The organism is Streptomyces griseoruber (assembly GCF_001514205.1).
GTDB classification, from domain to species: domain Bacteria; phylum Actinomycetota; class Actinomycetes; order Streptomycetales; family Streptomycetaceae; genus Streptomyces; species Streptomyces griseoruber.
The window spans coordinates 1-57,671 of record NZ_KQ948768.1; the positions used below are offsets into that span (position 1 = coordinate 1).

32 protein-coding genes and 4 pseudogenes (1 of these 36 running past the window's edge) are annotated in these 57,671 nt (G+C 72.1%); 9 read left to right on the top strand and 27 right to left on the bottom strand.

Annotated elements, in window-relative coordinates; translation table 11 throughout:
* The first annotated feature begins 142 nt into the window (after nucleotides 1-142).
* Together AQJ64_RS16995 and AQJ64_RS17000 are read left to right on the top strand one after the other, a co-directional pair.
* Nucleotides 143-325 carry a hypothetical protein gene (locus tag AQJ64_RS16995; protein ID WP_055634953.1) on the top strand — a complete coding sequence of 61 codons (183 nt, stop codon included), beginning with the start codon at nucleotides 143-145 and terminating at the stop codon, nucleotides 323-325.
* Between the two features lie 258 nt (nucleotides 326-583).
* Complete coding sequence (locus AQJ64_RS17000) at nucleotides 584-3,394, top strand: CHAT domain-containing protein (RefSeq protein ID WP_063788756.1); 2,811 nt, start codon at nucleotides 584-586, stop codon at nucleotides 3,392-3,394.
* A 56-nt stretch (nucleotides 3,395-3,450) separates the two neighbouring features.
* On the opposite strand, the gene AQJ64_RS17005 is transcribed toward AQJ64_RS17000, so the two are convergent.
* Nucleotides 3,451-4,278, bottom strand: a complete 828-nt coding sequence (locus AQJ64_RS17005; protein ID WP_159060296.1) for a hypothetical protein — start codon at nucleotides 4,276-4,278, stop codon at nucleotides 3,451-3,453.
* A gap of 267 nt (nucleotides 4,279-4,545) precedes the next feature.
* Here AQJ64_RS17005 and AQJ64_RS17010 point away from each other — a divergent pair, with 267 nt between their 5' ends.
* The 3 genes and pseudogenes from AQJ64_RS17010 to AQJ64_RS50115 all read left to right on the top strand — a co-directional run bounded on the left by AQJ64_RS17010 (nucleotide 4,546) and on the right by AQJ64_RS50115 (nucleotide 7,276).
* Nucleotides 4,546-4,746, top strand: coding sequence for a response regulator transcription factor (locus tag AQJ64_RS17010; protein ID WP_055634950.1), 201 nt, complete (start codon nucleotides 4,546-4,548; stop codon nucleotides 4,744-4,746).
* Nucleotides 4,747-5,806: 1,060 nt separating this feature from the next.
* A pseudogene (locus tag AQJ64_RS52050) lies at nucleotides 5,807-6,523 on the top strand (sensor histidine kinase); the annotation flags it as partial.
* 96 nt (nucleotides 6,524-6,619) lie between these two features.
* Nucleotides 6,620-7,276: a response regulator gene (locus AQJ64_RS50115; RefSeq protein WP_055634956.1), complete on the top strand. Its 657-nt coding sequence runs from the start codon at nucleotides 6,620-6,622 to the stop codon at nucleotides 7,274-7,276.
* Here the strand turns inward: AQJ64_RS50115 and AQJ64_RS17025 are convergent.
* Together AQJ64_RS17025 and AQJ64_RS17030 are read right to left on the bottom strand one after the other, a co-directional pair.
* Nucleotides 7,246-7,926: a DedA family protein gene (locus tag AQJ64_RS17025; protein WP_055634949.1), complete on the bottom strand. Its 681-nt coding sequence runs from the start codon at nucleotides 7,924-7,926 to the stop codon at nucleotides 7,246-7,248. The two genes, AQJ64_RS50115 and AQJ64_RS17025, sit on opposite strands and share 31 nt — an antisense overlap.
* Nucleotides 7,923-8,648, bottom strand: coding sequence for a class I SAM-dependent methyltransferase (locus AQJ64_RS17030; protein WP_055634948.1), 726 nt, complete (start codon nucleotides 8,646-8,648; stop codon nucleotides 7,923-7,925). The genes AQJ64_RS17025 and AQJ64_RS17030 overlap by 4 nt, the downstream gene beginning before the upstream one ends.
* Before the next feature lie 123 nt (nucleotides 8,649-8,771).
* Here AQJ64_RS17030 and AQJ64_RS17035 point away from each other — a divergent pair, with 123 nt between their 5' ends.
* Nucleotides 8,772-9,926: a sensor histidine kinase gene (locus tag AQJ64_RS17035; protein ID WP_206189742.1), complete on the top strand. Its 1,155-nt coding sequence runs from the start codon at nucleotides 8,772-8,774 to the stop codon at nucleotides 9,924-9,926.
* Nucleotides 9,923-10,573: a response regulator gene (locus AQJ64_RS17040; RefSeq protein WP_055634947.1), complete on the top strand. Its 651-nt coding sequence runs from the start codon at nucleotides 9,923-9,925 to the stop codon at nucleotides 10,571-10,573. The genes AQJ64_RS17035 and AQJ64_RS17040 overlap by 4 nt, the downstream gene beginning before the upstream one ends.
* Before the next feature lie 523 nt (nucleotides 10,574-11,096).
* Here the strand turns inward: AQJ64_RS17040 and AQJ64_RS17045 are convergent.
* From AQJ64_RS17045 to AQJ64_RS17075, 7 genes are all read right to left on the bottom strand, one after another.
* Nucleotides 11,097-11,915 (bottom strand): ABC transporter permease, encoded by an 819-nt coding sequence (locus AQJ64_RS17045; RefSeq protein WP_055634946.1) that lies wholly within the window; start codon nucleotides 11,913-11,915, stop codon nucleotides 11,097-11,099.
* On the bottom strand, nucleotides 11,912-12,658 hold the full coding sequence (locus tag AQJ64_RS17050) for an ABC transporter ATP-binding protein (protein WP_206189741.1): 747 nt from the start codon (nucleotides 12,656-12,658) through the stop codon (nucleotides 11,912-11,914). Before AQJ64_RS17050 ends, AQJ64_RS17045 begins: the two co-directional genes overlap by 4 nt.
* Nucleotides 12,651-13,961, bottom strand: a complete 1,311-nt coding sequence (locus AQJ64_RS17055; RefSeq protein ID WP_055634954.1) for an LLM class flavin-dependent oxidoreductase — start codon at nucleotides 13,959-13,961, stop codon at nucleotides 12,651-12,653. Before AQJ64_RS17055 ends, AQJ64_RS17050 begins: the two co-directional genes overlap by 8 nt.
* Before the next feature lie 78 nt (nucleotides 13,962-14,039).
* A complete protein-coding gene (locus AQJ64_RS17060; RefSeq protein ID WP_055634944.1) occupies nucleotides 14,040-15,092 on the bottom strand; it encodes an aliphatic sulfonate ABC transporter substrate-binding protein in 1,053 nt (350 codons plus the stop codon).
* Between the two features lie 59 nt (nucleotides 15,093-15,151).
* A complete protein-coding gene (locus AQJ64_RS17065; RefSeq protein WP_055634943.1) occupies nucleotides 15,152-15,892 on the bottom strand; it encodes an ABC transporter ATP-binding protein in 741 nt (246 codons plus the stop codon).
* Nucleotides 15,889-16,779, bottom strand: coding sequence for an ABC transporter permease (locus tag AQJ64_RS17070; RefSeq protein ID WP_055634942.1), 891 nt, complete (start codon nucleotides 16,777-16,779; stop codon nucleotides 15,889-15,891). Before AQJ64_RS17070 ends, AQJ64_RS17065 begins: the two co-directional genes overlap by 4 nt.
* Entirely contained in the window at nucleotides 16,779-17,675 is an 897-nt protein-coding gene (locus tag AQJ64_RS17075; protein WP_055634941.1) for a TauD/TfdA dioxygenase family protein, read from the bottom strand. Before AQJ64_RS17075 ends, AQJ64_RS17070 begins: the two co-directional genes overlap by 1 nt.
* A gap of 742 nt (nucleotides 17,676-18,417) precedes the next feature.
* On the opposite strand from AQJ64_RS17075, the gene AQJ64_RS17080 reads away from it, so the two are divergent.
* Nucleotides 18,418-18,921 (top strand): P-loop nucleotide/nucleoside kinase family protein, encoded by a 504-nt coding sequence (locus AQJ64_RS17080; RefSeq protein WP_055634940.1) that lies wholly within the window; start codon nucleotides 18,418-18,420, stop codon nucleotides 18,919-18,921.
* Between the two features lie 11 nt (nucleotides 18,922-18,932).
* On the opposite strand, the pseudogene AQJ64_RS52315 reads toward AQJ64_RS17080, so the two are convergent.
* The 6 genes and pseudogenes from AQJ64_RS52315 to AQJ64_RS17105 form a co-directional block, all read right to left on the bottom strand.
* Nucleotides 18,933-19,380 (bottom strand): annotated as a pseudogene (locus AQJ64_RS52315) (helix-turn-helix domain-containing protein); the annotation flags it as partial.
* 209 nt (nucleotides 19,381-19,589) lie between these two features.
* Complete coding sequence (locus AQJ64_RS17085) at nucleotides 19,590-20,624, bottom strand: isopenicillin N synthase family dioxygenase (protein WP_059202754.1); 1,035 nt, start codon at nucleotides 20,622-20,624, stop codon at nucleotides 19,590-19,592.
* Between the two features lie 167 nt (nucleotides 20,625-20,791).
* Nucleotides 20,792-21,679, bottom strand: coding sequence for a homocysteine S-methyltransferase (gene mmuM, locus AQJ64_RS17090; RefSeq protein ID WP_055636500.1), 888 nt, complete (start codon nucleotides 21,677-21,679; stop codon nucleotides 20,792-20,794).
* Nucleotides 21,676-22,425, bottom strand: a complete 750-nt coding sequence (locus tag AQJ64_RS17095) for an amino acid ABC transporter ATP-binding protein (protein ID WP_055636513.1) — start codon at nucleotides 22,423-22,425, stop codon at nucleotides 21,676-21,678. Before AQJ64_RS17095 ends, mmuM begins: the two co-directional genes overlap by 4 nt.
* Nucleotides 22,425-23,252, bottom strand: coding sequence for an amino acid ABC transporter permease (locus AQJ64_RS17100; RefSeq protein WP_055636501.1), 828 nt, complete (start codon nucleotides 23,250-23,252; stop codon nucleotides 22,425-22,427). Before AQJ64_RS17100 ends, AQJ64_RS17095 begins: the two co-directional genes overlap by 1 nt.
* Complete coding sequence (locus AQJ64_RS17105; protein ID WP_055636502.1) at nucleotides 23,252-24,157, bottom strand: ABC transporter substrate-binding protein; 906 nt, start codon at nucleotides 24,155-24,157, stop codon at nucleotides 23,252-23,254. Before AQJ64_RS17105 ends, AQJ64_RS17100 begins: the two co-directional genes overlap by 1 nt.
* Before the next feature lie 170 nt (nucleotides 24,158-24,327).
* Here AQJ64_RS17105 and AQJ64_RS17110 point away from each other — a divergent pair, with 170 nt between their 5' ends.
* Nucleotides 24,328-25,098 carry an IclR family transcriptional regulator gene (locus tag AQJ64_RS17110; protein ID WP_055636514.1) on the top strand — a complete coding sequence of 257 codons (771 nt, stop codon included), beginning with the start codon at nucleotides 24,328-24,330 and terminating at the stop codon, nucleotides 25,096-25,098.
* Nucleotides 25,099-25,101: 3 nt separating this feature from the next.
* Here AQJ64_RS17110 and AQJ64_RS17115 read toward each other — a convergent pair whose 3' ends face one another.
* The 11 genes and pseudogenes from AQJ64_RS17115 to AQJ64_RS17170 all read right to left on the bottom strand — a co-directional run.
* Entirely contained in the window at nucleotides 25,102-25,851 is a 750-nt protein-coding gene (locus tag AQJ64_RS17115) for an IclR family transcriptional regulator (RefSeq protein ID WP_157881061.1), read from the bottom strand.
* Nucleotides 25,852-26,842: 991 nt separating this feature from the next.
* On the bottom strand, nucleotides 26,843-28,603 hold the full coding sequence (locus AQJ64_RS17125; RefSeq protein WP_055636505.1) for a dipeptide ABC transporter ATP-binding protein: 1,761 nt from the start codon (nucleotides 28,601-28,603) through the stop codon (nucleotides 26,843-26,845).
* The gene (locus AQJ64_RS17130) at nucleotides 28,600-29,460 is read right to left on the bottom strand and encodes an ABC transporter permease (protein WP_055636506.1); all 861 of its coding nucleotides are present in this window, start codon (nucleotides 29,458-29,460) and stop codon (nucleotides 28,600-28,602) included. The genes AQJ64_RS17125 and AQJ64_RS17130 overlap by 4 nt, the downstream gene beginning before the upstream one ends.
* Nucleotides 29,461-29,517: 57 nt before the next feature.
* The gene (locus AQJ64_RS17135) at nucleotides 29,518-30,456 is read right to left on the bottom strand and encodes an ABC transporter permease (RefSeq protein ID WP_240512798.1); all 939 of its coding nucleotides are present in this window, start codon (nucleotides 30,454-30,456) and stop codon (nucleotides 29,518-29,520) included.
* Nucleotides 30,453-32,105: an ABC transporter substrate-binding protein gene (locus tag AQJ64_RS50120; RefSeq protein ID WP_055636507.1), complete on the bottom strand. Its 1,653-nt coding sequence runs from the start codon at nucleotides 32,103-32,105 to the stop codon at nucleotides 30,453-30,455. Before AQJ64_RS50120 ends, AQJ64_RS17135 begins: the two co-directional genes overlap by 4 nt.
* A gap of 117 nt (nucleotides 32,106-32,222) precedes the next feature.
* Complete coding sequence (locus AQJ64_RS17145; protein ID WP_063788809.1) at nucleotides 32,223-32,639, bottom strand: nuclear transport factor 2 family protein; 417 nt, start codon at nucleotides 32,637-32,639, stop codon at nucleotides 32,223-32,225.
* An 89-nt stretch (nucleotides 32,640-32,728) separates the two neighbouring features.
* Entirely contained in the window at nucleotides 32,729-33,181 is a 453-nt protein-coding gene (locus AQJ64_RS17150) for an ester cyclase (protein WP_055636508.1), read from the bottom strand.
* Between the two features lie 25 nt (nucleotides 33,182-33,206).
* Nucleotides 33,207-33,995 carry an SDR family NAD(P)-dependent oxidoreductase gene (locus tag AQJ64_RS17155; protein ID WP_055636509.1) on the bottom strand — a complete coding sequence of 263 codons (789 nt, stop codon included), beginning with the start codon at nucleotides 33,993-33,995 and terminating at the stop codon, nucleotides 33,207-33,209.
* Between the two features lie 38 nt (nucleotides 33,996-34,033).
* Nucleotides 34,034-40,066, bottom strand: a pseudogene (locus AQJ64_RS17160) (type I polyketide synthase); the annotation flags it as partial.
* A 322-nt stretch (nucleotides 40,067-40,388) separates the two neighbouring features.
* Nucleotides 40,389-53,129, bottom strand: a pseudogene (locus AQJ64_RS17165) (type I polyketide synthase); the annotation flags it as partial.
* Between the two features lie 58 nt (nucleotides 53,130-53,187).
* Nucleotides 53,188-57,671, bottom strand: partial view of a type I polyketide synthase gene (locus AQJ64_RS17170; RefSeq protein WP_211286490.1) — the final stretch only. Its footprint extends 5,065 nt past the window's final position; 4,484 of the gene's 9,549 nt are visible here — the last part of the coding sequence; its start codon lies off the right edge, out of view — the gene reads right to left on this strand; it ends in the stop codon at nucleotides 53,188-53,190.

Genomic DNA, 57,671 nt, shown 5'->3' on the forward strand with positions numbered 1-57,671 from the left:
GGGGAACCAACGAGGCTCCTGCACTGATGAGTTGAGACGTCGAACACCTCTCTCAACGGCACGGGAGCCTCGTGCGTTGCGGGACGCCGGCCCGTCACCCGATCAGTGGCCACTCTGAAAGAGCTCACTGTCCGGACAACTCATGAGACACGGTCTGCCCATCATCGCCGCCAGCAACACGGCCCTGTTCGGCATGGCCGGGGAACTACCGCCGATCGTCATCAGCGATCTTTTCGGTGTCCACAGGAACACCGCGAACCAGTGGGCGGCGCTCGCCCGGGACAGCTGGGCCGACTACCTCGCGACCCTCCGGAAAATCAAATAGGAACTTCAGATCAACAACCTCCGTTCTCCGTGACAGCACGGGCCGCGAGGCGCAATCCAATGCGCTGCACTTGGATGACGGTGCGTCAATCGAAAGAGCTATCGAACGTGGGCCTTGGGCGCATGCTGGTTCGATTGATGCGAGAGGGAGTGAAAATTCTGTTCGGCCCCCGGAGCGCCTCGAAGAGGCGCACAATGCTCCAAAGCGGGAATCGCGAGGCCTGCGGTCTGGGCGTTTTTCATCGGGGGTGCTGTGTTGATGCGCAGGAGATACACGCAAGACCAGTCCTACGACCTGTATGTGCTTCATCGGGACGTTGGGCTGGCTGCCCAGCAGGGGGTGAGCAGTCCAGAGGACTTGGTGCGTATCGCTTCGGTGATTCTGGATGGCCTGGGGTGTGCCACCGCGGACGAGGCATGGAACAGACTGTGCGCGGATTTCAGGGCAGGCGCCAGAGGTACACCCTCGTCCGGCCGGCAGGCCGCGATCATTCTGAAGATGATGCACTACCTGGGGTTCGCGGGGAGGCTGTCCGATGAAGACGCGCGCATCGAACTCTGCGAAGAGGTTCTCCGTCATGGTCAGCCAGAATGGCAGGCAGACGCTGTGCTCTTCTCGGCGTCACGTGGCATGCACTTAGGGATGGGCAACCCGGCCGCCCTTCAGACGGAGCTGGATATCGTTGAGCGGGCACGTGGAACTGCGTCTGGCGACACGCCGGAACTCGACCTGGTGCGGGCATTCTTGCGTCTCCACCTGGGTCTGTTCGGCGGCGAGGATGACTTCGATGCCGCGATCGAGGAGTTGAACGCGCTCCGAGGAACCCGTGCGGCCCGCGCCGAGACAGATCATCTGTTGGATGCGGTGATTGCCTTCCTTCGGATGCAGCAGGCATCGAGGAGAGAAGACGAAGGTGCCCTTGGGGCCAGGATGGTCGAACTGGACACCGCGCTGGACGCGTCGCCTCTCAATGGGCCGGTGCGGCTGCGGATGGAATCTTGGCGCGAGTTGGCCTGGGAGACATTGCAGGGGCTTCGTGCCGCACGGGGCGAGGGGCGTGACACCGAAGGCGAGCGCTGCCTGCGTTCCGCCGACTCGGTGAGGGACCAGGCACGGGCGCTCCCCGCGTATGTGCGTCTGTCCGTGTTGTGTGAGACGGGTGTAGCCCGTCTGCTTCGCGCGGTGGCGACTGACGATCCAGCAGGGGCACGGGAGGCCCTCTCTTTACTCGGTGAAGGTATCGAACTCCTGGAACCGGACGATTGGCGCTGGACCCCTTACGTCTACCAGCTTGGGTGGGGTCACTTCTGGATTGCTGAGCGAGACGGTCTCGGCGAAGGTCATCAGCCGGGTTGGTTCGACCTTGGGATCGACTGGCTCACTCGTGCTGTGAGGGCGTCCGAGCAGTGCGAGCATCCGATGTGGGCCGACATGTCCTTCACCTTGGCCCTGGCCCTGTGGGCCAGGGGTGAGATGTTCCCGCGCGGACCCTCCGGCCGCGCGGACCTCGACGCCGCCCGACGTACTGGAATGGACGCTGTGACCGGCGCTGTGCGGAGCGTCCTGCTCCAGTCGGGTACGCCCCATGCAGCGGAGAGCGCCCGGTGGGTCGGGCAGCGGGCCCTCACTGTTGCCGGCTGGTGCCTGGGCGCCGATGCGCCTACTGACGCCGTCCGCGCGCTGGAGGCGGGTCGGGGACTCACCCTGCACGCCGCCACGGTGTGGACGTCCGTGCCGGAGATGCTGGACGCACTCGGCGAACAGGGACAGGCCCTTGCCGGTGAGTGGCGTACGGCGGGTGATGTCCTGCCTGGAACGCCATGGAGCGCCACCCTTGCCGCAGCGAGCGCAGGCCCGGCAGGCCCGGCAGTTCCGTCAAGCCGTCTGCGCAGACGAGCGCTGGAGGCGCTGAAGGTCTCCCCGTACTGGAAGCGGATGCTGGATGTGCCGACACCCGACCAGATCGGCAGTGCGCTGCGCACCATGGGCCGGACGGCGCTCGTCTACCTGCTGCCAAAGACGGAGAAGCACCCCGGCGCAGCGCTGGTGATCACACCAGACGGCGGCGTGCGGGCCGTGCGGCTGCCCGTGCTGGACCTGGCCGCCCCCGAACTCGTCGCCTATCGCCGCACCGGGAGCCCAGAGCGGGACGCGGAGTCCTCAGTCCCGCCACCCTACGATCCTGGGGCGCTGGGACGGTTGTGCGACTGGGCAGGGCAGGCCGTGATCGAGCCGCTGCTCAGGGCGCTTCCGGGGCCTCAGGGGCAGGAGCCATCGCTGGTCTTGGTACCGATGGCGGAACTGGGCGCGGTGCCCTGGCACGCGGCGCGGCTGCCGGGCTCTGGGCGGTACGCGTGCCAGGAGGCAAACATCTCGTACATCCCATCGGCCCGCCTGCTGTGCGAAGTGGCCGAACGCCCGGCAACGGGGATGCGCCAGGCGCTCATGGTCGGCGATCCGGAGCGGAACCTTCCGCATGCGGGCGAGGAGGCGGACGCCATCCTCGAGAAGTTCTATCCGGGCGGCGAGTTGCTCGGGCCCGGAGCCGCCACGCCGGCGGCCGTGCAGGGCTGGCTCGGACGGCAGCGGGGCGGAATGCTGCATCTGGCCTGCCACGGGGCGGTGGAGGAGGGCGGGCGCTACAGCTCGTATCTCAGGCTTGCCGACGAGCGCCGGTTGTCGGCCGAAGCACTTACGGAAGGGTCGGCCCGGTACCCGGGGCTGGAGTTGGTGGTGCTGGCCGCATGCCGGTCCAACGTGTCCGGGCACGGGTGGGATGAGGCGTACAGCATGGCGACCGCGTTCCTGGTCGCCGGCGCTCGGTCGGTCGTCGGGTCGCTCTGGCCGGTCCCCGACGACGCGACGTCACTGCTGATGTACATGACGCACCACTACCTGAACCAGGAGGGGCAGACACCGGGCGCGGCCCTGCGCAGCGCCCAGTCGTGGGTGCTGGATCCCACGCCCGTGCTGCCCCCCGACATGCCGGACGCCATGAAGGGCCGGGTGCCCCAGCTCAGGGAATCGGGTCTCGTGGGATGGGCCGGTTTCACACATCTCGGGTGGTGAACCGTCATGGCACTTCGGTGCGGATCTCCACCGAGGCTGTACCCCACAGCGCGATCCTACTGCCGGATGGCCCGCCCATGTCCCGCTGCCCCCTTGTCAAACGCAGCACACGGTGGAGGCCGGAAAGGTTCCGTGTTCAGCGGGTTCTCCGCGACGACCACCTTGAGCACGTCGCGGGTGGCGGCGCCGCTCACCATCTCCCGTCCCGGGGGCAGGCGCAGCCATACCGGTTCACCGCGCCGGGCGGTGCCCGCGCGCCCGGGGCCGACGAAGTCGCCGTCGAAGAGGTGGACGGAGGACGCGTAGCTGTCGGTCAGGTTCAGCAGCACGCACCACAGCCGGTTTCCCGACTGATTGTGAATCTGCACTTGCACCTGCGGCTCGCCGCCGTCCGGTGTGTACGAGCAGACGATGTCGCCCGTCGATCTGGGCTTAAACCCGCCGACGAGCGGCTCGACACTCACGCGAACCATCGAGGACAGAGAGCTGTCCGGATGGGTGAGGTCGTGCAACTGGTGCCAGTGGGCGATGTGGGCGCAGCAGTCCGCAACGTGGCGGGCGTCGGCCGCTGTCCGTAATGGCAGCCGGGTGATGGGGTGGCCCGCGCCGCCGGAGACCCGCGCCCAGCCGCCGTCCGTGTCCACGAACAGGGCCAGCCCCCGAACGGCAGACGCCGGGTCCTGCCCGCTGGTGGTCAGCAGGGACGAGGCCGCGACAGCTTCCTTGACGAGGCGGACATCGTCCGCCGACCCCGTGACGGTCACTCTTGCGGCCGGGAAGGCAAGCGCCGACGGAGTGACCGGGTGGGCGGTCTTCGTGTCCTTGTCTGTCGGCTGCCAGGCCACGGGGTCGACGATCGAGGTCTCCGCCCGCACCTCGCGCACGGTCACCACTCGCGGCCGCGGAACACCCGGTGCGAGAAGGGTGAACTCGGCGCCCGCCTCCAGCCGAGCAGCCCGGCCGCCGCCGTCCATCCGAACGCGCACGGCGAGCAGGGTATGGCCGACGCCGTGCTGCGCGCGATGGGCGACTGAACGCCGACCGGGGACAGGGGACTTCCCACCGCCGGCGACCGGCCCGTCGGATCCACCCGCGCCCCGCCGGACGCACTCGTCGCCGGCATGCCCCCACATAGGAAGAGCCCCGGCAGCATGCCCACCGTGCTCATCGTCAACGACCAGAAGCTGCAACGCCCCGGCTACCGCCTCCTGTTGGATTCCGAGCCGGACCTGAGCCCGATCGGTGAGGCGGCCGACGGAGCCGAGGCGGTCCGCTTGGCCACCGCGCTGCGGCCGGACGTCGTCCTCATGCACCCCACGCCACCCCCTCGCCACGAGGAGGAGGAACCCTAGTACTCCGGTACTAGTCGGCATCGCCGCATTCCCGCCCGCGGTGCCGTACCAGCAGGCGATACCTCTTCTAGGTTGAACCCGGGCCTGGTCAGGCCCGTCCGCGCAAAGACCTCCTTCCTGGCGGGAGCAGACTCCGTGGCCACCGTCCCGCACCGACCCGAGCCGTTCGCCGTGTCCCTCACGACCGCCGGCGGACACCTCGTGCCTCATCGTTTCGACATCCGCGATCCTCAGCGGCCCGGCACCGACGCCCTGGCGGACCGTGAAGGCAGCCCTGAAAACCAGGCCGCCCACCCCGCGGCCGCGTTCCCCCCGGGTCCGGCCCCCGGCTCCGGGGCGCGGGTGCCACCCGGGCCAGGACGACCGCAGACCCCGGGCCGCTGTCAGCCGTACGATCACGGAAGAGCGGTCGGCCCCGGCCGACCGCTCTTCCCCAGTCGCCGCTCGTCCGTCCAACCCCCCGGGACCGTCGAGCGGCTCGCCTGCACCGCGAAGGGCACAGACCTTGACCCCCACGCCCCCACAGGGTTCCCGGCCCGGTCGATACGTCCCCGGCCGGTCCGAACTGCCCGAGGCACTGACGAACGATGCTGAGCAGCGTGTGATGGTGTCGATCATCGCGCGGCTGTCGTCCTGGCGGTGGGCGGACCGGGCCCACCCCCGGGTCAGGCGGTGGGGCGTACCGCTGTTGTGCGCCGCCCTGAGCCTGCCGTCCGTACTCAGCCCCGCCGGCGAATCCAGGCTCGCCGAAGAGCTGGCTCTCACCGTCGCACTGGCCGTCCCCCTGGTGTGGCGGGAGCGCAGGCCGATGCTGGTCTTCGTCCTCACCGCTGCCACCGCTGCGCTGACGGCCTACGCGGGCTCCCTTCACGGCGCCGACGCCAGCGCCGACGTCGCCCGCGTCGTGGCCCTGTTCAACGTCGGCCGCTTCGGCTCACCGCGCCAACTGCTCGTCGCCGTCGCCATCGCCCTGACTCAACTGGTCGCCTGGGCCACCATGCTCTGGAACGACGGTCAGCTGCGGTTCGCCACGAACCCGGAACCCGTCGTGCTGCTCGGGATGGTGACGGTGACGGCCATCGCCGGCCTCGGCCTGGCCGCCCGCCTGGTCAATGTCGTCATCGCCGCCCTGCAGAAGGACAGGGATCAGCAGGCCCGGCTCGCCGTTGCCCAGGAACGCGCCCGTGTCTCCAAGGAGATGCACGACATCCTCGGACACACCCTCGCCGTCATGGTCGGCCTCGCCGACGGTGCCGCCGGCCTGACCGAGAGCAAGCCGCAGCGCGGCGCCGAGACGCTGCGGATCATCGCCGACAGCGGCCGCGGCGCGCTCGCCGAACTGCGCCGACTCCTCGCCGTCATCAGCGACGACAACGGCCGGCCGCACGATGCTCCGCTCGCACCCCAGCCCGGGCTCGCGGACCTCGACCCGCTGATCGAACGCGTCCGCGCCGCAGGGCCGAGCGTCACCCTCGGCGCCGACGGCGACCTCATCGCGCTGGCCCCCGGCCTCCAGCTCGCCGTCTACCGCATCGTCCAGGAAGCCCTCACCAACACCCTCAAGTACGCCGCCGCCGACACGTCCGTCAGCGTCCGGGTGGCCGTCGACTCCGAGACGGTCCATGTGGACGTCGAGGACAGCGGCCCCCTCCGCGCTCCCCGCTCCCGGAAACGGAGCGCCGGAAGCAACCACGGTCTGGTCGGCATGCGCGAACGCGCGGCCATCTACCAGGGCCAGGTCACCGCCGGGCCCAACCACGAGGGCGGCTGGAGCGTCCACGCCCGGCTCCTCACCACCCCGCCCTCCGCCGCTCTCGGCTTCGCCCGGCCGGCGGGACCCCCATCCACGACCAGAACGGACACCCCCCCGCGCATGACCACCGTGCTCATCGTCGACGACCAGGCCCTGCAACGCCTCGGCTTCAGCATGCTGCTGGAACAGCACCCCGACCTCACCCTCATCGGCGAAGCCACCCACGGCGCCGAAGCCGTCCGCAAGGCCGCCGAACTCAAGGCCGACGTGGTCCTCATGGACGTCCGCATGCCCGGCATGGACGGCATCGAGGCCACCAGACGGATCATCGAGTCCGGCGGCCGCTCCCGCATCCTCGTCCTGACCACCTTCGACCTCGACGAGTACGCCTACGACGCCCTGCGCGCCGGAGCGTCCGGGTTCCTGCTCAAGGACGCCATGCCCGACGAACTCGTCGCCGGCATCCGCGCGGTGGCCGCCGGAGACGCCGTCATCTCACCCGGTCTGACCCGCAAGCTCATCGACGCCTTCGGCAGCCGCCTGCCGGGTCACACGCCCGAGCAGCAACGGCAGCTGGCCCGCCTCACCAACCGGGAACGCGAAGTACTCACCGCCGTCGCGACCGGCTGGAGCAACCCCGAGATCGCCGAGCGCCTCTCCCTCGCCGAGTCCACCGTCAAGTCCCATGTGAGCAGCATCCTCACCAAGATCGGGGTCCGGGACCGGGTCCAGGCCGTGATCTTCGCCTACGACACCGGCCTCGTCAGGCCTGCCTGAACATGACCGGGAGGCTCCGCAGCGGGCTCGGGCGCCGGTCCCTGGACCTCAGGAACGTGGCGGCGCCCGCGTCGCCACAGCAGGGCGCCCCCGAGCACCGTCAGAGCCACGACGGCGAAGGCGGGGCCGCCCAGCGTGAGGACACGCTGGAGCGAGGTCGCGGCGGCATAGCCGACCCCTGCTTCGGCTGTGGCCCACATACAGGCGGCGGCGACGCTGTACGGGGCGATGCGCCGGTAGGGCAGGCGGGTGGCACCCGCGGAGTGCGGGGCGAGGGTGCGCACCACCGGCAGGAAGCGTGCCAGAAAGACCGCTCGGCCGCCGTGGCGCGTCATCAGCGTCTTGGCCCGTCCCCACGCCGCGTCCGGAACGCGGCGGCCCAGGTGGCCGGCGCGCAGCCGGTCACCGAGGTACCTGCCGGTGCGGTGGGCGAGGAAGTCACCCGCCACCACGGCGCAGGCCGCGGCGGCGATGACGGGGAGAAGGCTGATGTGGCCGGTGCGGGCCAGCGCGCCGGCGGTCAGGAGCAGGGTCAGCGTCGGGACGAACGCGCCGACGAGAAGGACCGACTCGGCCAGGACCGCGGCGGCCACCACCGTGTACGCCGCGACCGGCGAGAGATGGCCGATGAGGTCGGAGAGCACGTTCACCGCCGCGCCTCGACGGACTGCGGCTCGGGGCTGTCCGCGAAGACGAGGGGGCGTCGCAGATGCCAGACGTAGGCGGGCGGAAGGTTGGCCCATACCGTCCAGCGGCCCGTGGCGTAGGTGCGCTGGTAGGTGGCCATGATCTCGTCCACGGCGGCGTGGCGGCGGGCTTCGGCCCGCGATGCCGTCAGGGCGCGGGCCTTGCGGGTGCCGAGATAGGCGAAGTAGGTCAGGGTGCCGCCGGGGTGGAGGAGTTCCATGTAGCGGGCCATGATCCGCTCGACCTGCACGGGCGTGAAGTTGGTCAGGGGGAGCCCGGAGACGATGACGTCGTACCGCTGGTCGGTGTCGAGCTGCTCGACATAGGCCTGATACACGTTCACCTGCGCAGACGTCGCCGTCAGGTGCGGGTGCGCGGTGACGAGACCCTTCAGTCGCGCGGCGAAACGCGGGTTGGCCTCGACGATGTCCAGACGGCTGCCCCGGGACAGCTGCGGTATCAGGGCCCGCGTGACCGGGCCGGTGCCGGCGCCGGCTTCCAGGACTGCCAGCGGGTGGGGCGCCTGAGCCCGTACGGGGTCGGTGAGCAGGCGGGCCAAGGCCTTGCCACTGGGGGCTACGGCGCCGGTGGTACGCAGATCACGGGCCGCTTCGATCAGGAACATCCAGCTTTCGGCATGGCCATGTGTGAGGACGCTGTCGTGGGAGGTGGTCCGGTCGTTCATGGAATCGACGCTAGAAAGCCGCGCCCGACATGGGATCCGCCGTTCTACGACGGCGTACCCCTACGAAAGTAGGGGGTGGACATCATCGATCGTCAGACGGAACAGCGCACCGGCCCGCCTAGCATGGCCCAGGTGAGCAGCAGAGAAAGCCGCAGATGGGCGGCCTACGGGCGTGGGGCCCTGGTGGCCCTGTGCGCGCTGGCCGCCGTACTCAACGACGTGGCGACCCAAGGACGCTATCTGGCACCCGTCGTGGTCACGGTCCTGGTGTGCGGAGCGGCCCTGCTCGTGCCCCGGCTGCGATGGCCCGCTGCGCCGTTGCTGGTCACCGTGGCCACGGCATGGTGGGGAACGTTGCTGCTGCCCATGCTGGCAGTCGTCCTGTACGACCTGGCCGTGGACCGCCGGGTGCGCATCGCGGTGGGCTGTGCCGTCGCCGCGCTGGGCGCCAACCTGCTCGGCTACCGGCCCACCTCCCTGTGGACGGGCCAGTCCTACGCGTCCACGCTGCTCCTGCCGGTCCTGGCCGTGCTCGTCGGGCTGTGGCTGGGCAGCCGGCGCCGCCTGCTCCTGGCACTGGCAGCCGACGTCGAGCACCTGAGCGTCGAGGCGCGGCTGCGCGAGGAGGCGGCCCGCATCGCGGAACGGTCCCGTATCGCCGCCGAGATGCACGACGTCCTGGCCCACCGCCTGAGCCTGATCGCCCTGCACACCGGTGTCCTGGCCACCAAGAGCGGCGCACTGCCCGCACCGGTCGCCGAACGCCTCGGCCTGCTGCGCACGACGTCCGTCGAGGCACTCACCGATCTGCGCGACGTTCTCGGTGTGCTGCGCGACCCCGAGGCCACGCCGAACAGCGCCGCCCTCACGCCGATGATGAGGGAAGTGGGGGAACTGGCCGACGAGGCCCGCGCCGCCGGCCAGCACGTCGAGCTGATCACCGAGGGGCTTCCCGAGGACGCGCCGACCACCCACCGTCTGGCCGTGTACCGCATCGTCCAGGAAGCACTGACCAACGCCCGCAAGCACGCCGACGGCGCTCCGGTGACCGTACGCATCGACTACGGGCCGCCCACCACCCTCGTCGAGGTCACCAACCCCCCTGGCACTCCCCGCACGGACACCGTCGGCAGCGGGTACGGGCTCGTCGGCCTGCGCGAGCGCGTCGCCGCCCTCGGCGGGCATCTGAACTCCGGACCGGCCGGCGCGGGCGCCTGGCGGCTGGCCGCGCGCATCCCCCACCCCGCCGGCATCGAAGAGAACGGCACCCGCACATGATCCGCACCATGATCGTCGACGACGACGCCCTGGTCCGCCTCGGCCTGGCCGACCTCCTGGACGGCGACCCCGGCATCGAGGTCGTCGCCCAGGCCTCCGACGGCCTGAAGGCCGTCGAACAGGCCGCCGCCCACCGCATCGACGTCGCCCTCGTCGACGTACGCATGCCCCGCATGGACGGCATCACCGCCACCGCCCGCCTGCGAGCCCTCCCCCACCCGCCGAAGGTGATCATCCTCACCACCTTCGACCTCGACGAGTACGTCTACGACGCGCTCGCCGCCGGAGCCGACGGGTTCCTGCTCAAGGACACCGACCCCGCCGAAATACTGCGCGCGGTCCACCTGGTGGCCGCCGGCTCGGCCATGCTCCACCCCACCGCGGCCCGCCGCCTCATCGACCGCTACCACGCGGCCAACCAGCCCGAAACAGCCGCTGCCAAGGCCCGGCTGGAGCGGCTCACCCCCCGCGAACGCGACGTGCTCACCCTGCTGGCCCACGGCGACACCAACGCCGACATCGCCGCCCGCCTCGCCATGCGCGAGAGCACCGTCAAGGCCCACGTCAGCCGTGTCCTGACCGCGCTGGAAGTCACCAACCGCGTCCAGGCCGCCCTGCTGGCCCGCGACGCGGGACTCACAACCTGAGGAGCGAAGGCCCGGAAGGCGGAAGGCGTGGTCCGACAGCCTCGACGCGGAGCCCGGGGGAGGCGGCGCGGACTGGCCCACGGCGGCTGTCACTGCATCCTGTCGTGGAGCGCCCGGTTCTTCACCGAGCCGCTCGCGCCGCTCGGGTTGCGCACCGGTCCGCAGCGGAGGACTGGTGCTGGGGCGGTGGTCTCGCCCCTCAAGAACTACCTCTGACCCTGACCAGGAAAGCCAGAGGCTACGTACTCGACGGTCGGCAGAGCAACGCCACGGCGTGCGGACCGCCGGCGACGTAGACACCTTCGGCCAGCGGCTCGCGGCCGGCGGCAGCGTCGAGTTCGACGCGGTGCCGGTCGCCGCCGACTGCGTACTCGGCTCCCTGTCCGCGGACGAGGATGTCCTGTCACCGCTGGCCGCTCTCACATCGCCGGTCGGGCGTCACCTCTCCGCCCAGCTCCTTCTGGCATCCCGCCTGGCCGACCGGCTCCCCCCCCCGGATCCGGATTCCTTCCCGGGACAGGGATCAGGGCTTGAGGCGGCCGGTGGCGAACATGGCGGCGGACCACGCCGAGAGCACGGCGGCGAGGGCCCAGACCACGAGCAGGGCCCAGCCCGCGCCGACGTCGCCCTGGCCGAGGAGGCCGATCCGCTCGACCTGGACCAGCCAGAACACCGGGTCGAGGTGACTCAGGACGTCCCAGACCGGGGGCAGCTGCCGTACCGAGTAGAAGACGCCGCCGAGGAAGCCCAGCGGCAGCAGAACGATCGACTCCATGGAGTAGACATGGTCGAGCGACCTGGCGAGGCTGCCCGCGATCACGCCCACCTGTGCGGCGACCAGGAGCACACCGAGCGTGCCGAACAGCAGGACGAGGGGGCGGGCGACGCTCCCGCCGCCGGTGAGCGGGAGAGCCACCGCCAGCACTCCCCCACCCACGACGGCGCCTCTGACGACACCACCGCTCACCAGTGCCGCGTTGATCTCCCACCAGCGCAGCGGACTGGCGAACACGTCGTGGATGTACCGGTCGCGCCGGGCCTCGAACAGGCTGGTCGTCCCGTTGAAGAAGCCGACGTTGACGATCGCCTGGGCGAAGAGGCCGGGCACGATGAAGCGGCCGTAGGAGACGCCGTCGACCGCGTCGACGTGCCGTCCGAGAGCCGACCCGAAGACGACGACGAACAGTACGGTCGACAGCACCGGACCGAGGACGCTGTAGCGCCAGATGGTCAGGAACCGCAGGACCTCGCGCTCGAAGAGCCACACGAACGGCGACCGTTCGGGCCTGAAGGGCTCGTCGGACGACGGGAGCGCCGGCGGGGCGTCGGTGCTGCTCGTCACGCCACCTCCTCCCCGGTGATCACCCGGTCGTAGACCTCGGAGATGTCCCGGGCCTCGTACCGGTCCCGCAGCAGGGCCGCGGACCCGCGGTCGACGATCCGGCCTGCGCGCAGCAGCGCGATCTCGTCGCACAACGTCTCCGCCTCCTCCAGGTAGTGCGTTGTCAGCAGGACGGTGGTGCCCGCCGCGTTGAGGCCCTTGACGAGCCGCCAGATCTCCGAGCGCAACTCGACGTCGACGCCGGCGGTCGGCTCGTCGAGGATGAGCAGGCGGGGGCGGTGCATGAGCGCCCGCGCGAGAACGAGACGCCGCTGCATGCCCCCGGACAGCTCGTAGGCGCGCGCGGCGGCCTTGCCGTCGAGGCGGAACACCTCGAGCAACTCGTCCGCGCGCCGGACGGCCGCCTTCCGTCCGATGCCGTGGTACCCGGCGTGGTAGATCAGGATCTGCCGGATCGACAGGAACCGGTCGACGTTGATCTCCTGCTCGGCCAGGCCCAGCAGCCGTCGGGCAGCACGGCTGCGGTGGTCGTGACCGAAGACGGTGAGCGTGCCGGTGGTGGGACGGACGATGTTGCAGACGGAGCCGATCAGCGTGGTCTTGCCCGCTCCGTTGGGGCCCAGCAACCCGAAGAAGGCGCCGTCGGGGATCTCCAGGTCCAGGCCTGCGACCGCGGTGAAGCCGTCCCCGTACGTCTTGCTGAGCCCCTGGACGAGCAGAGCCGGCGGCTTGCCGTCAGCCACCGGACACATGGGTTTCTTCCGGGTGGAACTGGTTGGCCGGCACCGGCAGCCCGTAGTGCTCGCGAAGGGTCGTTCCTTCGTACTCCTCGCGGAACAGGCCCTTGCCGCGCAGGATCGGCAGGACGTGCTCGATGAAGCTTTCCAGGCCGGACGGCAGGGCGGGTGCCATGATGTTGAACCCGTCCGCGGCACCGCCCTCGAACCAGGTGATGATCGTGTCCGCCACCTGTTCGGGCGTGCCGATGAACTCGAAGTGGCCGCGGCCGCCGCCGAGCCGCGAGATGATCTGGCGGACCGTCAGTTTTTCGCGTACGGCGAGCTCGATGATCAGGTCGGAGCGGCTCTGTGAGCCCTCCAGCTTCGGTCTCGCGAGGATGAAGTCCGGCAGGGGCGCGTCGAGTTCGAACACCGACGGCTCGGTCTCGAAGACCGCGGCCAGCTGCCGCAGTCCGTACTCCGGTATGCGCAGCTCGTCGAATTCCTTCGCCAGCGCACGAGCCTCCTCCTCGGTCGACCCGATGTACGGGACGATCCCCGGCAGCACGATCACACCGTCCGGGTCACGCCCCGCGGCCCTCGCCCTGGCCTTGATGTCGGCGTAGAAGTCGGCCGCGCGCTCGTACGTCTGGTGGGCGGTGAAGATCGCCTCGGCGTGGCGTGCCGCGAAGTCCTTGCCGTCCTCGGAGGAGCCGGCCTGCACGAGCAGCGGGTACCCCTGTGGCGGACGCTCGACGTTCAGTGGTCCGGCCACCGAGAAGTGTGTGCCCCGGTGGTCGGGCCTGTGGATCCGGGCGGGGTCGGCGTAGCGCCCCGTGGTCTTGTCGGCGACGACGGCCTCCGACTCCCAGCTGTCCCACAATGCCTTGGCAAGGTGCAGGAACTCGTCGGCGCGGGCGTACCGCTCGGCGTGGTCGGGGCGGTTGACGAGGCCGAAGTTGGCCGCCTCGTCGGCGCCGGCCGAGGTGACGATGTTCCAGCCGGCGCGGCCACCGCTGACGTGGTCGACCGACGCGAGGCGACGGGCGAGGTTGTACGGCTCGTTGTACGTCGACGACACGGTCGCGATGAGCCCGATCCTGCTGGTCGCCTGCGACAGCGCGGTCAGCAGGGTCAGCGGCTCGAGCTGGCCCGGCGGCCGGAACTCGCCCGTGCCGATGATCGCCGGGCCGTCCGCGAGGAACAGCGAGTCGAACCTGGCGCTCTCGGCCAACTGAGCCAGTTCGATCCAGTGCCGCAGGTCGAAGTCCGCCCGCGGGTTGCTGCGCGGGAGCCGCCACGCCGCCTCGTGGTGGCCGGCTTCCATGAGAAAGGCGTTGAGGTGGAGCCGGCGTCTTCTCTGATCGCTCACGACTGCTCTCCAGTCCGTTCGTGGTGCGCCGGCTCAGCCGACCGACAGCTTCGAGCTGTCGTAGCCGGCCGGGAGGAGGTTGTCGGTGATCGACGAGACGTCGACCTTCTTGGTGATCTGACCCGCCTCCAGGAAGGCGTCGGCGAGCTTCTGCTCCGCCTCGATGTCCGACTTCTCCACGGGGGTCACCCGGGTCTCGAAGGCCTTCAGGGACGCCTTCGCGTCGTCGAGAGGGATGCCCTCCTCCTTGGCGATCGCCTCCGCGTACTTGTCCTCGTGCCTGATCGCCCACGCGAACTCGTGGGCCAGCCGCTGAAGGACATCGGTGAGAGCCGCCCGCTTGGTCTTGTCGGTCAGCGAACTCCCGCTCGCGACGTAGTAACTGCTGGTCTGGTCGATCGGCGGGAGACCCTTCGCCAGGATCCGGGCGCCGTTCTTGACCGCGATCGCCGACTGGGGGTTCCAGATCGACCAGGCGTCCACCTTGCCGGTGTTGAACGCCGTGGCGCCGGCCGCCGGGTCGAGGAAGACCAGCTTCACGTCCTTGGGGGTGAGGCCCACGCTCTTGAGCGCGTTCAGGGCCAGGCCGTGGGCCGAACTGCCCTGCGGGACAGCGATCTTCTTGCCCTTGAGGTCCTTGAGCGACTTCAGCGTCGAGCCCTTGGGAACGATGATGTTCTCGTTCGACTGGGTGGGCGTGAGTGAGCGGTTGACGGCGACCACCTTGAAGCCGTACTCCTTCGCCGCGCCGGTGATCGGCGGTACGTCGCCGACGCTGCCGAGGTCGATGTCGCCGGACGCGGCCGCCTGCACGAGCGGCGGGCCGTAGGTGAAGCGGGCGAACTTCACCTTGTAGGGCGCGTTGTCGAACACACCGGTGATCTTCGCCAGCTCCTGGCTGCCGTCACCGCCGTTGTCTCCGATGGTGAAGGTGTACTTCTTCCACTCGGGGTGGTTGCCGGCGTCCGATCCGCTGGGGCTGCTCAGGGGCGCGGCGGCCTCCGACGTCGATGCGCAGGCGACCAGGGTGCTCCCCAGAGCAAGCAGGCCGACGGCGGCGACTGTGCGGGAGGATCTTCTGGACATGGATTCTCACGTGCTTTCTGTGCTGTGGTGGGAGAAGTCAGTGGGTGCGGTGAGGGAAGTCAGTGCTGGTTGGCCAGACCGAGGTCTTCCAGGAGCGCGGAGCGCAGTTCCTCCCGCGCGATGCTCGCCTCGCGGTCCGCGGCCGACAGCTCGACGAGGTGGGAGGTACTGATACGTCCGTTGCTCATGACGACGACGCGGTCGGCCAGCGCGATCGCCTCGTCGACGTCGTGGGTGACGAGCAGCATCGCCGCGTGGTGCTTGCTCCGCAGCGCCCGCACGAGGTCGTGCATGCGCAGCCGCGTGATCGCGTCGAGCGCCGCGAACGGTTCGTCGAGCAGCACGAGTTCGGGCTCCGAGACCAGGGCCCGCGCCAGTGACACCCGCTGGGCCTCGCCGCCGGAGAGTTCCTTGGGCCATGCCTTCTCCCGGCCCGCGAGTCCGACCTCGGCGAGCACGTCGCGGGCCCGCCGGTCGGCATCCGGTCCGTGCAGGCCGAGGGTGACATTGCGCAGCACCCGCTGCCACGGCAGCAGGCGGTCGGCCTGGAAGACGATCGCGCGTTTCGCCGGGACCTCCACCCGTCCGCCGTCGGGCCGGTCAAGACCGGCGAGCAACCTGAGGAGGGTGCTCTTGCCGCAGCCGGAGGGGCCCAGCAGGACCACCAGCTCCTCGTCGGCGATGGTGAGGTCCAGGTGGTCGAGGACGACCCGGTCCCCGAACCGGCGGATGACCTTCTCGGCAACGGCTCCGGCCTGCCGGCGGGGCCGTGTGCTGTGCGGAGCAACCGTGGCGCTCATGCCGCCTCATAACTGGGGCGCCACCGCAGCAGCACCCGCTCGAGAACCCGGACGAACTGGTCGGCGAGCAGACCGAGGAGCGAGTAGATCACCAGCCCCACGAAGACCTGGTTGGTCTGGAGGTAGGTCTGCCCTTGAGTGATGAGGAAGCCGAGACCCTTGTCGGCGTTGACCGTCTCCGCGGCGACGAGACCCAGGACGCTGTAGGCGAGGGAGAAGCGGAGGCCGACCAGGAACCCGGGCAGGGCTCCGGGCACCAGGACACGGGTCACCAGGCGCCAGGTGCCGGCGCCCGTCGTCCGCGTCATCTCGATCAGACGCTGGTCGACCCCCCGGATCGCGGCGAACAGGTTGAGATACATCGGAACGCCTGCGCCGAAGGAGATCAGCAGCACCTTCGTGAGCTCGTCGATGCCGAACCACACGATCATCAGCGGCAGCACCGCCAGCAGCGGGATGGTGTTCAGTACCTGCACGACACCGTTGAACAGATACTCGCCGCTGCGCAGCAGCCCGCCGAGCACCCCGGTGACGATGCCCACCGTCAGACCGATCGCCAGACCGATGCCGGCCCGTTGCAGCGAGATGGCCAGGTCGGGCCCGAGGACGCCCTGTTGCCACAGGTCGACAGCGGACTTCACGATGGAGGTCGGTGCCGGAGCGTAGGTCTTCGCCAGCACTCCGGCCCTGGCGAGGGCCTCCCAGGCGATGAGGACCACGAACGGAGTCGTGTAGATCCCCAGCGGCCAGCGCAGGCGCTCGCGGAGCGTGCTGAACACCGTCTGGCGGCGGGCGTCGCGCGGCAGGAAGACCTCGCGCCCGCCCGTCGCGCGCGGCGTCTCAGCAGCCGACCCTACGGCCGGCACCTTGAGGCTGAGCTCGGTCATCAGGCAGCCACCTCCAGCACTTTGGTGTAGTGCGAGGCGTCACCGGCGAGCGGCTCGCTGCGGCGGCCGTCGACGCCGACCGGCACATCTCCGGCGACTGTCACACGGTTGAGGCGCCGCGGGTGGTCGTCGTAGTTGTCCACCGCGTAGTGCTGGGTGATCCGGTTGTCGAAGATCAGCAGTTGGTCGGGAGCCCAGGTCCAGCGCAGGATGTTCTCCGGACGGGTCACGTACGACTGGAGGATGCGCAGCAGATCGGCCGACTCACTGCTCGACAGGCCGACGATCCGCTTGGCGAACCCGCCGATGAACAAGCCGCGTTCACCCGTCAGCGGATGCACCCGCACCAGAGGGTGCTCTGTCTCGTATGCCGTCGAGACGAAGGCCTGGTCGTACTCCTTCCGCCGCGCCGTCGTGGCCTGAGGGCGCGCGTAGTCGTACTGGTTGGTGTGCACGACACGCAGCGAGTCCGCAAGAGCGCGGAGCGGCTCGGACAGGTCGCGGTAGGCAGCGGCAGCGTTCGCGACGAGTGTCTCGCCCCCGTACGGGGTGGTCACGATGGACCGGAGCGTGGTGAGCTGCGGCGGGTTGAGCACGAAGGTGACGTCCGTGTGCCATTCGTTCGCCTTGGACGTCTCACTGTCCACGGCGAGCACGTTCGTCGTACCGTCGACGGCCGGCACGTTCGGGTGGGCGGTTGTCAGGTCGCCGAACCACCCGGCAACGCGCTCCTGACCGGCGTCGTCGAGGTGGACGTGGTCGAACACGATCGCCTTGTGCTCGTTGAGGGCATGACGGAGCGTCGTGATCGTCGAGGGATCGGGGGGTGCCGTGAAGTCGACGCCCTCGACGACCGCGCCGATGCGGCCTGTGAGCTTGCGGATGGACGGAGGCATGAGGAAGTCCCTCTCAAGGAATGGGGCGCACTGCCAGGTACGGAGAGTCGGCGTGAACGGGTGATGGGCAGCGAGGAACGGCCGCGAAGCCGTACACGGTCCGGTCGCGATGCGAGGGACCGACGACTACGCGAGGAGTGCCGGACGAAGGTCGAGCTGTGTGGTGGACGTCGTGCGACCGCACCGGTCAGCGCGCGCTGTCCAGGGTTTCTTGCGGAAATCCCGCCGGGCCCGCGCCACTTGGACAACGGGCCTTCGGCCCGGTGCTCACGGCACGTCCCCTCTCCGCTCCCGAGTCGCGACGCGCGCACTTCTCCCCAGGGGAAGAGCAGGAGCAAAGAGAGGAGCGGGGAAAAAGGCGGTCAAGCGGTCGATACCGCGGTTCCTCGGGAAGACACCACTGAGCCGACGGCTTGGCACCGCCCCTTCCGGAGGTGGGCCTTCGCCGCACACCGGCCTCTGCCGAGGGCCGCTTCGCGAATCAGCGACACGCTTTCCGGCTCAACGACAACAGAACGCGCTGGAGACGTGCGCCAGGTCGATGTGGCGCCTCCGAGTCAAATCCACGCGCGGGGTCATGAAACGTGAGTTGAGCAGACGCCCACCCCGTCGGTCAATGAGTTTCGAAACAGGTCTCACATTGCGGATGCCTTGCGGGCCTGTCCCGCTGCGGCCGCACCGCAGCATTTCACTCGCATGAACAGTCAGCCGTCACACCGCACCGCTCCGGCAGGATGTCTCCGTGCTCCTCGTCATCGGCGGCCTGCCCGGCACCGGCAAGACCACGCTCGCCCGGCTCCTCGCCGCGCGGCTCGGCGCGGTCCACCTGCGCGTGGACACGATCGAGCAGGCCATCGTCCGCTCCGGCCTGGCGCGGCATCCCGTCGGGCCGGCTGGATACGTCGTCGGATACGCCCTGGCCCAGGAGCATCTGCGGCAGGGACTGACGGTGATCGCGGAATCGGTGAATCCGCCGGCCGTAACCCGCGACGCCTGGCGTGACGCGGCCGTCAGGGCCGAAGTCCCGGCAACGGAGGTGGAACTGGTGTGCTCGGATCCGGGCGAGCACCGGCATCGCGTGACCTCACGTTCCGTCGACATCCCAGACCTGCCGCTGCCCCGCTGGCAGCAGGTCGTCGACCAGGACTACGAGCCGTGGGACCGCGAACACATCGTCCTCGACACCGCGGGACAAGGGCCCGAGGAGTCACTGGCCACGCTGCTTCACCGCCTCGACCTGCCCTGACCGACCTGGCGGCGGACGCACCGTGCCGCATGAAACGTCCGGTACGCCGCCCCGCCCGGCCAGTCCCTCGGCTGTCTTCCGTGCGGGGCCCCATCGAACACCCGGTCGGGGAAGCGCCCCAGGCACCGCAAGGCCTCCCGGCCGATGCGGATGACACGCCCGTGCACACGGCGCAGTCCTCGTCGTCAGGGGTGAGCAGGCGGGGACGCGGTCTCCCGCCCATCGAGGGTCCAGGCAGGCCAGGCCGATCTCGTTGAACCGGTGGATCACATCCCGGACGGTGTCCTCGTCGGCCCGGACCAGCTGGGCGATCACCGGGACGCGGTGTCCGCCGGCGGACGCCAGCAACATCATCGCCCGCCGGTAGCGCACCGAGCTGGTACTTCCCCGGCGCACGATCTGCTGCAGCCTCTGCCCTTCCTGATCCGTCGGTCTGCGCACCCGCGCAGGCTCAGCCAGCACACCTCCAGCGGTCGGAACCGACGTCACCGCCCATCCCACCGCCCCCACCACCGACCCGGCGAAAGGTTGCGCAGGCCGCCGCGGTTCGGGGCGGGTGTGGGCTGCCGGGGCGGGGCGGGAAAGGGAGCACCGCGCCGCGAACCGGTGCCGAGCCCGTGGTGCCTTCGGGGTGCATCACACGTGCTCGAGATGAGGCCCACACCCGGTCATCCGATGGTCAGCTCAGGGTGGTGCTTCTTCACGACTTCGGGGTGGGCGCGTATCCAGCCCTTGAGTTCGTTCCAGCCGAACTCCGCGAACAGCGGGTTGCCCGGGTCCTCGGTGACGCCCGCCGCGTCGGACGCGCCGGGGAAGGGCAGGGGGACGATGTGGGCGTCCAGGCGCGGGTTGTAGAAGAAGGGTGCGGAGTAGCGCTCGCGTGCTCCGGGCGGGGAGACCACGCGGTGGTTGGTCGCCTTCAGGTAGCCGTTGGTCGCCACCTCCAGGAGTTCGCCCAGGTTCACCACGAACGCGCCCGGCAGATGGGGCACCTTGATGAAGCCGCCGGCCCGTCGCCCGCCATCGCCCTTGTCCGAGCCGCTTCGCAGTGCGTCTTCGTTTTCCGGAGACTCCACCTCGAGGCCGGGCACCTCGTCCGTCAGCAGCAGGGTCAGGAACCCGTAGTCCTTGTGTACGCCCACGCCCTGGTCGTCCCCTTCCGGGGCCCGCCCCGGGTAGCGGACCAGCTTCAGGTGGTTGCGTGGGTTTCCGGAGAAGGCGTCATCGTAGAAGTCCTCCGGGCCGCCGATGGACGCGAGCAGTTCGCGCAGCAGCCGGTGGGCGACCGCGCTGAGCCGGTCCATCCACTCCAGCGAGACCTCCCGCAGTGCGGGCAGGGCGTTGGGCCACTGGTTCGGGCCCTCGAGCCACCAGTACGGCGGCTCGCCCGGGCCGGGCACACGAGCGGGAAGCTCGTTGCTGATGTCGATCTGGTCGCGCCAGTCGCGGCGGCCCTGGGTCCGCTCGTTGCCGATCCGTGTGTAGCCGCGGAAGTGCGGGGAGTTGAGGTTGTCGATCGCGTACCGGTCGGCCTCGGGCAGGGCGAAGAAGGCGCGGGCGGCGCCGAGCAGCCGGGCCTGCTCGGCGGGGGTGATGCCGTGGCCGACCAGCTGGAAGAAGCCGACGTCGCGGGCAGCCCGGTGCAGCGCCTCGCGGTCGAGGGCGGAGAGGTCGATCACCGGAAGAGAGGTGAGCTGATCCATGGATGGCGTTCCCTGAGTGGAGTGTGCGGGAGGAGCGAGCGGGGTCAGCGGTCCTTGGCGTGACAGGACCCGCTTGTGCCGCTGAACGGTGTATGCGGCGGCGGGAGGCTGCCGAGGGCCCGCACTGGGCCGTGGTACAGCGCCCCGATGCGAGCGATGGGCGGGGCTCAGCCGGCAGTTGAGGCGCTGACGCGGGCAGCCAGTTTCTTGATCTCGGCGGGGCCGACCCGGCAGCAGCCGCCGAGGAGGGCCGCGCCGGCGGCGAGCCAGGAGGGGGCCAGGTCCGCGATCTCGTCCTCGGCGCCCAGCCAGCTCCGCGCTGCGGGCTCCCAGACACCGCCGCCGTTGGGATAAGCGACGCCGGGTAGACCGGTGATCAGGGCGAGTGCCGGGGCGGTGTCGGCGGCGGGAGCGCAGTTGACTCCGGTGGCGACGACGGCGTCGCTGCTCCGGGCGAGGGCGAAGGCCTCGGTCAGGGGCTGGCCCGCGCTGGTGGTCGTCCCGCGGATGCTGTAGGAGAGCCAGGCGGGGATGCCCAGGCCGTCGAGGGCGGTCAGTACGGCTTCGGCTTCCCGCAGGTCGGGGATGGTCTCGATGGCGAAGACGTCGGGGGCCGCCTCGGCCAGGGCTTCCAGCCGGGGGCGGTGGAAGCGGGTGAGTTCGGCCACGGTGAGGCCGTAGTCGCCCCGGTATTCCGAGCCGTCGGCCAGCATGGCGCCGTAGGGGCCTACGGACGCCGCGACCCAGCCTGTCCCGGCGGCGGCCTCGCGGGCCAGGTACACGCTGCGTTGCAGCAGTGTGGTGGTCTCGGCGCGGGTGATGCCCACTCGGGCGAAACCGTCGTAGGTGGCCTGGTAGCTGGCGGTGATGGCGACCTGCGCGCCTGCCGCGAAGTAGGCGCGGTGGACGGCTGTGATCGCGTCGGGGGCGTCGCGGAGGAGGCGGGCGGACCAGAGCGTGCCGTTCAGGTCGTGGCCTTGGGCCTCGAGTTCGTTGGACATGCCGCCGTCCAGGACCAGTGGTCCGGCGGCCAGGGCGTCGCGGAAGGTCGTCACAGCACTCTCGTCACGAAGTCGCGGGTTCGGGGATGGTCGGGGGCGGTCAGGATCCGGGCGGGCGGCCCGGATTCCAGGACGCGGCCGTCGTCGAAGAAGACGATCTCGTCGGCGACCTCGCGGGCGAAGGCCAGCTCGTGGGTGACGACGAGCATCGTCATGCCGTCGGCGGCGAGGTCGCGCATGACGTCCAGGACCTCGCCGACGAGTTCCGGGTCGAGCGCCGAGGTCGGCTCGTCGAACAGCATGAGCTTCGGCCGCATCGCCAGCGCGCGGGCGATAGCGACGCGTTGCTGCTGGCCGCCGGACAGCTGGGCAGGGTAGGCATCGCGCCGGTCGGCCAGGCCGACCCGGTCCAGCAGCGCCATGGCCTCGTCGGTGGCCTCGGTGCGGGGACGGCCGGCGCCGACCGGTCCCTCGACGATGTTGGCGAGTGCCGTCAGGTGCGGGAACAGGTGGAAGCGCTGGAAGACCATGCCGATCTGGTGGCGTTGCCGGGCCAGGTCGCGGTGGCGCAGCTCGCGCAGACCGTGGCCGTGCACCTCGTATCCGATCGGTGAGCCGTCCACCAGGATCCGGCCGCCGTCGGGCCGCTCGAGATGGTTCACGCACCGCAGGAAGGTGGACTTCCCCGACCCCGACGGGCCGATCACACAGGTGACCGTCCCGCGCGGCACGGACAGGTCGACGCCGCGCAGCACCTCGTGTCCGGCGAAGGACTTGCGGACCCCGGTGGCCTGGACCATCATCGGCGGCTTCCTTTCGCGAAGTGACGTTCGAGGTGGTGCTGGCCGATGTTGAGGAGGGTCGTCACGGCGAGGTACCAGATGCTGGCGACGATCAGCAGCGGGATCGTCTGATAAGTGCGGGCGTACACGATCTGTACGGAGTACAGCAGTTCCGCGTAGGCAAGGACGCTCACCAGCGACGTCGTCTTGAGCATGGAGATGGTCTCGTTGCCGACAGGTGGGATGATCACTCGCATCGCCTGGGGCAGGATGATCCGGCGCAGGGTCCTGGCCCGGGACAGGCCCAGCGCTTCCGCGGCCTCGGTCTGCCCGTCGTCGACCGAGGCGATCCCTGCCCGGATGATCTCGGCGAGGTAGGCGGCCTCGTTGAGTCCGAGGCCGAGCAGGGCCGCGGTGAAGGTCGTGACGACGGAGTTCGCGGGGACGTCGCCGATCGCCGGCAGGAAGGGCAGGTGCAGCGACAGCGTCGGGTACAGCGCGGAGATGAACCCCCAGAACAGCAGTTGGACCAGCAGCGGTGTGCCTCGGAAGAGCCAGATGTACGCCCAGCTGACAGCCCGGGCAACGGTGTTGTCCGACAGGCGCATGAGCGCAAGTCCGACGCCCAGCGCGAGCCCGATCACCATGGCCGCGGCGGTGAGTTCCAGGGTGGCCAGCAGGCCCCTCAGCACGGTCCGGCTGAACAGCCACGCGCCGACCGTGTCCCAGCCGAAGCGTGGGTTGGTGACCAGCGACCGGGCCAGGGCCGAGGCCAGGAGCAGGACCACGAGGGTCAGGACCCACCGGCCGGGTCTGCGGCGGCGGAGTATCGGCAGCTCCTCCATCACGAGGCCGCGTTGATCTCGAAGTCGTCGAGAGCGCCGGACTCCAGGCCCCACTTGGCGAGGATCTGCTTGTAACCGCCGCTCGCCTTGAGGTCGTCCAGGGCCGACTTCAACAGGCCGGTCAGCTCGCTGTTCTTCGGGACCGCGATGCCGAACGGCGCGTTGCCGTAGGAGTCGCCGGAGACGTCGAGCTTGCCGCCGGACTGCTTGGCGGCGTAGGCGGCGACCGGCGAGTCGCCCAGGGCGGCGTCGGCGCGGCCGCTGGTGACGGCGAGGTTCACGCCGGTGCCGTCCGGGAAGGTGCTGACCTTGATCGGCGTCTTGCAGGTCTTGGCGCGGGCGGGCAGGTCCACCAGCGCTTGGGTGGAACCCTTCGCCACGGCGACGGTCCGGCCGCACAGGGAGTCGCCCTCGGGCTTGAGGCCCTCGGGGTTGCCCGCCGGGACCAGCAAGGACGTGCCCGCGTTGAAGTAGGTGACGAAGTCGACGACCTTCTCCCGCTCGGCGGTGTCGGTGAACGAGGAGATGCCGACCTGGTACTTGCCCGCTTGCAGACCCGGGATGATCGAGTCGAAGGGCACGTTGACGATGGTCACCTTGACGCCGAGGACCGTGCCGAGAGCCGTGTCGAGGTCGGCTTCGGCGCCGGTGACCGTCTTGTTGTCGGCGGCGAAGAAGTTCATCGGGGGATAGCTGACGTCGCTGGCGACCGTGATCCCGCTCGCTTTCACCGCGGGCGGGACCTTGGCGGAGAGCGTGGCGTTCTCCGCGACCGCGGAGGTGGAGGCGGTGGCGGAGGCGGAGGAGGCGCCGGCCGACGACCCGGTCGGCTCGGAGGGGTCGGCGCAACCCGCCAGCAGTAGCGTCGCGGAGCCGAGCAGTACGAGCGGTCGCAGAGTGGACAAGGGGAACTCCTGAAGGGCCTGTTTTCCGAGGGATCGGATGGAGGCTATCCAGCGTTGCGGAATAAACAAGTCGAGTTGCTCATCATGCACGCGTGCTGCCATGAACCTGCAATGTTTCCGCAATGAACGTGCGGGGTGGCGTCGGTGCCCGGCGCTATGCTCGGCTCGCGATGACCACTGACAGCAGCCTGAAACGCGGCCTGGCCGTGCTCCGCCTCTTCGCCCAGCACCCTCCGCAGGATCCCCGTGGCCACACCGCGGCCGAGGTCGCCGCACTGCTGGGCCGGGAGCGCAGCCAGGTCTCCCGCATACTGCGAAGCCTCGAGGCCGCCCGGTTCCTGCGCCGCGATCGCGCGTCGCTGCGCTACTCCGTCGCCTGGGAGCAGTACGCGCGGGCCCAGCAGATCACCGAGGCACGGCTTCGCCGGGACGGCCGGACCGCGCTGGAGGGCGTCGCCGCCGACACGGGCGAATGTGCCTACCTGGGAGTCCTGCGAGGCGCCAGCTCGGTGACGATCCTCGAGTCGATGCCGCCGGCCCTGTCCTCGTTCGTGTCCTGGGTGGGCCGCGGCTATCCCGCCTACTGCAGCGACGCCGGACAGGCCCTGCTCTTCGACGCCGACCATACGGAGGTCGCGGCCGTCTTCTCACACACGGCCTTCGTCCGGCACGGCCCCAACACCCCGACCGACCTCGACGACTTCCTGGCCCGGCTCGACGCGGCCCGCAGGCGGGGCTACTCCGTCGTCGACCAGGAGGCCGAGCCCGGCCTCTACTCGCTCGCCGCCCCGGTCAGGGACTTCCGCGGCGAGATCGTCGCCGCCGTCCAGGTCGTCGGCCCCCGCCACCGTCTCGAGCCCGCGACAGCGGTCTGCGCCGACTCGGTGGTCCGCTGGAGCACCTGGCTGACCGCCGCGCTGCGCTCGACGGACCAGGACTGAGGCTCAGCCGAGCAGGCGGGCCAGCCGCGCCGCCGCGCCGCCGATCGCGGCGACGAGTTCGTCCCGATCGTCCCGGGCCGCGGCGTGCGGCACGACCGCGCTGACCGCCGCCACGATGTCCCCGCGTGGGTCCCGCACCGGCGCGGCGACCTCCAGCACGTCCTCGTCGTACTCGCTCTCACACACCGCGACCCCTCGCGCGGCGTCGGCGGTGACCCGCAGCAGCAGATCCTCCACCGTCCGCGGCGCGTAAGGACCGCCCGCCCCGATGAAGTCCTCGCCGCCGAGGAGCCCGGTGATCCCCTCACGCGACTGGTCGAACAACAGCGCCCGTCCCGCTCCGGTGCACCACACCGGCGTCAGCCGCCCCGCCCGTGCCCAGGAGAACTCGGCCCAGGCCGCCAGTTCGGCCCGCACCGAGAGCACCATCGCTCCGCAGAGCACGTCCACGTAGGCGCACGCCCCGAACCGGATCACCAGCCGCCGCAGCAGCGCCCGGCTCTCCACTCCCCACGGACCGGCCTCAGCCGCGACGGCCAGCAGATCCGCCCCGGCACGGAACTCGTGCCCGTCCCGGGCCAGCACCCCGGAATCGACCAGATCGCGCAGCAGCCGCGACGCCTGCCCCTTGTCCAGCCCGCTGTCCTCCGCCAGCCGGACCACACCAGGCCCTCCCCGGGGATCCAGCTCCCCGCGGACAACCCGCTCCACCAGTCCGAGTCCTCGAGGCAGCGCCCCCATCACCACGTCCACCTGCCGGATGTTACAGACCCGGGGGAGAGCACCGGCACGACCCCTGAACCGACCAGGCGCCTGGGGACCGCGAAGTAGGTTCGTCCGAAAGGCCCGGCTCTGGCCCTCGGCACTTGGCTCCGCGCGCAGGGCTACCCGCCCGGCCTCGAGCCGCCAGAGACACAGACGGTCTCCGAGGCACTGCCCGCCCGGCCCGCCGACCGGTTGGTCCGGCGCACCGGACAGCTGCGAGCGGACCGGCCACGACATCGGCCGCATCTACCAGCTCAAGCGAGCTTGGTCAGGGAGATGTCCGCCTACTTCCTCGACGACCACCTCACCCAGGCCGCCCAGCGCGTCACGATCCATACGGAACTCGTCGACCGCCCTGTCCATGGCGTTGGCCCAGACCGGCATCCAACAGAGCCACGACATGCGCCGCTTTCAGTGCCGCCGCCGCTCTGATCACTCTTCCCTTCACCCTCTACGGCCTCTACGGCCTCTACGGCGGGAACTTCGACCACATGCCCGGACTCCGCCGGAAGTTCGGCTACCTTCTCGTCCTGGGCGTCATCGTCCCGGCCTGCTTCCTCCTCCACGGCGGCTTCAAGCCAACAGCTGGCTGTGCGTCCGGGCCTCGGCCTCAGTTTCTCCCGGGCTCCGCCGAGGCCGAGGCCGAGGGGGCCGACCCAGCCGATCCGGTGGAGTGGCGGACATGCTCGTCGGCGAGGTGACAGGTCAGGTCCCTGCCCCCCGGATGGGCGCCGGGACCAACGCGTGAGGAAACGGTGAGCGTCGAGAAGCACGCGGGCAGCGGCTCGGTGTCGGGCGTATTCGGTGCGGGTTTGGCCGTACTGCCTTCTGAAGGCGCGCATGAAGTGGCTGCTGTCGGCGATTTACCCGTGGGCCGCGAGTTCGGAGACGCTCAGCCGGCCGTGCGGTGAGCTGAGGGCGAGCAGGGCCGCGTCCAGCCGTCGCGGCCCCGGGTGCAACGGGTGGCTCGTCGACATGGTCAGGCCTGGGCACCCCCGGGTACCGCCGCCAAGAGTTGCCTCGTGTACTCCTCGTTCGGGTTCGTGAAGACGGCCGCCACGTCACCGGACTCGATCACCCGGCCGTTCCTCATGACCAGCACCCGGTCGCTGACGTGGTGGACGACTCCGAGGTCGTGGGAGATGAACAGGAACGTGACGCCGGTGTCGCGGCGCAGGTCGGCGAGGAGGTCCAGGATCTGGGCCTGGACGGAGACGTCGAGGGCGGAGACGGGTTCGTCGCAGACGATCAGGTCGGGGGCCGGCGCCAACGCGCGGGCGATGGCCACGCGTTGGCGCTGGCCGCCGGAGAGTTCACGCGGGCGGCGGTCCAGGACCGACGCCGACAGCCCCACCTGGTCGAGCAGTTCGGCCACTCTGGCCCGGCGAGCCCGCCCGCGCCGGGGACCGGCGAGGGCGACGGCCTCCCCGATCACCCGCTCCACGTCGAAGCGGGGGTCGAAGGAACCGAGCGGGTCCTGTTGCACGGCCTGGACGCGGTGCCGCAGCGGGCGCCGTGCACGCTCGGGCACCCCGGTCCAGGGCACACCGTCGAACCGCACCGTTCCCGTGTCGGGTTCGGTCAGTCCGAGGAGAACGCGGGCCACGGTGGTCTTGCCGGAGCCCGACTCTCCGACCACTCCCAGCGTCTCGCCCCGGTGCAGCGTCAGGGAGACGTCTCGGACGGCGTCGTACGGTGTGCCGTCGGGTGCTCGGTAGCGTTTGGTGAGGTCCTCCGCCACCACCAGGGGCCGTCCCGGTGGGGTGGTCTCGATCACCGTGGGGGTGGGGAGGGCCTTCGCCGCCGTCGTGGCGGGCAGCGGGTGGTGGCAGAGTGTTGCGTGGTCGTCCCGGACGGGCAGCGCGGTGCGGCAGCCGTCATCGGCCAGGGCGCAGCGGGGCGTGTAGGCGCAGCCGGCCGGTTCGGCGGGCAGGCCCGACGGCGCGGACGGGGACAGTCGGGTGCCCTTCGCGTGTGCGGTGGGTACGGCGTCCAGCAGCGTCCGGGTGTAGGGGTGGCGCGGTGACCTGAGCACGCGGTCGGTGGGGCCGTGTTCCACGATCCTGCCGCCGTACATGACCGCGACGCGGTCCGCGAGGTCCGCCACCACCGAGAGGTCGTGGCTGATCAGGAGGAGGGCGGTGCCCTCGCCACGGAGTTTGGCCAGCAGGCTCAGCACCTGCGCCTGCACCGTGACGTCGAGCGCGGTGGTCGGCTCGTCGGCGATCAGCAGGCCGGGGGAAGCAGCGACGGCCGAGGCGATCAGGGCGCGTTGGCGCAGGCCGCCGGAGAGCTGGTGCGGGTACTGGTCGGCGCGGCGGGCGGGTTCCGGCACTCCCACGTCGGACAGCAACTCCAGTACACGTGGCCGTAGTTCGGCCCGGGACAGTAGTCGGTGGGTACGCAGGGGCTCGGCTATCTCGGCACCGACGCGGCGCAGCGGGTCCAGGGAGACCAGGGCGTCCTGGAGGACGAGACCGATGCGGCGGCCCCGGATGTCGCGCCAGGCGCGGTCCTTGAGGGTGCGCAGGTCCGTACCGTCGAAGGTGAGGCGGCGGGCGGTGACCGAGGCGCCGCGGCCGGCCAGTCCGGCCAGGGCACGGGCGGTGACGCTCTTGCCGGAACCCGACTCGCCGACCAGGGCGAGGCACTCGCCGCGGTCGAGACGCAGGGAGACGTCGCGGACGGCGTGCACGGTGCCGAAGGAGACGTCGAGTCCGTCGATGTCGAGAAGGCTCATCCGTCGGTCCTCCGCGTGAAGCGGGCCTGCGCCCGACGGCCTACGACGTTGACGGAGAGCGCGGTGAAGGTGATCGCCGCGCCGGGGAAGACGCCGATCCACCAGGCCGTGGCGAGGAAGTTACGGCCTTCCGAGAGCATGGTTCCCCATTCGGGCGAGGGCGGTTGGGGGCCGAGCCCGAGGAAGCTGAGCCCGGAGGCGGCGATCAGGGACGAGCCGAACCCGACGGTGGCGAGAACGAGCAGCGGGCCGAGCGCGTTGGGCACGATGTGCCGTACGACGAGCAGGGGGCGGCGCAGACCGAGCACCGTGGCCGACTCGACGTACCCCGAGGTGCGCACCACCAGTGCCTCGGCCCGCACCAGACGGGCGTAGCCCGGGGAGAAGGCCACCGCGATGGCGATCATCACGTTGAGGGTGCCGGGCCCGAGGATGGTCACGGCGAGCAGGCCGAGCAGGATCGGCGGGAGGGCGAGCAGCGCGTCCACCAGACGCATCAGCGCCTGGTCGGTCCATCTGCCGCCGAGGGCTGCGGCCAGGCCCAGGACGGAACCGGCGGCCACGGCGAGGACCGTGGAGCCGAGGCCCAGCCACACCGAGGTGCGGGTGCCGTACAGGACACGGGCGAAGATGTCGCGGCCGAGCTGGTCGGTGCCGAACCAGTGCGCCGCGCCCGGCGCGGTGAGGGCGTGGACCGGGTCGGTGTCGACGGGTGAGGCGGAAGTGAACAGGCCGGGGAAGGCCGCCGCCAGGACGATCAGGGTGAGGACGGCCGCGGTCGCCACGTGCGCCGGGCGTACGGCGGTGCGGAGCCGGGGTCGCCGCCGTGGCGGGGCGGCGACGGTGAGGGTGGTCATGGGGTGGCGGCCTTTCTCGCCCGGGGCGCCGAACGCCCGGATGCCCGGGGGGACATGTCAACGGGTCCTGAGGCGGGGGTCGATGACGAGGTAGAGCAGGTCGATCACGGTGGACAGGACGACGAAGACCAGGGCGGACAGCAGGACGAGGCCGATCACCAGGGGGATGTCCTTGTTGGTGGCGGCCTGAAGGGTGAGCGCGCCGATGCCCGGGCGGCCGAAGACCGTCTCGACCAGGACCGCGCCGCCGAGCAGCGACCCGGTGAGCCAGCCGGTGAGGGTGACCAGGGGGATCGCGGCGTGGCGCAGCGCGTGCCGGAGCCGTACGGCGGTGTCGCTGAGTCCCCGGGCCCGGGCGGTCACCACGAACGGCTGCGCGAGGGCGGCTTCGAGGCCCTCGCGCAGCACTTGGGCCAGTACCCCCGCCAACGACAGTGCGAGGGTGACGGCGGGCAGGACGAGGGAGGCGAAGTCCTGTGCTCCGGCCACCGGGAAGATCCGCAGCTGGAAGGAGAACGCGGTCAGCAGCAGGATGCCCGTCCAGTAGGCCGGGGTGGACGCGGCGAGGAGTTCGGCGAGGGAGGCGGCGGCGCGCAGGGCCGGGTGGCGTCCGGCGGTGGCCGCCGCCAGTGCGACGGCCCCGGTGACCGCCAGGAGCAGGGCGAACAGGGCGAGTTGGACGGTGGGCCAGAGCTGGTCGCCGATCAGGTCCGTCACCGGACGCTGGAGCTGGTACGACTCGCCGAGGTTCCCGCCCAGCAGGTTGCCGAGGTAGTGCAGGTACTGCTCGGCCGGCGAGCGGTCGAGGCCGTACTCGTGGGTGATCTCGGCGCGAATCTCCGGGCTCGCGGCATTGCCTGGTCCGAGCATGACGGCCACCGGGTCGCCGGGGATGAGCTGGAGTGTCAGGAAGGCCAGGGTCGCCGCGCCGGAGAGCACGGCCAGCGCGGCGACCAGGCGTTTGACGATCGCCCTGAGCAGTGCGGGCAGGCTCACTTGCCGATCCAGGTGTCGTAGAAGTTCGCCCAGGTGTTCGGGTCGGTCTTCAGGCCGTGGACGTCGGAGGCGACGCCGACGACGGCGGTGCGCACATAGAGCGGGACCTCCAACGCCAGGTCGATGGCGCGCTGCTGGGTCTTGGCGTAGAGGTCCTGGCGGGTGTTCTTGTCCAGGGTGGTCTGCGCCTGGTCGGTCCACTTGTCGAGGTCGGCGTCCTTGTAGAAGGTCGCGTTCTGGCCGCCCTCGCGGGGGTCGCTGGAGCTGTTGAAGTACAGGCGCAGCACGTCGGGGTCGAAGCGTGCCCAGCTGTAGTCGGCGATGCCCTCCTGGCCGCCGTAGACCTTGGCGATGTAGGTGCCGATGTCGAGGCGGGGGCGCTTGATCTCGATGCCGAGCTTCTTCAGGTCGGCCTGGATGGCCTGGCCGAGGGTGTCGCGCTGTTCGCGGATGTACTCCTGCGGCATGAGCGGCCATTCGATGCTCAGGCGCTTGCCGCTCTTGGTGCGGTATCCGTCGGAGTCACGGCCGGTCCAGCCGGCCTCGTCCAGCGACTTGGCGGCGAGGGTGGGGTCGTACGTCCAGGTGTTCTCAAGGGCCTTGTCGTAGTACGGCGTTGTCGGCGAGATGGGGCCCCAGGCGCGCTTGTAGACGCCGAAGTACACGCTCTTGACGGCGGTGTCGATGTCGATGCCGCGCAGGACGGCCCTGCGGACGCGGATGTCGTCGAGAGGCTTCTGGGTGGTGTTCAGGACGAGCGCGTAGTTGGCTCCGGGCGCGTCGGTGGTGAGGACCTGCAGCTGCGAGTTCGCCTTGACGGTCTTGACGTCGGCGGGCGGGATGGGGTCGGCCACCTGGACCTGGCCGCTGGTGAGGGCGCCGACACGGGTGGCGTCCTGGGACAGGAAGCGGATGGTGAGCTTGTCCAGGTAGGCGGGGCCGGTGTGGGCGGCGGTCGAAGGGGCCCATTTGTAGGCGGGGTTGCGGGTCAGGGTGACGCTCTGCCCCTTGGTGTAGCTGGTGAACTCGAAGGGGCCGGTGCCCACGGCGGCGGCGCCGCCCGCGCTGAGCTTGCTGCCGTACTTCTTGATGGCGGCCGGCGAGTAGAACCCGAGGTAGGGGGTGCTGGCGGCTTGGAGGAAGGACGCGACGGGGGCCGAGAAGTGGACCTCGACGGTGCGGGCGTCGACGACGGTCGTACCGGTGTAGGGGCCCAGGAGGCTGGAGGCGTACTGGGACTTGGTCGACTTGTTGACGATCCGGTCGAAGTTGATTTTGACCGCCTCGGCGTCGAAGGCGGTGCCGTCCGTGAACTTCACGTCGTCGCGCAGGTGGAAGGTGTAGGTCTTCAGGTCCTTGGACGCCGACCACTTGGTGGCGAGCCAGGGGTGGAACTCGCCCTTGGAGTCCTGGTGGACGAGCGAGTCGAAGACGTTGCGCTGGATGGCGCCGGTGATGTCCTGCGGGCTGGCGTGGATGTCGAAGGACACCGGCTCGGTGTCCACGGCGTAGGTCAACGAGCCGCCGCTCACCGGCGTTGCGGTGGCGCCGGCCGCCGCGCCGTCGGTGTCGCCGGCACCGGAGCATGCCCCGAGGAACAGTGAACCGGCGGCGGCCAGGACGAGGGCTCTGGAGCGGTTGACGGGCATGTGGGAACTCCGGTGTGTTGCGGGCGGGAAGGGCGGCGTACGGCCGACCGGCTGATGACGTGGGGGAATGCCACGAAATTAACCGGGGTGCGCGGGCCGCACGCCCCTACCGGACCCCTACTGGACCCGTACCGGGTACCGGGGTACCGAGCGCCGGTGCGCGATGCGCCACCCCTTGGGGGTGCGGACGAGTACGTCGAGGTAGTCACCGTTGTGCGCGCTGCCGTCGGGGAGCAGCGCGAGGTAGCGGCTGCGGGCGCGCACGGTGCCGTAGGGGTCGGTGGGGTCGACGGTGAAGACCGTGTCCAGGGTGTGGTGGTCGGGGGATTGCGCCCCCAGGCTCCGGTTGAACTCCCTGATGGCTTCGAGGCCGTGGAACTCGCGCCCCGGTCCGGCCAGGATGATGACGCCGTCCTCGGTGAACACCTCCGCAAGACCGTCGAGGTCGCCGTTGTCGAAGACGTGAGCGAACAGAGAGAGCAGGTGCCGGAGTTCGGCGAGGTCGTCGTGACTGAGACCGGCAGGAAGGGACATGAGAAGCTCCAAGGAGAACGGGCGCTGCCCGGCCCGTGAACGGGCGGCCGGGCAGCGGATTTGTCGGGGTCAGCGCGTCGCCGAAGGCGTCACAGGTGTACGTCGGCGAGCTGCTGGATGATGCCGAGGCGGTCCGGCAGCACGTTGTAGCGGACGACCTGTCCGTCGCGGATGGTCAGCCAGCTGATGCTGTGCCCGGTGAAGGGCTTGCCGGTGGCGGGCACGCCGAAGATGTTCCCGGTGTGCAGGCCCTCGATCTTCCAGAACACGATCACCCGGTCGCCCTCGGCGAGCAGGTCGGAGACGGTGACGTGGACGTCCTTGACGTTCTCCCACAGCCACTTGGCGTGTTCGCGGAAGTCCTCGCGGGTGCCGGTGCCGCCGACGCCGACCCGTGTCTCGTCGGCGGCGTCCGCGGCGACGATCTCGTCCAGGGTGTCGAGGCTGCGTCCGTCGACGAACTCCTCGAAGTAGCGCCGGGCGACGGTCTTGTTGCGTTCGATCTCGTTCTCGAAGTCGAAGTTGTTGTGGGTGGTGCTCACTTGGTGCCTGCTCTCTCTCGGTGGGTCAGTGGGCTGCGGGTGCGGGCGGCGGGGGCAGGATGCCTCCGTTGGCGCTCAGTCCGCCGTCGACCGGGACGGTCACCCCGGTCACGTAGGAGGCGGCGGGCGAGGTCAGGAACCAGATGACCTCGGCCTGTTCCCGGGGGTCGGACCAGCGGTGGGCCGGGATGCGGCCGGTGATGAATGCGGAGAAGTCGGGGTCGGCGATCTGGCCGGCCGTCAGCGCGGTGGCCGTACCGCCGGGGGCGATGGCGTTGACGCGGATGTTCTGGGCGGCGTAGTCGATGGCGGTGGCCCGCACGAGGTTGATGACGGCGGCCTTGGTGGCGTTGTAGCCCCAGGTTCCGGGGTCGCCGCGCAGCCCGGAGACGGACGAGGTCGCCACGATCGAGCCGCCGCCCGAGGCACGCAGTGCGGGCACGGCGGACCGGATACCGAGCACGACGGAGCGCACGTTGACGGCGAACAGCCGGTCGAAGCGCTCGATCGCGCCGGGTGCCTCCAGCGGACCGGCCCCGCCGATGCCCGCGTTCAGCACGGCCGCGTCGAGCCGCCCGAAGCGCTCCAGGGCCAGCTCCACGGCGGCGGTGTTGGTGGATTCCTCGGCGACGTCGCCGAGGAGGGTGGCCACGCCGTCCAGGGTGCCCAGCTTGGCCAGCCCCTCCTCCTGTACGTCCACGGCGACCACCCGGTGACCGCGTTCGGCGAAGAGACGCGCGGTGGCCTCCCCGATTCCGGACGCGGCCCCGGTGACCAGCGTGACCGGCGCCGCGGGTGCGGCTTGTGACGTCATCGTCGACTCCTTCGTGCTGCGGGTGGGTTGGCGGCTGCTCAGGCGTGGCTCTCCAGCGTGTGCAGCCACTGGCGGGCAGCCTCGACCGTGGTCGGGGTGTGCTCCTCCAGTACGGTGAAGTGGTCGCCGGGGATGTCCACGACGCGGTGCGGCACGGGCCAGTAGGCGCGCCAGTCGTCACGGCCGGTGGGGTCCACGGCCATGTGGCGCAGAGGTGTGTCGGCGCGCAGCGCGAGGGTCGGTGCGGCGACGGGCTGGGGCTGCCAGGGAGCGAAGATGTTGTTGTATCCGCCCATCGCGGTCAGGCTCGCGTCGCTCCACACCATGTCGTAGGCCTCGATGCGGTCGAGCATGCCGGTGAGCAGGGCGGTCAGCCACCACTCCCCCATGCCCTCGCGGACGGCACTGTCGATGGGGTAGGTGTCGATCAGGAGGAGTCCGGCCGGTGTGCGGCCCTCCTGTTCCAGGCGGGCGGTGACCGCATGGGCGAGGCAGCCGCCCATGGACCGTCCCACGATGACGAACGGCCGGTCGTCGCCGACGAGTCGGCGCACGGTCTCGACGTGCTGGGTGAGGAACGTGTCCAGGCTGTCGGGCAGCAAGTCTGCGGCCCCCCAGCCCGGCGAGGGCACGACGAACAGGTCGCGTTCGCCCTGGAAGGCGTGGCCGAAGCGGGCGTACTCGTGCGGTCCCGAGATGGCGCTGAGGGCGGGGAAGCACACGACCGCGGTGTCGCGGTCGCCCTGTGCCAGGTGCAGCGGCTGCGGGGTGTGCACCGCGCGTTCGTCGAGCGTGTACCGTCCGCGCAGTGCGGAGGCGACGCCGATGAGCGCGGAGGCGTCGGCGAACTTCCCCTCGGCGGCGAGCCGCCGGTAGAGCGTGGACAAGGGTTCGTCGTCGGGGGTGCGCGGTGCGGCGACGGGGCCGGAGTCCTGCACCGTACCCATCGACTCGTCGATGTGCACGGCGAGTTCGACCGGCGTGGGATGGTCGAAGGTGATGGTGGCGGCGAGCCGCAGACCGGTGGCGGCGGTGAGGCGGTTGCGCAGTTCCACGGCGGCGAGCGAGTCGAGCCCGAGTTCGTTGAAGGGCGCGTCCCGCGTCACGGCTACCGGGCGGGTGGCCAGTACGGATGCGGTCTCGTCGCGGACGAGGGTGAGCAGGATCTCCTGCCGCTCCGCCGCCGTTCGCCCGGCGAGCCTGGCGGACAGCGCGGGTCCTTCCGTGGTGGCGCGGGCCGTCCGGCGGGGCGGTCGCACCAGGCCGCGCAGGAGCGCCGGGACCGGCTGCCTCTCGCGCAGTGCAGCCAGGTCCAGGGGCGCCGGCACCAGGTACGGCACCCCCAACGCGTGTGCACGGTCGAAGAGTTGCGTCCCCCGGTCGGTGGGCAGCGCGCGCAGGCCTGCCCGGCGGGCCCGGCCGAGGTCGGCTTCGGTGAGGTGGCCGGTGATGCCGCTGGGCTGCTCCCACTGGCCCCAGGCCAGGGACTGGGCGGGCAGCCCGAGGGTGTGGCGGTGGGCGGCGAGCGCGTCGAGGAAGGTGTTGGCCGCGGAGTAGGAGCCCTGGCCGGGGCCGCCGAGGACGGCCGCGACGGAGGAGTAGAGGACGAAGGCGTCCAGCGGGAGGTGCGCGGTCAGTTCGTGCAGATGCCAGGCTCCGTCGGCCTTCGGACGCAGCACGGTGTCGAGCCGGTCGGGGGTCAGGGCGTCGACGAGTCCGTCGTCGACGGTGCCGGCCGTGTGCACGACGGCCGTCAGGGGGTGGTGGGGCGGCACCGAGGCGATGAGCGCGGCGAGCGCGCCGCGGTCGGCTGTGTCGACGGCCACGACGGTGACCTGTGCGCCCGCCGCGCTGAGTTCGGATGTCAACGCGTCGGCGCCAGGGGCCTGCGGGCCGCTGCGGGAAGCCAGGAGGAGGTGGCGTACGCCGTGTCGTGTGACGAGGTGACGGGCGAGGGCGGCGCCGAGCACACCGGTGCCTCCGGTGATCAGGACGGTCCCGTCCGGGTTCCACCCACCGCCGGCGGTCTCGTCGTCGGGGGTCCGGGGCGTCCTCGTCAGGCGGGGGACGTAGGCGGTGCCGGCACGGAGGGCGAGTCGGGGTTCGTCGGCCGCCCGGGCTGCCGCCACGGCGGCGGGGAGCAGAGCGGTGCTCTCCGGGACCCCGTCGGTGTCGACCAGCAGCAGCCGGTCGGGCTGTTCCGCCTGAGCGGAGCTCAGCAGTCCCCACACGGGTGCGGAGGCCAGGTCCGGCCGGTCGGTCTCGCGTACGGCTTGTGCGGCACGGACGACGACGGCCAAGGGCGAGGGCGTCTCCGCACGCTGGTGCAACAGGTCCAGGGCCTCGGCCAGGGCGGCGCGGACACGTCCCGGAACGTCACCGGACCCGTCCACTCCATCGAGGTGGACGACGTCCGGGACGGAGACCGGTCCGGGTCCGGTGGTCAACTCCCGCCATTCCAGGCGAAACAGGGAGTCGGGGTCGGTACTGCGGGCGGCGGCGAGTTGGCCGGCGGACACCAGACGGGCGTGCAGTCCGGTGATCGTCGCGACCGGGGCGCCCGATCCGTCCGCGAGGTCGACGGCGAGGGTGTCGGGTCCGGTGTGACGGAGGCGGACCCGCAGGGCGGTCGCGCCGTCGGCGTACAGCCGAACGCCCGTGTAGGCGAAGGGCAGTCGGCTGAACCCTTCCGGAGTGCCTGTCAGGTCGTCGTGCGCGGTGAGGTGGACGGCGGCGTCCAGCAGGGCGGGGTGGAGGCCGAAGCGGGCGGCGTCGGCGTGCTGCGGTTCGGGCAGGGCGACTTCGGCGAAGAAGGTGTCGCCGTGACGCCAGGCGGCGCGCAGTCCGCGGAACGCCGGGCCGTATTCCAGTCCGGAGGCCGCGAGTTCGGCGTACACGTCGTCGACGGGAACGGCGGTGGCGCCGGGCGGGGGCCAGGCGGCCAGGTCCGCGGTCTCGGCGGGCTCGTCGGCGGGCGGCGCGGTCAGGGTGCCCGTGGCGTTGCGGGCCCAGTCGCCGCCGGGGACTCGGGAACGGATGACGACCTCGCGAGCCCCCGTCGGATCGGCGGCGCCGACCTCGACCTGGATCTGTACGGCACCGCGCGACGGCAGGACCAGCGGCCCCTCGACCACGAGTTCGGCGATGACGTCGACGCCGACCTCGTCACCCGCCCGCCGGGCGAGTTCGAGCAGCGCGGTGCCCGGGACGATCACGGTGCCCTGCACGGCGTGACCGGCCAGCCATGGGTGGGTGCGCAGGGAGAGGCTGCCGGTGAACAGGACCCCGTCGGTGTCGGGCAGCGGTACGGTCGCCGCGAGGAGCGGATGGCCCACGTCGTCAAGTCCGAGACCGGAGGGACGAGTCGTGGTGCCGGGCTCCAGCCAGTAGCGGCGGTGCTGGAAGGCGTAGGTGGGCAGGTCGGTGCGCCGGGCGCCGCTTGCGGCGAAGAAGGCGGACCAGTCGACGGGCCGGCCGCGGCCGTACAGCCGGCCGAGGGCGGCCGCCGCGGTCTCCGCCTCCGGCTTGTCGCGGTGCAGCGCGGGCAGCGCGAACGCGTCCTCCAGGGTGGCCCGGACCAGTGCGGTGAGCGTGCCGTCCGGGCCGAGTTCGAGGTAGGTGCCGGTACCGGCCGCGTCCAACGTGCGTACGACGTCCGCGAACCGGACGGCTTCCCTGACGTGCCGTACCCAGTAGTCGGCGGTGGTGATCTCGTCGTCCGTCGCGATCCGGCCGGTCACGTCGGAGACGACGGGAATCCGGGGCGCCCGGTAGGTGAGCCCCTTGGCCACCCGGGCGAACTCGGACAGCATGCCGTCCATGTGGGACGAGTGGAAGGCGTGGCTCACGGTGAGGCGTCGGGTGCGCCGGTTGCGTTGGGCGAAGCGGGCGCCGAGCGCGAGGACCGGTTCGATGTCGCCCGAGATCACCACGGAGGAAGGCCCGTTGACGGCCGCCACGTCCACCGCGACGTCCTGTGCGCCGAGTTCGGCCCGTACCTCCTCCTCGGTGGCCTGCACGGACATCATCGCCCCGCAACGGGGCAGTTGCTGCATCAGCCGGGCCCGGGCGGCGACCAGCGCCGCCGCGTCCGGGAGGTCCAGCACTCCGGCCACGTGGGCGGCGGTCAGCTCGCCGACGGAGTGCCCGGCGACATGGTCCGGGAGGACACCCCAGGATTCGTAGAGGCGGAACAGGGCCACCTGGAGGGCGAAGAGGGCGGGCTGGGTGTACTCGGTGTCGTCCAGTCGGTGTCCGGTCGCGGTCACTTCGGCGATCGGACGGTCCAGCAGCGGGTCGAGGTGGGCCGCGACCTCGTCGTAGGCCGCGGCGAAGGCGGGATGGGCGTCGTACAACTGCCGTCCCATGCCGCTCCGTTGACTGCCCTGTCCGGTGAAGAGGACGGCCAGGGAGCCGGGGTGGGCGGTCGCGGTGTCCGCCGGGCCGTTCTCCGCGAGGTCGCGCAGTGCGGTGAGCAGGGTGTCGCGGCTGTCGGCGACGATCGTGGTGCGCTCCTTGAGGGGGGCGCGGGTGGTGGCGAGCGAGTAGGCGACGTCCAGCGGGCGGGTGTGCGGCACGTGTTCGGCGAGGCGGGCCGCCTGGGCGCGCAGGGCATCGGAGGTCTGCGCGGTGAGGACGAACGGCAGGGGCCCGGTGTCGCTCCCGGCGGGTGTCTCCGGCGCGTCGCCGGCGCCCGCTGCCGGGGCCTCCTCGATGATCACGTGCGCGTTGGTCCCGCTCGCGCCGAACGCGGACACACCGGCGCGCCTCGGGCGGCCCTCCTCGGTGGCCGGCCAGGGCTGCTCCTCGGTCAGCAGCCGTACCGCGCCCGCGGTCCAGTCGACGTAGGGGGTGGGTTCGTCGGCGTGCAGGGTGCGCGGGAGGACTCCGTGCCGGAGCGACTGGATCACCTTGATGACGCCGGCGACTCCGGCGGCGGCCTGGGTGTGGCCGATGTTGGACTTCAACGAGCCGAGCAGCAGGGGGCGTCCGGGCTCGCGCTGTTGTCCGTAGGTGGCCAGGATCGCCTGGGCCTCGATGGGGTCGCCGAGGGAGGTGCCGGTGCCGTGCGCCTCGACGGCGTCGACGTCTGCGGAGCGCAGCCCGGCGGCTTCGAGGGCCTGCCGGATGACGCGCTGCTGCGAGGGGCCGTTGGGCGCGGTGAGACCGTTGGAGGCGCCGTCCTGGTTGACGGCGGAACCGCGCAGGACGGCCAGCACCGGATGGCCCAGGCGCCGGGCGTCGGAGAGGCGCTCGACGAGCAGCAGCCCGACTCCCTCCGCCCAGCCCGTGCCGTCGGCGCCCGCGCCGAACGCCTTGCAGCGGCCGTCGGCGGACAGCCCGCGCTGCCGTGCGAACTCGACGAACCCCTGCGGCGTGGACATCACGCTCACGCCGCCGGCGAGCGCGAGGTCGGACTCCCCCGAGCGCAGGGACTGTGCGGCCAGGTGCAGGGCGACCAGGGACGACGAGCACGCCGTGTCGACGGTCACGGCCGGGCCCTCGAAGCCGAAGGTGTAGGAGATCCGGCCCGAGGCGACGCTGTCCAGGCCACCGATGCCGAGATACCCCTCCAACTCGCCCGGCGCGTCGCCGAGTCGCGGGGTGTAGTCGCCGCCCGCGATACCGGCGAAGACGGCGGTACGGCTGCCCTTGAGGGAACGCGGGTCGATGCCCGCGCGTTCGAAGGCCTCCCACGAGGACTCCAGCAGCAACCTGTGCTGGGGGTCGGTGGCGAGCGCCTCGCGCGGGGAGATGCCGAAGAACTCGGCGTCGAAGTCGCCCACGGTGTCGAGGAATCCGCCGTGCCGGGTGTAGGAGGTGCCGACGCGCTCCGGGTCCGGGTCGTAGACGGCGTCCAGGTCCCAGCCTCGGTCGTCGGGGAACTCGGTGATGGCGTCCACGCCGTCACGCACCAGCGCCCACAGGTCGTCCGGGGAGGCGACCCCGCCGGGCAGACGGCAGGCCATGCCGATCACGGCGATCGGCTCGCGCCGGCTCTCCTCGACCTCCTGCAGCCGCCTGTTGGCCTGCCTGGCGTCGTTGAGCGCGCGCTTCAGATAGTCGCGGAGCTGCTGCTCGGTGGCCATCGGGGTACGTACCTCTTCCCGTCGGGTTGGTCCAGGTGGATCGGGCGGTCAGGGATGGAACGTCGTTTCAGTGCGACCCGGCGTTGCGCTCGACGAGCTGGAACAGTTCCTCGTCGGTGGCCGTGTCGAGGTCGAGGTCGTGCTCGAAGCCGTCCGTCGGTGCCGGCCGGTCGAAACGGTCGATGAGGGCGAGCAGCCGGGACAGGACTCCGTCGTCCGCCGCCTGCGGCGAGGCAAGGGCCTGCTCCAGGGCCGCGAGCGACTCACTGACCGTCGGCGCCTGCGACTCGCCATAGTCCAGGGGGAGCTGGGCGACCAGATAGGCGGCGATGGCGGCCGGAGTGGGGTGGTCGAAGACGAGCGTGGCCGGGATGTCCAGGCCGACCGCGGCGCCGATGCGGTTGCGCAGTTCGACCGCGGTCAGTGAGCTGAACCCGAGGTCCCGGAAGGCCCGTTCGGCGTCGACGCCGTCCACGCCGTCGGTGTGCCCGAGGACCACGGCCGACTCGGCGCGGATCAACTCCGCGAGTGCCGCCTCCCGTTCGGCCGGGGCGATTGCGGCCAGGTGCCGGGTCCATGCCGGTGTCTGCGGGGTGTCGGCGTCGGGCTCCGTGGCCGCTGTACGGACGACGGTGGTGTTGGTGACCTCGGCGTCCAGCCAGTAGCGCCGCCGCTGGAAGGCGTACGTCGGCAGCGCGACCCGGCGTGGCACGGCGGGCACGAAGGCGGCCGTCCAGTCGACGCGCACCCCGCGCACATGGAGTTCTGCGGCCGAGGCGAGGAAGCGGCGCAGGCCTCCCTCGTCGCGGCGCAGGGTGCCCGCGACGACGAAGGCGCGGGCCGTGCCGGCCGCTTCCAGCGTCTCCTGGAGCGGCACCGTCAGCACCGGGTGCGGACTGATCTCGATGAACGCGGTGTGCCCGGCGGCGGCGAGGGCACGGGTGGCCTCCTCGAAGCGGACGGTCTGCCGCAGGTTGGTGACCCAGTAGGCGGCGTCGAGCCCCGCGGTGTCCTGCCAGTCCCCGGTCACGGTGGACAGCAGCGGCACGGTGCCGGTGCGGGGCCGGACCGGGGCGAGCGACTGGAGGAGTTCTTCGCGCAGGCCGTCCACATGGGCGCAGTGCGAGGCGTAGTCGACGCGGATGAGTCGTGCCCGTACGTCCTCCGCGTCGTATTCGGCGACGAGTTCGGCGAGCGCGTCCGTGTCGCCGGAGACGACCGCCGAGGTGGGGCTATTGACGACGGCGACGGACAGCCGCTCGGGCCACCGCCGTTCGATGCGCGCGGCCACGGCGTCGGCGGGCAGGGCGACGGACGCCATGCCACCGCGTCCGGACAGGGCGAGGATGGCGCGGCTGCGCAGCGCCACGACGCGGGCGCCGTCGTCCAGGCTGAGCCCACCGGCCACGGTGGCGGCCGCGATCTCGCCCTGGCTGTGGCCCACCACGGCGTCCGGCCTGACTCCGTACGACGTCCACAGCTCGGCCAGGGACACCATCACCGCCCACAGCACCGGCTGGACCACGTCCACCCGGTCAAGACCGGGGGCGTCTTCGGCGCCGCGCAGGACGTCGAGCAGGGACCAGTCGGTGTACGGGGCGAGGGCCGTCGCGCACTCCTCGATCCTCGCGGCGAACACCGGTGCGCTGTCGAGGAGTCCGACGGCCATCTCGGCCCACTGGGAGCCCTGGCCGGGGAAGACGAAGACGGTCCTGCCGTCGGTGTCCGCCCGGCCGCGCACCACACCGGGGGCGGATTCCGCGGCGGCGAGTGCGGCGAGGGCACGTCCGGGATCGCCGAGGGCGACGGCGCGCTCCTCCAGGGCGCCCCGGGTGACGGCGAGCGAGTGGGCGATGTCCACCGGGTCGTCGTCGGTGCGCTCGAGGTGGGCGGCGAGTCGGCCGGCCTGGGCGCGGAGCGCCTCGGGGGTGCGGGCGGACACCAGCCATGGCAGCGCGGCGGGTTCAGTGGGCGTTGCGGGCAACCGGGTTGCGGCGGGCGGCTGTTCGAGGATGACGTGGGCGTTGGTGCCGCTCACGCCGAAGGAGGAGACGGCGGCCCGGCGCGGGCGGTTGTCCTCCGTCTCGGGCCAGGGGCGGGCCTCGGTGAGCAGTTCGACGGCTCCGGCCGTCCAGTCGACGTGCGGGGACGGGCTGTCCACGTGCAGCGTCCTGGGCAGCACTCCGTGCCGGATGGCCTGGATCATCTTGATCACGCCGGCCGCGCCGGCTGCGGCCTGGGTGTGGCCGATGTTGGACTTCAACGAGCCGAGCCACAGGGGCTGTTCGAGGTCGCGGTGCTGCCCGTAGGTGGCGATGAGGGCCTCGGCCTCGATGGGGTCGCCGAGGGTGGTGCCGGTGCCGTGTCCCTCGACGACGTCGACGTCGGCGGGGTTCAGTCCGCTCGCGGCGAGGGCCTGGCGGATCACTCGCTGCTGGGACGGACCGCTGGGCGCGGTAAGCCCGTTGGAGGCACCGTCCTGGTTCACGGCCGATCCCCGTACCACGGCGAGGACTTGGTGCCCCAGTCGCCGGGCGTCCGACAGCCGCTCCACGAGCAGCAGCGCCACGCCCTCCGCCCAGCCGGTGCCGTCCGCCCCGGCCGCGTACGCCTTGCAGCGGCCGTCGGCGGACAGCGCCCGCTGCCTGCTGAACTCCACGAAGGTGGTCGGCGTCGACATCACCGCGACACCGCCGGCCAGGGCCAGGTCGCACTCCCCCGAACGCAGCGACTGCGCCGCGAGGTGCAGGGCGACCAGGGACGACGAGCACGCCGTGTCGACGGTGACCGCCGGCCCCTCGAAGCCGAAGGTGTACGAGATCCGGCCCGAGGCGACACTGCCCGCGGTGCCGTTGCTCAGCCAGCCCTCCAGTTCGGCGGGCACCTCACGCACTCGGGGCGCGTAGTCGTGGTACATCACCCCGGCGAAGACGCCGGTACGGCTGCCGCGCAGCGCCTCGGGGTCGACACCCGCGCTCTCCAGCGCCTCCCACGCGGTCTCCAGCAGCAGCCGTTGCTGCGGGTCGGTGGCGAGCGCCTCGCGCGGGGAGATGCCGAAGAAGGCGGCGTCGAAGTCGGCGGCCCGGTCGAGGAATCCGCCGTGCCGGGTGTAGGAGGTACCGGGGCGTTCGGCGTCCTCGGAGTAGAGGGCGTCCAGGTCCCAGCCCCGGTCGTCGGGGAACTCGCTCACCGCGTCCACGCCGTCGCGCACCAGCGCCCACAGGTCGTCCGGGGAGGCGACCCCGCCCGGCAGCCGGCAGGCCATGCCGACGATGACGACCGGGTCGTCGTCCGGGTCGACGGTCCGCACGGGAACCCGTTCGGGCCGCGGGGCCACGGCGCCCAGGAGCCGGTCGCGCAGGTGGGCGGCGACGTCGGCGGGCGTGGGGTGGTCGAAGACCAGGGCGGCGGACAGGGTGAGGCCCGTCGCCGCGCCCAGGCGGTTGCGGAGTTCGACGGCGGTCAGTGAGTCGACGCCGAGTCCGGTGAACGCCTTGCGGGCGCCGATGACGGCGGGTGCCGTGGCCAGTACGGTCGCGGTCTCGCCGCGTACGAGGTCCAGCAGGGCCGCGTCCTGAGCCGCGGTGTCCGGCAGAGCGGCGAGGCGCTCGGCGAGCCCGGTGTGCGAGGTGACGGCCGTCTCGGTGGCCGCGCTGCGGCGGACCGGGCCGCGCTCCGGCCGGACCAGACCGCGCAGTGGCGCCGAGACGGGTGCACCGGATGCCCGTACGGCGTCCGCGTCGAACGGCGACGGCACGAGCAGCGGCCCGCCCACCGCCTCGGCGGCGTCGAACAGAGCCGTCCCCTCGATGTCACTGAGGGGACGCACGCCCAGGCGGGCGAGCCGGGCGAGGTCGGCCGCGGTGAGGTGACCGGTGATGCCGCTGGGTCCGGCCCACTGGCCCCAGGCCAGGGACTGGGCGGGCAGACCGAGCGCGTGCCGGTGGGCGGCCAGGGCGTCGAGGAAGGTGTTGGCCGCCGCGTACGAGCCCTGTCCGGGTGAGCCGAGGACACCGGCCACCGACGAGTACAGGACGAACGCGTCCAGCGGCAGGTGCGCGGTCAGTTCGTGCAGGTGCCAGGCGCCGTCGGCCTTCGGGCGCAGCACGGTGTCCAGACGCTCGGGGGTGAGTGCCGTGGTGACACCGTCGTCGACGACTCCCGCGGTGTGCACGACGGCGGTGAGCGGGTGCTCCGAGGGGATGGCGTCGAGGACGGCGGCGAGCGCGTCCCGGTCGGCGATGTCGGCTGCGGCGATGGTGACATCGGCGCCCGACTCGGCCAGCTCGGCGCGGAGTTCGGCCGCCCCCGGTGCCGTCCCGCCGCTGCGGGAGGTGAGCACGAGGTGGCGTACGCCCCGGTGCGTGACGAGGTGTCGGGCGAGCAGGGCGCCGAGGGTTCCGGTGCCTCCGGTGATCAGGACCGTGCCGTCCGGGTTCCACTCCGCCACGGGGGTCCGGCCGGGAGGCGCGGGGACCAGACGCGGGACGTGGACGCTCCCGGAGCGCAGGGCGAACTGCGATTCGCCGGTGGCTACGGCCGAGGCGAGTGCGGCGGCCGACTCCGGGCTGCCGTCGGTGTCGGCGAGGACGATCCGGTCCGGGTTCTCGGTCTGCGCGGAGCGCAGCAGGCCCCATACGGCGGCGGTGACCGGGTCCGGTGTGTCGTCCGGGCCGGTCGACACGCCGCCTCGGGTGACGGCGACCAGTCGGGTACCGGCCTGCCCCCTGTCGAGGAGCCGGTCCTGGACCGTGGCCAGGGCGTGGTCCAGGGCGGCCCGGACTCGGTCGGGTGTGGCCGCGGTGTCGAACGGGCCCTCGCCCAGCGCGACTTGGGCCCACTCGAAGGTGTCCGCCGCGTCGCCGCCGATGGCCGGGAGTTGCGGCCAGGTAAGGGCGTAGAGGCCGTCCGTTGGGGCGAGGGCGGTGGTCTTGAGGGGGCGGGTGACGAGGGCGTCCACCGATACCACCGGGGTCCCGGTCGGGTCGGTGGCCTGGAGGGAGAAGGTGTCGGGGCCGGTGGCGGTGAGCCGGACCCGCAGTTCCGTGGCGCCGGTGGCGTGCAGGGCGACCTCCCGGTAGGCGAACGGGAGACGGGTGGGGCTGTCGGCCACGTCCTGGTGCAGTCCGGGGAGTTGGAGGGCGGCGTCGAGCAGGGCGGGGTGAATGCCGAACACGGCGGCTTCCTTGTGCCGCTCCTCGGGGAGGACGACTTCGGCGTAGGACGTGTCGCCGTCCCGCCAGACGGCGCGGATGCCCCGGAACGCCGGGCCGTACTCCAGGCCTGTCCCGGCCAGGGCCGCGTACACCTCGTCCACCGCGACGGGCTCGGCGTCGACGGGCGGCCACTGGTCGAGCCGTTCGCCGTCCGGCGCCTGTGCGGTGCCGAGGATGCCGGTGGCGTTGCGGACCCAGTCCGCCCCGGGAACCCGGGACCGGACGATGACACTCCGGTCGCCCGCCGCGTCGCAGGCGCCCACGGCGACCTGGACCTGGGCGGCCCCCTGTCCCGGCAGCACGAACGGAGTCTCCACGGCGAGTTCGACGAGCCGTCCCGCCCCGACCACGTCGGCCGCGTGTGAGGCGAGTTCGACGAGCGCGGCGCCGGGCAGTACGGGGGTGCCGACGACGACGTGGTCGGCGAGCCACGGGTGGGTGCGCAGGGAGAGGCTGCCGGTCAGGAGCAGCTCGTCGGTGTCGGGCAGGGGCACGGTCGCCCCCAGCAGCGGGTGGTCGACGGCGCCGAGGCCGAGCGCGCCGGCGTCGGCGGCGGTGCCGGGCTCCAGCCAGAACCGGCGCCGCTGGAAGGCGTACGTCGGCAGTTCGGCGCGCCGGGCGCCGCTGCCGGTGAAGTAGGCCGCCCAGTCCACCGCGTGGCCGCGCACATGGACGTGCGCGAGGGCGGTCAGCGCGGTCGCCGTCTCGGACCGGTCTCGCCGCAGCGCCGGTTCGGCGACGGCGGCACCGTCCTCGACGTGCTGGTGGACGAGTCCGCTCAGGGTGCCGTCGGGGCCGAGTTCCAGGTAGGTCGTGACGCCGGACGCGTCGAGTGTGCGGACCACGTCGGACCAGCGGACGGCGTCGCGCACATGCCGTACCCAGAACTCGGCCGTGGTCAGGTCCTCGCCCTCGGCGACCCGCCCGGTCAGCGCCGAGACCACCGGGATCCGCGGCCGGGCGTAGGTCAGTCGGGCGCCGACCGTGCGGAAGTCGTCGAGTACGGCGTCCATGTGCGGGGAGTGGAAGGCGTGGCTGACCGTGAGGTGCCGGACGCGACGGCCGCGGGCGGCGAACGACGCGGCGAGCGTGTGGACGGCTTCGGTGTCGCCGGAGACGACGACGGCTTCGGGACCGTTGACGGCGGCCACGTCCACGCCGTCGGGCAGTTCGGGGCGTATCTCGTCCTCGGTGGCCTGTACGGCGGCCATGGCGCCGCCCGACGGCAGGGCGCCGATCAGCCGGGCGCGGGCGGCGACCAGGGCCGCGGCGTCCGCGAGCGAGAGCACGCCGGACACGTGCGCGGCCGTGATCTCGCCGACGGAGTGTCCGGCCACGAAGTCGGCTCGCACGCCCCAGGACTCGTAGAGCCGGAACAGGGCGACCTCGACGGCGAACAGTGCCGGCTGGGTGTACGTGGTGTCGTCCAGGCCGTCCCCGGAGGTGATGACCTCGGCGAGCGGGCATTCCAGCAGCGGGTCGAGGGCCGCGGCGACCTCGTCGAAGGCGGCGGCGAACGCGGGGTGGGTGGCGTACAGCTCCTGCCCCATGCCGGCGCGTTGGCTGCCCTGGCCGGTGAAGAGGAGGGCGAGCCGGCCGGGTTGTGCGGCCGAGCCCGTCACGACGGTGGCCGGGGTCGGCCCGCCGTCGGCCACGGCGTGCAGCGCGTCGAGGTCACCGACGACGACGGCCCTTTCGTCGAGGGCGGCCCGTGTGGTGGCCAGGGAGAAGGCGAGGTCGAGCGGGCGGTCGGGGGTGAGGTCCAGATGCTGGGCGAGTCGGGTCGACTGGGCGCGCAGTGCCTCGGGGGTGCGGGCGGACAGCAGCCAGGGCAGGGGCCGGTCGGCGGGCACGGTCCGGGTGCCCGGATCCGTCTCGTGCGGCGGCTGTTCGATGATGACGTGGGCGTTGGTGCCGCTGACGCCGAAGGCCGACACGGCCGCCCGGCGCGGACGGTCGTCCGTCACCGGCCACGGGCGGGCCTCGGTGAGCAGTTCCACCGTCCCCGCCGACCAGTCGACGTGCGGGGACGGCGCGTCCACGTGCAGGGTCTTGGGCAGTACGCCGTGGCGGATCGCCTGGATCATCTTGATCACGCCGGCGACTCCGGCGGCGGCCTGCGTGTGGCCGATGTTGGACTTCACCGAGCCGAGCAGCAGGGGGCGGTCGGCGGGGCGGCCCTTGCCGTAGGTCTCGATGAGGGCGTGCGCCTCGATGGGGTCGCCGAGGGTGGTGCCGGTGCCGTGTGCCTCGACGGCGTCGACGTCTGCCGGGACGAGTCCGCCTGCGGCCAACGCCTGCCGGATTACCCGCTGTTGGGAGGGACCACTGGGCGCGGTCAGGCCGTTGGAGGCACCGTCCTGGTTCACGGCCGAGGCGCGGACGACGGCCAGCACCTCGTGGCCGAGCCGTCGCGCGTCGGAGAGCCGTTCCACCAGCAGCAGTCCGACGCCCTCCGCCCAGCCGGTGCCGTCCGCCCCGGCGGCGAAGGCCTTGCAGCGCCCGTCCGGTGACATGGCACGCTGCCGGCTGAACTCGACGAACGTGGTCGGCGTCGACATCACGAGCACACCGCCCGCGACCGCGAGATCGGCCTCCCCGGCCCGCAGTGCCTGCGCGGCCAGGTGCAGGGCGACCAGCGACGAGGAGCACGCGGTGTCGACGGTGACCGCCGGGCCCTCGAAGCCGAAGGTGTAGGAGACGCGTCCGGAGGCCACGCTGCCGGCGTTGCCGATGCCGAGATAGGCCTCCAGCTCGTCCGGGACGTGCTGCCCGCGGCCGGCGTAGTCGCGGCCGGAGATGCCCGCGAAGACGCCGGTGCGGCTGCCGCGCAGCGCGGTGGGGTCGATGCCGGCCCGCTCGAACAACTCCCAGGTGGTTTCCAGCAGCAGCCGCTGCTGGGGGTCGATGGCGGGCGCCTCGCGCGGGGAGATCCCGAAGAACTCCGGGTCGAACTCGGCGACCGAGTCGAGGAATCCGCCGTGTCTGGAGTAGGAGGTGCCGGGTCGGTCGGGGTCCGCGCTGTAGAGGCGGTCGAGGTCCCAGCCGCGGTCGGTGGGGAACTCGGTGAGGGCGTCGGTGCCGTCGGCGACCAGCCGCCAGAGGTCGTCCGGGGAGGTGACCCCACCGGGGAAGCGGCAGGCCATGCCGACCACGACCACGGGGTCGTCGTCCACCGGAGGGAGCACCACGGGCGTTTCGGTCTCGGCCGAGTGGGTTGTCTCCGCGCCGAGTTCACCGGCGAGCCAGTCGGCGAGCGCGGCGGGCGTGGGGTGGTCGTAGACGAGTGTGGCGGGCAGCGGGTGGCCGGTGGCCGCCGTGAGCCGGTTGCGCAGTTCGACGGACATCAGTGAGTCGAAGCCGTGGGCGCGGAACGCGCGCGCGGGGTCGATCACGTCGGGGGTGCCGTGGCCCTGGACGGCGGCGGCCTGCGACCGTACGACGGCGAGGAGTTCGCGGCGCAGCTCGGCCGGGGCGAGTCCGGTCCACCGGTCCGGGCGGACGGCCTCCTCGGGGGCCGCTGCCGACGGGTCCGGTACGTGCGGGAGTTCGGCGGCGAGCGGGTGCGAGCGCCCCCGGAAGAACGCGGACCAGTCGGCGTCGGCGACGACGAGGTGCTGCTCCGCGCGGTCGAGGACCTGACCGAGGACGCTGAGGGCGCCGTCCGGTGGCAGGGAGACGAGGCCGTGCCGCAGCAGTGTCTCCTCGGCGCCGTCGGCGGCGATCCCGTCGCCGGCCCAGTGCCCCCAGGCCACCGATGTGGCGGGCAGACCGGCCGCCCGTCGCTGGTCGGCCAGCGCGTCCAGATAGGCGTTGCCCGGGGCGTAGTTGGCCTGGCCGGGGATGCCGCAGACCCCGGCGACGGAGGAGAAGAGGACGAACGCCGACAGGTCGGAGCCGGCGGTGAGTTCGTGCAGGTTGCGCGCGCCGAGCATCTTGGCGCGCAGGGCGCGGTCGAGGTGCTCGGGGGTGAGTTCCCCGATCAGGGCGTCGTGGAGGGCGGCTGCGGTGTGCACGACAGCGGTCAGCGGCCGGTCCACCGGGATGAGGGCGAGGGCGGCGGCGAGCTGGTCGCGATCGGCGACGTCGGCTGCGGCGAAGGTGACGGTGGTGCCCGAGTGGGCCAGTTCGGCAGCGAGTTCGCTCGCACCGGGTGCGTCCTGTCCGCGACGGCTGACCAGCAGCAGGTGCTGGGCGCCGCGTGCGGCGAGCCAGCGGGCGAGGTGTCCGCCGAGGGCTCCGCTGCCTCCGGTGATCAGTGTCGTGCCGGTCGGCTGCCAGTCGGCGGAGTCGTCGGCACGGGACGGCAGCGGTCCGGCGGGTACCAGTCGGCGGGCCAGGACTCCGCCGGGGCGGACGGCGGCCTCGCGTTCCCGGTCCGGGCGGGGGTCGGCGAGCAGGGCGGCGACCTGGGCCCAGGCGTACTCGTCGGGGTCGGCGGGGAGGTCGATCAGACCGCCGGAGCGTGCGGGGTTCTCCACCGCGAGGATCACGCCGAAGCCCCACACCAGGGCCTGTTCGGGGTCGGTCACCCGGTCCGCGGGGCCGGTGGAGACCGCCCCCCGGGTGAGGAACCAGACCGGCGCCGGCACACCCGCGTCGTCCAGGGCCTGGGTGAGGGCGACCTGGGCGGCGTACGAGCGCGGGACGGCGTCGTGGCCGTCGAGCCGGCCCTCGGCGAGCGCCAGCAGCGAGACCACCCCGGTGGCGCCGGACGGCAGGAGTGCGGCGAGCGCGGGCCGGTCGGTGTCCGCCGGAACGAGGACGGTGAGGACTCGGGCGCCGGCCGCTTCCAGCGCGTCGCGCAGGGCCCCGGGGGAGGCGTGGTCGGTGTGGGTGTCGGGGACGACGAGCAGCCACTCCCCCGTGAGCCGCCGACCCGGGCGGGCGGAGCGGGCCGGGCGCCATATCAGGCGGTGCAGCCACCGGTCGGACACCTCGGCGGCCAGGTGGCGTTCCCGCCAGGCCGCCAACGCGGGCAGTACGGGGTCGAGTTCCGGAGCGGTAAGTCCCAGGGCGGAGGCCAGCCGGCCGGTGTCGGGGTCGGTCACCAGGTTCCAGAAGGCGTCGTCCTGCGCGGTGGGCGCCGTGGCGACGCGTTCGGGCGAGCGGGTGGCGTCCAGCCAGTAGCGGTCCCGCTGGAAGGCGTACGTCGGCAGGGGCACGCGGCGCGGGGACGCGCCGGCGAAGGCGGCCGACCAGTCGACGGGCACCCCGTGGACGTGCAGTTCGGCGACCGAACGCAGCCAGCGGTCGAGGCCGCCCTGCCGGCGGCGCAGCGAGCCGGTGACGACGGGCCGGGCCTCGGCCAGGGTCTCCTGGATCGCGCCGGTCAGCACGGGGTGCGCGCTGACCTCGACGAACACCGTGTGATCGGTGTCGGCGAGCCGACGGGTGGCCTTCTCGAAGCGGACGGTGCTCCGCAGGTTCGACACCCAGTAGGCGGCGTCCAGTTGGGCGGTGTCCTGCCAGTCGGCGGTCACGGTGGAGAGCAGCGGAACGGTTCCGGCGCGCGGGGTGACGGGCGCGAGTGCGTCCAGCAGTCGTTCGCGCAGGGCGTCGGTCTGCGGGGAGTGGGAGGCGTAGGCGATCGGGATGACGCTGGTGCGGACGCCCTCCGCCGCGTAGCCGGCGCGCAGTTCCTCAAGGGCGTCCAGGTCGCCGGAAACGGCGACGGCGGAGGGGCTGTTGACCACGCCGATGGACAGTTTGCCGGGCCAGCGCTCGGCGAGGCGCCGGGCCACCTCGGCCTCGGGCAGCGCCACGGCGACCATGCCGCCCCGGCCCGCGATGGACTCCAGGGCCTGGGCGCGCAGGGCGACGATCCGGGCCGCGTCCTCCAGGCTCAGTCCGCCCGCGACGTATGCGGCGGCCACTTCGCCCTGGCTGTGTCCGACCACGGCGTCGGGGGTGACGCCGTAGGACTTCCACAGGTCGGCGAGGGCGACCATCACCGCCCACAGCGCGGACTGGACGACGTCCGTGCGGTCGGGGTCGGGGGTTTCGCGGGTGCCGCGCAGGACGTCGAGGAGCGACCAGTCGGTGTACGGGGCGAGGGCCGCCGCGCACTCCTCGATCTTCGCGGCGAACACCGGTGCGCTGTCGAGGAGTTCGGTGGCCATGCCGAGCCACTGGGAGCCCTGGCCGGGGAAGACGAAGACGACCTTGCCGTCGGTTCCGGCGGGCGCGGTGGCACCCCGCACGGCGGTCGCCGGGTGCTCGCCGCGGGCGAGGGCGCGCAGCGCGTCCGCCGGGTCGTCGCCGACCAGCACGGCACGTTCGTCGAAGGCGGTGCGGGTGGTGGTCAGGGAGTACGCCACGTCGGTGGGAGCGTCGGCGGTGGTGTCGAGGTGGTCGGCCAGCCGGGCGGCCTGGGCGCGCAGGGCGTCGGGGTTGCGGCCGGAGAGGACCCACGGGAGGGAGGGCGGAACAGGGGTGTCGGACGGCTCGGTGGTCCGCGCCGGGGCCTGCTCGATGATGACGTGGGCGTTGGTGCCGCTGACGCCGAAGGCCGAGACCGCCGCACGCCGGGGCCGCTCCCCCTCCGTGGCGGGCCACGGCTGGGCGGCGGTGAGGAGCCGCACGGTTGCGTCGGACCAGTCGACGTGCGGGGTCGGCGCGTCCACGTGCAGGGACCTGGGCAGTCGGCCGTGCCGGATGGCCTGCACCATCTTGATGACGCCCGCGACTCCGGCGGCGGCCTGGGTGTGCCCGATGTTCGACTTCAACGAGCCCAGCAGCAGAGGGCGTTCGGCGGTGTGTGCGCTGCCGTAGGTGGCGATGAGGGCCTGCGCCTCGATGGGGTCGCCGAGCCGGGTCCCGGTGCCGTGCGCCTCGACGGCGTCGACGTCGCCGGGGCCGAGTCCGGCCGCGGTGAGGGCGTCGCGGATGACGCGCTGCTGCGAGGGCCCGTTGGGTGCGGTGAGCTGGCTGCTGCGGCCGTCCTGGTTGACGGCGGAACCCCGGAGCACGGCGAGGATCGGACGGCCCAGGCGCTGGGCGTCGGAGAGCCGGGCCAGGACGACGACACCGGCGCCCTCGCCCCATCCGGTGCCGTCGGCCGCCGCGGCGAACGGCTTGCAGCGGCCGTCCGGCGCGAGCCCGCGCTGCCGGCTGAACTCGATGAACATGCCGGGCGCGGCCATCACGGTGGCGCCGCCCGCGAGGGCGAGGTCGCACTCGCCGCGCCGCAGCGACTGGGCGGCGAGGTGCAGGGCCACGAGGGAGGAGGAGCAGGCCGTGTCCACGGTGACGGCGGGCCCCTCCAGACCGAGGGTGAAGGCGACGCGGCCGGAGGCGACGCTGGTGGTGGAGCCGGTGAGGACGTAGCCGTCGGTCTGTTCGGCGGGCAGGTGGTGCAGGCTGGGCCCGTACTCCTGGGCGATGACGCCGGCGAACACACCGGTGCGGGTGCCGCGCAGGCTGGTCGGGTCGAGGGCCGCGTGCTCCAGTGCCTCCCAGGAGGTCTCCAGGAGCAGGCGCTGCTGGGGGTCGGCGGCGAGCGCCTCGCGCGGGGAGACACCGAAGAAGCCGGCGTCGAACTCCCCCGCGTCGTAGAGGAATCCGCCCTCGCGGGCGTAGCTGCGGCCCGCGGCGTCGGGGTCGGGGTCGTAGAGGTGGTCGAGGTCCCAGCCGCGGTCGGCGGGGAACGCGTCGACGACGTCGCGCTCCTCGGTCACCAGCCGCCACAGGGCGTCCGGGGTGTCGGCGCCGCCGGGGAAGCGGCAGGCCATGCCGACGATGGCGATCGGTTCGTCGTCGCGGCCGCCGTCCGCCTTGGCCTCGGCCTCCTTCAGGCGCTCACGGGTGTGGTGCAGCTCGGTGGCGACACGGGTGAGGTAGTCGCGGAGCTTCGCCTCATGCGTGGTCATGTGGTGGGTGCCTCTCCTACGAAATGCCGAGCTGGTTGTCGATGAGGTCGAAGATCTCGTCGCCGTCGGCGGCCGCGAGGAGGGCCTCGACGTCGACTGCGGGAGCGGGTGCCGCCGGTTCGGGTTCCGGCGCGGGCGGCGCCGGGGGTGCGACGAGCGTGTCGAGGTGGGCGGCCAGGGCGGTCGGGGTGGGATGGTCGAGGACGACGGTGCTCGGGAGGCGCAGTCCGGTGGCCGTGCCCAGGCGGTTGCGCAGTTCGATGACGCCGAGGGAGTCGAACCCGCTCTCCATGAAGCCGATCCCGGGACGCACGGCGGTGGCGTCGGTGTGCCCGAGGACGGCCGCGGCGGTACTCCGCACAAGGGCCAGCAGCCTGCGCAGGCGGTCGGCCTCCGGCGCGCTCTCCAGTTCGCGCCGCAGCGCACCCGACGGGTCGGGGGACGTGCTGCGGGACCGTACGGCGGGCCGAGCCCTCGCCGCGAGATCGCGCAGCACGCCGGACTGACGGCCGCTCTCCGACCGGGTGGTGTCGATCTCGGCGGCGACCACCACCGGGTACGGCGTGCCGAGCGCGGTGTCGAACAGGGCGAGGGCGGTGTCGTTCGTCATCGGTGCGAGTCCGGTGCGGGTGAGCCGGTCCGTCTCGGTGGATCCGAGGCCCGCCGCCATGCCGCCGGCCTCGGCCCAGTGGCCCCACGCCAGCGACACCGCGGGCAGGCCACGCACCCTGCGGTACTGCGCGAGGGCGTCCAACTGGGCGTTGGCGGCGGCATAGTTGGCCTGTCCTGCGTTGCCGAGGACGCCGACGGCCGAGGAGAACAGCACGAACGCGGAGAGGTCGAGGTGGGCGGTGGCCCGGTGCAGGTGCCGGGCGCCGTCCGCCTTGGGGCGGGCGACGGCGGCCAGCCGCTGCGGGGTGAGCGAGGTCAGGACGGTGTCGTCCAGGACGCCCGCCGTGTGCACGACGGCGGTCAGCGGGTGGGTGGCCGGCACGCCGGCGATCAGTGCGTCGACCGCGTCCGCGTCGCCGACGTCGCAGCCGACGATTGTCACCTCGGCACCCAACTCCGCAAGCGCGGAACGGAGTTCGCGAGCGCCCGGTGCGGCCGGTCCCTGCCTCCCGGTGAGCAGCAGGTGCCGTACGCCGTGGTGGGTGACCAGACGGCGGGCGACGAGCGCGCCGAGGGTGCCGGTGCCGCCGGTGATCAGGACGGTTCCGGCCGGGTCCGGGGGCGGCGGGGGCAGGGTGAGGACGAGTTTGCCGGTGTGCCGGGCCTGGCCGAGCCGCCGCAGCGCCTGTGGTGCCTGCCGGACGTCCTGGGACCTGAACTGCAGCGGTTCCAGGGTGCCTTCGGCGAAGAGGCGGAACAACTCGGCGAGGATCTCCCCGATCCGGTCAGGCGACACGTCGAAGAGGTCGAAGTCGAGGTAGGCGGCGCCGTCGTACTCGGCGGCCACGGCCGCGGCGTCCCGCCAGTCGGTCTTGCCCATCTCCACGAACCGGCCCTCGGGCGCGAGCAGTCGCAGCGAGGCGTCGGTGAACTCGCGGGCCAGGGAGTTCAGTACGACCTCCACGCCCCGCCCGTCCGGGGTGCCGCGTCGGAAGAGGTCCTCGAAGTCGAGCGTGCGGCTGGAGGCGATGTGGTCGTCGGGCAGTCCGAGGCCGCGCAGGGTGTCCCACTTGGCGGGGTGCGCGGTGGCGTACACCTCGGCGCCCCGGTGCCGGGCCAGCTGGACGGCGGCCTGCCCCACGCCGCCTGCCGCGGAGTGGATCAACACGCTTTCTCCCGGCCTGAGTTCGGCGAGGTCGAAGAGTCCGTAGTAGGCGGTGAGGAACACCACGGGAACGCCGGACGCGCGGGCGAAGCCCCAGCCGTCGGGGATGCGGACCAGGAGCCGGTGATCGGTGACGACGACCGGTCCGAGGGTGCCCTGTACCAGTCCGGTGACCCGGTCGCCCGGCGCGAGGCCGGTGACGCCGGGCCCGGTCTCCAGGACCACGCCCGCGCCCTCGGCCCCGATGCGGGCCTCGCCCGGGTAGACGCCGAGCGCGATGAGCACGTCGCGGAAGTTCAGGCCGGTGGCGCGCAGTGCGATCCTGACCTGACCGGGCCCGAGCGGGGCCGCCGCCTCGGGGGCGTGCAGCAGGGTGAGTCCGTCGAGACTGCCGCGCGGCTCGGCGTCCAGCCGCCACGCGTCGCCGGCGTCCGGCGGCGGAGCGAGCAGGTCCGGGTCGGCGGCACGCGTCAGCCGGGGAACCAGCAGATCCGTCCCGCGGACGGCGATCTGGTCCTCCTCCGAGACGAGCAGCGCGCCGAGAGCGGCGAGCGGAAGGCCGGTGGCCGAGTCGGCGTCGAGGTCCACGAGGGCGAACCTGCCGGGATGTTCGGCCTGCGCGGCACGCACCAGTCCCCACACCGCGGCGGCGGCCGGGTCGGGAACGTCCTCGCCGGGGTGGGTGGCGACCGCGTCGCGGGTCACCAGTACGAGTCGGGTGTCCTCCGTGTCGGGGAGGGCGAGCCAGCGCTGGAGCAGGTCGAGCACGGCGGTGGCGTCGGGACCGGCGGCCAGGACCACCGGTCCGAGGGGGCGGGGCGGGGCGGCGGGGTCGTCGTAGGCCTCGACGGCACGACCGACGGCCTCGGCCACGACGACCCGCAGGGGGTCGTCAGGGGTGGCGAGGATCGCCCGGCCGATGGACGACACCATGCCGTGGCGCACGACGGCCGGGGTCGGCCGGTCCACGGGCCGGGGGGCACCTGCGGAGTCGGCGCCGACGGGACGTCGGGTACCTTCGGCCAGGTCGGCCCGCAGCGGTTCGCCCTGGTCGCCCGGCGCAGCCCGGTCGACGAACACGCCCCCATCGGGCACCGCAACGGCACTCGACGGTCCGGCGGGCCCGAGCGGAGCGGCCTCGGCCGGGTCAATCTGCGGAGGGTAGTCGGGAATGTCCGGGAGCAACGACCCGACCGGCGTCTCCACGACCTCGGGCGCGTTCGCCCGAACCCACGCAAGCCGGTGTCCGGCCGCGGTGTCCTGCCCGGGCGCGGCACGCAGGCTGAGCGCGGCCACCTCGGCGACCGGTTCGCCCACGCTGTCGCGAAGTTGCAGGGCGACCGTGTCGACGCCGATGGGCCGGACGCGTACGCGCAGAACCGACGCACCCCGGCGGGACAGGCTGACGCCCTCCCAGGCGAACGGCAGCCGTAGTCGTGCCGATCCGGGGACCAGGGCGACGACGGCGTGCAGAGCGGCGTCGAGCAGGGCGGGGTGCAGGGCGTGCCCGGCGGTGGTCTCGGGGGCCGGTCCGACCTCGGCGTACACCTCGTCGCCGAGCCGCCAGGCCTGCGCCAGGAGCCGGAACGCGGGGCCGTAGCGGTAGCCGTCGTCGGCGAGACGGTCGTAGACGTCCGTGAGGTCGACCGGTTCGGCGCCCTCCGGTGGCCAGACGGCGTCCGTCGCGCCGACCGGGGCCGAGGCCTCGGCGGTGAGGCCGGTGGCGTGGCGTGTCCAGGGAGCGTCGGTGCCCTCCGTGCGGGAGTGCACGGCCAGCGTGCGGCGGCCGGAGTCGTCGGCCGCGCCCAGGGAGAGTTGCAGCCGGACCGTGCCGTCGACGGGCAGTTCGAGCGGTGCCTCCAGGGTCAGTTCCTCGACCCGGCCGCCGCCGGCATGGAGGGCGAGGTCCGTGAAGGCCGCGCCGGGCAGGATGACCCGGCCCGCGATGGTGTGGTCGGCGAGCCAGGGGTGGCTGCGCAGGGCGATGCGTCCGGTGAACAACGTGCCCGCGTCGTCGGGGAGTTCGACGCTGGCACCGAGCAGCGGGTGGTCGGTGGGGTCGAGGCCGACCGCGGTCGCGGCGGTGCCGGAGGGCGCGTCCAGCCAGTGCCGCCTGCGCTGGAAGGGGTAGGTCGGCAGGTCGACGGCGCGCACGGTGTGCCGGTCGAACGCGGCCCGCCAGTCGACGGCCGCGCCGTGGACATGCAGTCGGGACAGGGCCTCGGTGAGGGTCCGTGTCTCCCCACGGCCGCCCCGCAGCGCGGCGACCGCGGTGACTCGGTCGTCGGCGCCCGTCTCGGCAAGGGACTCGACGAGGGAGGTGAGGACGGCGTCCGGGCCCAGTTCCAGGAAGGCCGTCACTCCGAGGTCGCGCAGGGCTTCGAGTCCGTCGTGGAACCGCACGGCCTCGCGGATGTGCCGCACCCAGTAGTCGGGATCGGTCAACTCCCCAGCCGCCACGGGCCGTCCGGTGACGTTGGAGATCACGGGGACGACCGGTTCGGCGAGTTCGACGCTCGCCACGAGGGCCCGGAAGTCCTCCAGGACCGCGTCCATGTGCGGAGAGTGGAAGGCGTGACTGACCGTCAGCACCTTCGTCCTGCGGCCCTTTTCCCGCCACAGACCCGCGATGCGCTGTACGTCGTCCGCGTCGCCGGAGACGACGACGGACGCGGGACCGTTGACCGCGGCGATGCTCACCCGCCCGGCGGTCGCGGCGACCA

Bases quoted from the DNA above. Each gene is read 5' to 3' on its own strand.
- AQJ64_RS16995 (WP_055634953.1), top strand. From the start codon at position 143: ATGAGACACGGTCTGCCCATCATCGCCGCCAGCAACACGGCCCTGTTC.
- AQJ64_RS17000 (WP_063788756.1), top strand. From the start codon at position 584: ATGCGCAGGAGATACACGCAAGACCAGTCCTACGACCTGTATGTGCTT.
- AQJ64_RS17010 (WP_055634950.1), top strand. From the start codon at position 4,546: ATGCCCACCGTGCTCATCGTCAACGACCAGAAGCTGCAACGCCCCGGC.
- AQJ64_RS50115 (WP_055634956.1), top strand. From the start codon at position 6,620: ATGACCACCGTGCTCATCGTCGACGACCAGGCCCTGCAACGCCTCGGC.
- AQJ64_RS17030 (WP_055634948.1), bottom strand. From the start codon at position 8,648: ATGAACGACCGGACCACCTCCCACGACAGCGTCCTCACACATGGCCAT.
- AQJ64_RS17035 (WP_206189742.1), top strand. From the start codon at position 8,772: ATGGCCCAGGTGAGCAGCAGAGAAAGCCGCAGATGGGCGGCCTACGGG.
- AQJ64_RS17040 (WP_055634947.1), top strand. From the start codon at position 9,923: ATGATCCGCACCATGATCGTCGACGACGACGCCCTGGTCCGCCTCGGC.
- AQJ64_RS17055 (WP_055634954.1), bottom strand. From the start codon at position 13,961: ATGGAAGCCGGCCACCACGAGGCGGCGTGGCGGCTCCCGCGCAGCAAC.
- AQJ64_RS17060 (WP_055634944.1), bottom strand. From the start codon at position 15,092: ATGTCCAGAAGATCCTCCCGCACAGTCGCCGCCGTCGGCCTGCTTGCT.
- AQJ64_RS17065 (WP_055634943.1), bottom strand. From the start codon at position 15,892: ATGAGCGCCACGGTTGCTCCGCACAGCACACGGCCCCGCCGGCAGGCC.
- AQJ64_RS17070 (WP_055634942.1), bottom strand. From the start codon at position 16,779: ATGACCGAGCTCAGCCTCAAGGTGCCGGCCGTAGGGTCGGCTGCTGAG.
- AQJ64_RS17075 (WP_055634941.1), bottom strand. From the start codon at position 17,675: ATGCCTCCGTCCATCCGCAAGCTCACAGGCCGCATCGGCGCGGTCGTC.
- AQJ64_RS17085 (WP_059202754.1), bottom strand. From the start codon at position 20,624: ATGGATCAGCTCACCTCTCTTCCGGTGATCGACCTCTCCGCCCTCGAC.
- AQJ64_RS17095 (WP_055636513.1), bottom strand. From the start codon at position 22,425: ATGGTCCAGGCCACCGGGGTCCGCAAGTCCTTCGCCGGACACGAGGTG.
- AQJ64_RS17100 (WP_055636501.1), bottom strand. From the start codon at position 23,252: ATGGAGGAGCTGCCGATACTCCGCCGCCGCAGACCCGGCCGGTGGGTC.
- AQJ64_RS17110 (WP_055636514.1), top strand. From the start codon at position 24,328: ATGACCACTGACAGCAGCCTGAAACGCGGCCTGGCCGTGCTCCGCCTC.
- AQJ64_RS17125 (WP_055636505.1), bottom strand. From the start codon at position 28,603: ATGAGCCTTCTCGACATCGACGGACTCGACGTCTCCTTCGGCACCGTG.
- AQJ64_RS17130 (WP_055636506.1), bottom strand. From the start codon at position 29,460: ATGACCACCCTCACCGTCGCCGCCCCGCCACGGCGGCGACCCCGGCTC.
- AQJ64_RS50120 (WP_055636507.1), bottom strand. From the start codon at position 32,105: ATGCCCGTCAACCGCTCCAGAGCCCTCGTCCTGGCCGCCGCCGGTTCA.
- AQJ64_RS17145 (WP_063788809.1), bottom strand. From the start codon at position 32,639: ATGTCCCTTCCTGCCGGTCTCAGTCACGACGACCTCGCCGAACTCCGG.
- AQJ64_RS17155 (WP_055636509.1), bottom strand. From the start codon at position 33,995: ATGACGTCACAAGCCGCACCCGCGGCGCCGGTCACGCTGGTCACCGGG.